Here is a 57,671-nt window from a genome sequence, read left to right on the forward strand (position 1 = left end):
CCGCGACATCCCCGGACTTGCGGTTTCTGGCCGCCCAGCTTCCCCAGAGCGCGGCCACGACGGCCGCCGCAGCGGGAATCAGCAACCAAGCGAGCGCCGCCATGCCGGCCTCCGACCCCTACGCAATCGCCATTGAACCGATGAGCAGATTAATCATCTTCGGTCTCAACGCTTACGTCAGGGGGCCGGTTACGCAACCAGGGACGACCCAATAGTGGACAGCTTCGGACACCTCGCGTGTCGTCCTACACGCCGCCCCTCCCCCAGCTACCGCTGGGAGGTGCCGCTGGACCGACGGCGCTACGCCCCCACCCACTCCTCCGTCCCGTCCGCGAACGTCTGGTGCTTCCAGATCGGCACCTCGTGCTTGAGGTCGTCTATCAGCCGACGGCACGCCTCGAAGGCCTCCGCCCGGTGCGGGCACGAGACCGCCACCACCACCGCCAGGTCGCCCACGGCCAGCTCCCCCACCCGGTGGACGGCGGCCAGCGCCCGCACCGGAAAGTCGGCCGAGACCTTCTCCGCGACCCGGCGCAGCTCGGCCTCGGCCGTCGGGTGCGCGGAATAGCCGAGCCCGGTGACGTCCGCGCCGCCGTCGTGGTCCCGGACCGTGCCCACGAAGAGGGCCGTGCCGCCCGCCGCGCCGTCGCCCACCGCCGCGAAGACCTCGTCCACGGACAGCGGGGTGTCCCTGATCGCCAGGAGGCGTACGGGGTCCCCGGCGGCGAGCTCGCCGGGGTGGTCGTGGTGCCTGCGGGGGGTGGGCGTGCCGGAGGGCGGGTGAGGTGCCATGGAGCCATCGTGCCGTACGCCTCCGGCCGGCGACCGTGGCGATTCCCCCAGCGTCCGCGCGAGGCGCCCTGTGCGGTTCTACGGGCCCCGGCGGCCCCGCCCGGACCGGGAAGCCGGTCGGGCCCCCTTCCGGCCGCGCAGGGCCCTTCCCGGGCCCGTGGGCCCGTGGGCCCGTACAGGTGTGCCATCCCCGTGGCCCTGGGTTCCCGGGCACCCGGCTCCCGGGCTTGCGGACCCCCGGCTCCCGGGCTTCCGTGCCCCCCGGCTCCCGGCGAACCGCTGCGGCCGGCCCGCTACAGCCGGCGGCGGGCCTTGCGGGCCCTGCGGACCAGGGCGGCGGTGCCCAGCAGGGCGACGGTCGCGCCGGCGGCGCCCGCAGCGGTGGCGTCCTTGCGGCCCAGCCGGCGGCCGGCGACGGTGTGGCGGCCGGCGACCTCCTCCAGCAGTTCGGCGAGGACCTCCTCGTTCGTCCATCGGGGCCGCCAGCCCGCGTCGTGCAGCCGGTGGCCGCTGACCACCCAGGGGTGCATCGTGTACGCGAGGTCGCCCGCCGGGGACGGGGTCAGCCCCAGGCGGTGCAGCCGGGAGGCCGCGCCGAGGGCGACCGCCGAGGGCAGCTCCATGCGGCGGATGCCGGTGAGCTCCTCGACCTCCTCCTGCTCCAGCCAGCCGTCGCAGCCGACGGCCAGCTCCCCCTCCGCCTTCTCCAGGGCGGCGAACTCCAGCGCGCTCACCAGGTCCTCCACGTGGCAGAACTGCCAGGTCGGCCGGGATCCGGCGACGACCAGGAGGCGGGGCGACTCGAAGTAGCGGGTCAGGGCCGTGTCGGTGCCGCCGACCAGGACGGCGGGCCGCAGCACGGTCACGTTCAGGCCGGGGTGCGCCCGGGGCGCGCGCCTGGCCAGCCGCTCTATCTCCAGCAGGTCTCCCACGCCCGTCGCCTCGGCGGTGGCGCGCAGCTCGGCGTCCTCGGCGAGCGGGACGTCGTTGTCCGGGTGCGCCCCGTAGACCATGGCCGAGGTGCACAGCACCACCCGGTGCACCCCGGCGGCCGCCGCGGCGGTCAGCACGGTCTGGGTGCCCCGCACGTTGTAGGCGGTGCGGGCGGCGGCGTCGCCCTCCAGGTCCAGGTCCAGCGCGAGGTGGACGACGACGTCGGCGCCGCGCAGCTTCTCGGCGATCGCCGGGTCGCGGACGTCCAGGACGTGCCACTGCGCCTCGGTGACGTCGCCGCGGCGCTCGTCGATCGCCACCACGTGCTTGATCTCCTCGGACGCGGCGAGGCGCCGCGTGAGCAGCGCTCCGACGCCGCGTGCGGCGCCGGTGACCGCGACGACGGGCCGGCGGCCGCGCGCGGGCATGCCGCGCGGCGCCAGGGCGCGCGGGATCGCGCTTTCGCTCGCGGAACCGTTTCGCGCTGCGCGAACTTCTCGGTCGGCTTCTCGGTCGGGGGAACTCACCGGGCGTCTCCAGCGGTTGTCTTCAGTACGTATGTGTCATCACGTTTGTCATGACGCGTACGTACCAGGTGACGTCCATCCTGCCGCAGGCCCCGGACGAGCGGAGCACCAAGCCCGGATAGCGGCGGGGTGTCTACGCTTGGTGGTGTTGTCGGGCATTCGCCGCCGGTCCGGAGCCGGTGGCCCTACGAGCCGAGGAAACCCGTGAGTGACACCCCATTCGGATTCGGTCTTCCGCCGGAGGAGCCGGAGAACGGCGACGACGGCAAGAAGAAGGGCGGTGGCCAGGGAGGCGGCCAGGGGCCCGCGAATCCCTTCGGGTTCGGCGGGCTCCCCGGCGGCGGGGACAACCCCTTCGCCGCGATGTTCGGCGGCTCCATGAACCCCGGTGATCTTGGCGCCGCCTTCCAGCAGCTCGGCCAGATGCTCTCCTACGAGGGCGGCCCGGTGAACTGGGACATGGCCAAGGACATCGCGCGCCAGACCGTCGCCCGTGGCACCGCCGACGGCTCCAAGGACGCCAGCGTCACCGACGGCGAGCGCGCCGCGATCCAGGAGGCCGTGCGCCTGGCCGACCTGTGGCTGGACGGCGTGACGTCCCTGCCGTCCGGCTCGGGCACGGCCGTCGCCTGGTCCCGCGCGGAGTGGGTCGAGGCGACCCTGCCCGTGTGGAAGGACCTGGTGGACCCGGTCGCCGAGCGCGTCGGCGCCGCCATGGGCGGTGTGCTGCCCGAGGAGATGCAGGCCATGGCCGGCCCGCTGCTCGGCATGATGCGCAGCATGGGCGGCGCCATGTTCGGCACCCAGATCGGGCAGGCCCTGGGCGTGCTCGCGGGCGAGGTCGTCGGCTCGACCGACGTCGGCCTGCCGCTGGGCCCGACGGGCAAGGCCGCGCTGCTCCCGGTGAACATCGCGGCCTTCGGTTCGGGCCTGGAGGTCCCGCAGGAGGAGGTCCGGCTCTACCTGGCCCTGCGCGAGGCCGCCCACCAGCGGCTCTTCGCGCACGTGCCGTGGCTGCGCTCGCATCTGTTCGGTGCCGTCGAGGGCTACGCCCGAGGCATCAAGGTCGACACGTCCAAGCTGGAGGACGTGGTCGGCCAGCTGGACCCCACGCACCCCGAGCAGCTGCAGGAAGCCCTCCAGCAGGGCATGTTCCAGCCGGAGGACACCCCGGAGCAGAAGGCCGCGCTGGCCCGCCTGGAGACGGCGCTCGCGCTGGTCGAGGGCTGGGTGGACGCGGTCGTGCACGCGGCGGCCGCCCCGCACCTGCCGTCCGCCGACCGGCTGCGCGAGACGCTGCGCCGCCGGCGCGCCTCCGGCGGCCCCGCGGAGCAGACCTTCGCCACGCTGATCGGCCTGGAGCTGCGCCCCCGCCGACTGCGGGACGCCTCCCGTCTGTGGGCGTCGCTGACGGACGCGCGCGGCCTGGAGGGCCGGGACGGCCTGTGGGAGCACCCCGACATGCTGCCCACCGCCGCCGACCTGGACGACCCGGACGGCTTCGTCCACCGCGAGCACCTGGACTTCTCCGAGCTCGACAAGATGCTCGGCGAGGCCGCCAAGGGCGCGCAGGGCTCCGCGGGCTCCCAGGGCGCCCCGGGTACCCCGGACCCGGGCTCCCCGGAGAAGAAGCGGGACGAGTCCGGCGAAGCCGACAAGGGCGACGAGGGCGACAAGAAGTGAGCCTCCACGAGAACGCGGTCCTCGTCCTCAAGGAGTACGCGGACCAGGAAGACCTGCGCGGTCTCTACCTGGACCACCTCGCCGCCCACCCGGACGGCATGTGGAAGCCCTGCCAGGCGGGGCACGTCACGGCGAGCGCCCTGGTGATCGACCCCGCGCGCGGCCGGGTGCTGCTCACGCTCCACCGCAAGCTGCGGATGTGGCTCCAGATGGGCGGCCACTGCGAGCCCGGTGACGCCACGCTCCAGGAGGCCGCGCTGCGCGAGGCCACGGAGGAGTCCGGCATCGCGGGCCTGACGCTGCTGCCGGGCGGCCCGGTCCGGCTCGACCGGCACCCGATCCCGGCGCCGTGCAACTGGCACCTGGACGTGCAGTACGCGGCGCTGGTGCCGGAGGGCGCGGTGGAGGCGATCAGCGACGAGTCGCTGGACCTGCGCTGGTTCCCGTACGACGAGGTGGGCTCGGTGGCCGACGACTCGGTCGTCGAGCTGCTGCGCCGGACGCTCGCGCGGCTGTAGGCGCCACGGAGTGAGGTAAGGGGCGGTCACCCATGGTGACCGCCCCTTACCTCTCTTACATCCGGGTGCGGCTGGTCAGTTGGTCCAGATGTTGCCCTGGTTCTGGGCATGGGCGCCGTGCTGTCCCAGGCCGTACTGGGCCATGAGGCCCTGGCCGATCTCCGTGCCCTGCGGCGGCAGCAGCTCGCTGGGCTGCACCAGCGCGTAGCCGTGGCCGGAGAAGCTGAGCTCCCAGCCTTCGCCCGTGCCGCCGCGGCGCCGCCACACCCCGGACGAGGACGTCTGCGCCTGCATCTGCACCCGCAGCGACGCCGACCAGGCGACCACCGCGTCCGCGTCGGCGCTGACGACGCTGTCGGGGGTGACCTGGAGCATCAGCGGATGGCCGGAGGTCATCAGCGCGACCTTGCCCTGGCCGGAGATGTTCAGCTGGTAGGAGCCCGTCCCGGAGATCCCGTACTGGCTGTCCACGGCGACGGTCTCCCAGTGGAGGCTGGAGTCCAGGGCCAGGACGTAGGAGCCGTCCACGGTCAGGCCGTCCCGGTCCACATCCATGATGTGGACGTGCTGGGCCAGGTTGGCGAAGTAGACCGTGCCCTGGCCGGAGCAGCGCATCAGGTCCAGGCCCTCGCCGGTGTACGTGCGCGAGTGCTGCTGGCCGCGCGTCTGGTACTCGGCGTCGAACTCGACCATGCCCTGGTAGGCGACCATCGAGCCCTTGCGGGCGAGGACGTCCTCGTGGCCGGTGAGGGAGACCCGCAGCATCTGCGCGTTCTGCAGGGCGTAGCGGTCCTGCGACTGGGCCTCGGTATGGGCGAAAAGCGGGCTCTGCATGATGTTCTCGTTCTCCCCCTCAGCCCCGGGCCCGGAGCCGGTCGGTGCTGTCCTCGCTGGGCTGGACGACCACGAAGCCCTCGCCGGAGAAGCCCAGTTGGTAGGCCTCGCCGCTGCCCCGGCCGATCAGGGAGGACGCCTTGAAGCTGCGCTTGCCCTTCATCCGGAGGTTGCTGGACCAGGCGACGAGCGCGTCGGGGTCGACATAGGTCTCGTCGTCGCCGCGGCCGCAGTCGACGACGATCGGTGTGCCGCGGGAGGTCAGCGCCACCCAGCCGGTGCCGCTGATGCCCACGTTGAACAGGCCCTGTCCGGCGAACTTCGCCATGCCCTTGACGCGCTCGACGCCCCACTGGAGCTGGGCGTCGAAGGCGAGGACGTTGGTGCCGTTGACGGACAGGGAGTCGCCGTTGAGCTGGAGGCAGACGACGTCCGCCCCGTAGTCGGCGAGGTAGAGCAGGCCGTCGCCGTGGCAGCGCATGAGGGGGACGCCCTCGCCGGTGAGCCACTGGGAGGCCATCTGCCGGACGGCGGGCGGGTTCGGGTCGTACTGGACGTAGCCCTCGTAGGCGACCATCGAGCCCGTGCGAGCGAAGAGGTCCTGGCCGGTCCGCATGGCGACCTTGAGCATGCTGCTGCCGTGGTTCTCCATGCGCGGCCCCGACGGTACGGGGGCGGCGTGGCCCGGGAACGGCGGCTGGCCCATCGGCATCTGATGCATGGTCATTTCGGCTTCCCTCAGACCTCGTAGGGCTGGACGACGATGAAGTTGCCGGGCGCGCCCCGGAACTGGAGGTTCACGGCCTCTCCGCTGTGTCCCGGGTAGGAGGCGCGGCGCAGCCGCACCTGACTGGAGATGATCACCTGGGCGCCCGCCGACCAGGCCACGATGGCGTTGCTGTCGGCGAAGGTGGTGGGGGTGACGGGCAGCACCACGGGCGTGCCGTGGGTCTTGACGACGACGGTTCCGGTGCCCTGGAACTGCATGGTGAACAGCGCCCCGCCGGGGATGCCGTGACCGTCGATACGGCGCACCTCGTGGTGCAGCGACTCGTCGAAGGCGAGTACCGCGTCGGCGCTGACGCAGATCGCGTCGTTCTCCAGCTGGATGGGGTGGACGTGCGCGGAGTTCTCGGCGAGGAAGACCTGGCCGCGGCCGGTGCAGCGCATCAGCTGCATCTCCTGGCCGGTGGCGCCGCCGACGATGCGGCCCATGAAACCGGCGCCCTTGTAGCCGAAGTCGACCTTGCCCTGGTAGAGCACCATGCTGCCCTGCCGGGCGAGCACGGGCTGGGGGTCGGCACCGAGGTCGACCCGGATGAGCTTGGAGTTCTGCAGCGTCCAGCGCTGCCCGGTGGGCACCTCGCGGTACTTGTCCAGCGCCGCCTGGACGCCGGGGACGTGGGGCGGGGGCGTGCCGGGGGCCGCCGGGGCGTAGGAGCCGGGGTAGCCCTGCTGGGCCGGGGCGTGGGGCTGCTGGCCGTACGGGGCCTGCGGGGCGCCCGGGTAGGGCTGGGCGGGCGCGGCGGGCACGCCGTGGGGCTGCCCGGGGGGCGGGGGCGGCGCGCCGTAGGGCTGCTGGGCGGGGTACGCGTGGGCCGGGGCGGCCTGCCGGCCGTACGAGGCGTGCTGCCCCGGGACGCCGGGCGGACCGGGCGGCGGGACGACGCCACCGGGGGGCGTGTGACCGCCGGTGGGCGCGTGGCCCGTGGACGCGTGCCCGGTGGGCGCGTGGCCGCCGCCGGAGAAGTAGCCGGGCGGGGCGATGGGCGCGGCGAGGGTGGGTGCGGCGTGCACCTGGGAGGCCGCCGGGGCCTGGGGCGCCGGGGCGGTGGGCTGCTGCTGCGCGACGTGCGGCTGGTGGGCGGCAGGGGGTTGCTGTTGTGCCGCCGGGGGCTGCTGGGCTGCCGGGGGTGCGAAGGCCGGGGGCACCTCGGCCTGCGCGGGGGGCGCGAAGGCGGGCACGGCGGCGGCCGGGGTGGGGTCCGCTGCTGCCGGAGCGGGCTCCTCCTCCTCGAGGACCTCGCCGCCGAAGTTCCTCAGCAGCGCTTCGAGCCCGCCGTCGAAGCCCTGCCCGACGGCTGCGAACCGCCAGACGTCCTTCAGGTAGATGTCACCGAGCATCACCGCGCGCTCGGTGGTGAACTCCGTGCCGGTGAAGGAGTAGCGCGCGACCTCCACGCCGCCCGCGACGACCCGGAGGTAGCCCGGGCCGGCCTGCGACATCCGGCCGTCGCCGTCCAGCGTCGCCGTGAAGCTGAGCTTGCGGATGTGGGCCGGGACGCGGTCGAGGGTGACCCGGAACGATTCCGTGTCGCCGGCCTGCGCGCCCAGCTGCTGGATGGCCTCCTCCGGCGACTTCGGCTGGTTGAAGAAGACGAAGTACCGGTCGTCCGAGAGCCTCTCGTCGGCGTCGAGGCCGAAGCAGCTGACGTCGAAGGTCAGGCCGGGGCCGCCGACCTGCACTCCCACATACAGATCCGTCCCCGCCGTCAGGTCACTGATCTTGGCCTTGTGGCCGCGCTGGAATTCCCTGGACATGCGTGACGCCCGTCCCCCATCCGTACCCGTGGTGAATGCGTTGCGCCAGGCTAACCGCTGGCGGCGACGGCCGCCGATGCCGGGGCGGCCCGCCTACGGGCCCGTCACTCGCCGCGGGCGGCCGGGAGGTGGGGCAGCCGGTCGGCGGCGACCACGCCCTCGAGGTAGCCCCGGGCGCGCTCGGTACGCGGGTACGCCTCCAGGAGCCGCCAGAACTCCGGGCCGTGACCGGGGACGAGAAGGTGCGCCAGCTCGTGGAGGAGAACGTAGTCGACGACGTACTCGGGCATGCCCTGGAGGCGGTGCGAGAGGCGGATGCTGCCCTCGGCGGGGGTGCAGGAGCCCCAGCGGGTGTTCTGATTCGTGACCCAGCGCACGGAGGCGGGGCGGGCGCGGCCGTCCAGGTACTGCTCGGAGAGGCGGTGGGCCCGGTCGGCCAGCTCGGCGTCGCCCGGCATCCGCCGGCTCTCCTGCGCCGCGAGCTTGTCGAGCATCACGCCCACCCAGCGCCGCTCCTCCGCGTCCGACATCCGGGCGGGAATGAGCACGATCGTGCGATCGCCCTCGCGGTACGCGGAGACCGTCCTCCTGCGGCGCGTGCTCCGCCGGACCTCGACCGCGTCGGCCTCCTGGCCTCGGGAGAGCGGGCTCGGGGCGCTGCGCGGCGGTCTCGCGGCACTGTGCAGGGGGTCGACGGGCACGCCCCGACGTTACCCGTTGGCGGTGCGGGAAGTCCCGCCCCTCCGTCCGTTGTCGGGGAAAGACCCCAAGGAGCGCACGGCTTGTATGACTAACGCCCCCTCCCTGTGGACAACGCCGCACGGCGGGCGGCCGGGGCGGGCAGGCTGTGGCACGGACGAAGGGGGAGCCATGCGGACGACGACCACGACCACAGCTACGGCCACGGCCACGACCACGACCACCACAGTCACGGCCGCGACGGCCACGACCGCGCATCCGATGCTCAAGCCCGCGCTGCGCCGGGCCTGGCGCAGCCGGGACACGGTCCAGTTCGGGGTCGCCCCCGCGCACGCGGTGCTGCTGGGGCCGGTGGACACAGCGACGGGCTCCTTCCTCGGGCTGCTCGACGGGACGCGGGGGATGCCCCTGCTCCGCGAGGAGGCCCGGGGGATGGGGCTGCCGGAGGGGCGGGCCGACGAGCTGGTGGAGCGGCTGGCGGGGGCCGGGCTGCTGGACGATCCGCGCGGGGGTGGTGCCGAGGCCGCCGCGCTGCGGGGCCGGGGCGGCGCCCTGGAGCGGCTGCGGCCGGACCTGGCCGCGCTGTCCGTGCTCCATCCCGGGCCCGGCGCGGCGCTGCGGGTGATGGCGGGGCGGCAGAAGGCGCGGGTGCAGGTGCGGGGCGCGGGGCGGGTGGGGGCGACGGTCGCGGCGCTGCTGTCCGCGTCGGGAGTGGGCCGGGTCGACGTGCGGGACGGCGGCTGTGTGGAGCCGTGGGACGTGGCGCCCGGGGGTGTGGGCGCCGAGCGGACCGGGGAGCGGCGGGACGTCGCCGCGCGGCACGCCGTACGTCAGGCCGCGCCCGTGCCCCCGTCCCGGGGCCGGCCGGGCGGCTCCCGGGGCGAGCGAGGGGAGCGCGGGGAGGATGGCGGGGAGAAGCCGCTGGGGCTGGTGGTGTTCGCGCCGCGCGACGGTCTGGCGGCCTTCGCACCGGACCCGGCGGCGGCCGAGGAGCTGATCGCGTCCGGGACCCCTCATCTTTACGCGGGGGTGCTGGAGGCCACCGGGCTGGTGGGTCCGCTGGTGCTGCCGGGCACATCGGCGTGTGCGGGCTGTATTGATCGGGAACGGTCCGAACGGGACGCGGTATGGCCACGGATGCTCGCCCAGTGGAGGTCCGGGCGCGCCTCGGGGGTACCGTCTTGCGACATGGCACTGGCCACGGTCGTGGCGGGGCTGACCGTGGCGTGGGCGCTCGCCCTTCTCGACGGTGGGGCCGCGCCGGGCGCCGGGGTCCGGCTGGAGCTGGCCCTTCCGGGTCCGGTCCGGCAGCACCCCGAGCCCGTCGCACCGCATCCGCGGTGCCCGTGCGGCGCCGCGGCCCGGGGCGACGGGATGTCCAGGGGTCGCGGAGGTGGCGCACGGGAGAATGACCCGGTAACCGCCGTCCGAGGCGTGGCTGTTCGGCTAGTTGGAGGGGCGCATGTCTGATCTACCCCGCAAGGCGGTCACCCGTACCGTCAAGTTGGCCGCGCTACCACTGGGGTTCGCGGGGCGCACGGCACTCGGGCTGGGGAAGCGCATCGGCGGCCGCCCGGCGGAGATGATCGCCGCCGAGCTGCAGCAGCGCACGGCGGAGCAGCTCTTCTCGACCCTGGGGCAGCTCAAGGGAGGTGCCATGAAGCTGGGGCAGGCGCTGTCCGTCTTCGAGTCGGCCCTTCCCGAGCAGATCGCCGGTCCCTACCGGGCGGCGCTCACCAAGCTTCAGGAGGCGGCTCCCCCGATGCCGGTGGCCTCGGTGCACGCGGCGCTGGCGGAGCGGCTCGGCGAGGACTGGCGCGAGCTGTTCGAGGAGTTCGAGGACAAGCCGGCGGCGGCCGCGTCCATCGGGCAGGTGCACCGGGCCGTCTGGCACGACGGGCGCGAGGTGGCCGTCAAGGTGCAGTATCCGGGAGCGGGTGACGCGCTGCTCTCCGATCTGACGCAACTGGGCCGGTTCGCCAAGCTGCTGGGGCCGCTGGTGCCCGGAATGGACATCAAGCCGCTCATCTCCGAGCTGCGCGACCGGGTGTCGGAGGAGCTGGACTACGAGCTGGAGGCGCGGGCCCAGAGCGCGCACGCCCGGGAGTTCGCGGGGGATCCCGATGTGACGGTGCCGGACGTCGTCCACCACGGGGATCAGGTGCTGGTGACGGAGTGGCTGGACGGGGTGCCGCTGTCCGAGGTGATAGCGGACGGCAGTCAGGAGATGCGGGACCGGGCCGGGCAGTTGCTGGCGCGCTTCCTCTTCTCGGGCGCGGCCCGCACCGGGCTGCTCCACGCCGACCCGCATCCGGGCAACTTCCGGCTGCTGACCGGGGACGCGCCCGACGGCCCGCCGGAGAAGTGGCGGCTGGGGGTGCTGGACTTCGGCACGGTCGACCGGCTGCCGAGAGGGCTGCCCGTCGAGATCGGCACGGCGCTGCGGCTGACCCTCGACGGCAAGGCGGACGCGGTCCACGAGCTGCTGCGCGACGAGGGCTTCGTCAAGCCGGAGATCGAGCTGGACCCGGGGGCGGTGCTCGACTATCTCCTGCCCATCATCGAGCCGGCGCAGGTGGAGGAGTTCACCTTCACCCGGGACTGGCTCCGGGCGCAGGCGACCCGGATAGCCGATCCGCGCTCCCCCGCCTACCAGCTGGCCCGGCAGCTCAATCTGCCCCCGGCCTATCTGCTGATACACCGGGTGACGATGAGCACCATAGGGGTGCTGTGCCAACTGGGCGCCACGGTGCGGCTGCGTGACGAAATGGAGGCATGGGTGCCCGGTTTCAGCACCGACGACCGCAGTCAGGGCAACTCCGCCTGAGAACGGGCCGGGACGGCGGGACGAGCCGGGGCGGCCCGGCTCGTCCCGGCTCACCACCAGGTTCACCACCAGGACGAGTCGAGGCGTCCTTCGATGGCTCTGAGGTTGGCGCGGGCGCAGGCGTCACAGAAATAGTGGCGGCTGCCGTTCTCGACGGAACAGATCCAGGTCGGCGGTGGCGCCCCGCCCGGTGCCGGGGCGCCACAGCGAGCGCACACGACGGGCTTGTCGGCCCCGGGGTCCAGCCGCGCGGATTCATGCGTCTTGCGGTCCACTCCCAGACGATATCCCCGTGAGCGGGCCCGGCGCGGGTGGCACACCCGAACGGGGTGCGGGGCCGGTCCGAAAGGACCGGCCCCGCGGTGGGTCACTGCATCACGGCCATGGCCAGGGCCCGGCGGGCCCGCAGCGACGCGCGCTCGGCGCGGCGCTGCATCCGGCGGGCGGTGGCCAGCCGCACGGCCCTCCGTTGCGACTCGGCCTCCCTCAGCCGGTCGTGCATATGAGCCCTGGCCAGGGCTTCTGGGATGAGTTGCATGGCGTGGTTCCTGTTCTGACGCGAAGCGGTCGCGCCGGAGCGTTCATGGGTGGTACCGGGGACGAATGGCTCGGAGGTGGGGTGCATCGTCGGGTCCTGCTTCTTGGGGTCGTGCGTCGAGGGGTGGTCGATGGTGCCGTTGGCGGTCATGCGCTGACCGGGTTCTTGCGCGGGCGGCCACGCGGCCGCTTGCGGGCGACGACCACACCCTGGACGAACAGCTCGCCGCCCCAGACGCCCCAGGGCTCGCGGCGGTCCATGGCCCCGGCGAGGCAGGCGGCGCGCAGCGGGCAGGTCTGGCAGAGGGACTTGGCGTACTCGACGTCGGCCGGGGACTCGGCGAAGAAGACCTCCGGGTCATAGCTGCGGCAGGGCACCGGGACGTCGAGGTTCTCGATGGCCTCGTCGAGGTCGGTGAGGGCGGTCAGCGGGGTCAAGGTGTCCTCCGTGGGGACGGGCGGGGGGATCAGGTCGGTCGCTACGGACGGGGTGTGCGCCTTGAGTTGCACGGTGGGTGTTTCCTCGTCTTGTTGTTCCGGCTGGTGGCCGGGCTGGTTTTCCCCTGGCTCGGGGGCAAACAAAAGGGCCGCGGATCCCGGTGTGGGTTCCGCGGCCCTGGAAGGTGCCGACCTGATCATGCCGATCAGGCTGGATCTCTCCAGGGTTTGAGCCCACGGAAGGCCCACGTCTTGGGAAGGTGGTGCGCTGCGTTCAGGGATCCGGCGCCATTGGCGGCCGTCGCGAGGGCATAGGCCTGAGAGGCCTGCGCCTCAGCTGCTGCCCTTACCTCGGATCCCTTGGTCGGTCGCTGTTCCGGCCGGACCGGGGTGACGACCTGGGTGGCGCCGGACAGACCGGTGCCCTGGAAGGAGCCGAGGAAGCCGAGCATGACGGCGGAGCCGATCTGGCGATCGGTCATTTTGTCGCTGGCCATAAAGCTGATCATTTTCTCCGCCTCCTCTCGGCGTCTCGGGGACCGCTGTGACACGGTCAAGTCTTCGGTTTCAGTACAGCACGGACCCAACGGATCCTGAAAGAACCCGTCGCTTCCCTGCTCGGAAGGCTATGGGCACTGCCTCCACACGCGCAAACTATTTTTCCGGAGTTTCTTGGGAGGTGTCCTGGGACACATCCGCCGAGCCCGGATCACCGCCCGCGCACAGGGCGAGAACGTCGGCCCCGAACTTCCCGAGCTTCCGTCCTCCGACTCCTGAGATGCGCGCGAGCTCCGCTTCGGTTCCCGGAACGGCCTCGGCGATCGCGAGGAGCGTCTTGTCGGTGAAGACGCAGTAGACGGGCTGGCCCAGCAGACGGGCCTGCTCGGCCCGCCAGTCGCGCAGCCGTTCGTGGAGCGCCTCGTCGAGCTCGCAGGGGCAGTCCTCGCAGCGCATCAGTTTGATCTCGCCCGCGTCGGTCAGCGTCCGGCCGCAGACCCGGCACCGGGCGGAGCCGCGCCGCTTGCGCACCGCCCCGGCGCCGCGCTCGACGCCCCCCTGGCCGGCCGCACCGGAGAAGGCCGGGCGGACGGCCGCGGAGCCGGGCCGCAGGCCGTTGAGGAAGCGGGTGGGCCGCCGGGAGGGCCGGCCGCCCGGGGTCCGGGACAGCGCCCAGGACAGCGACAGATGGACCCGGGCCCGGGTGACGCCGACATAGAGCAGCCGACGCTCCTCCTCCACCTGCTCGTCGGTCTTGGCGTAGGTGATCGGCATCATGCCCTCGGTGAGCCCCACCAGGAAGACGGCGTCCCACTCCAGGCCCTTGGCCGCATGCAGTGAGGCGAGCGTCACTCCTTCCACCGTGGGCGCGTGCTGGGCGCTCGCCCGCTCGTCCAGCTCGGCGACCAGGTCGGCGAGGGTGGCCGCCGGGCGGGCCCGGACGAAATCCTCCGCGAGGCGCACCAGGGCCGCCAGGGACTCCCAGCGGTCCCGGACCGCACCCGAGCCCGCCGGGGGCTCGGGCTTCCAGCCGCGCGTGCCGAGCACGGCGCGCACCTGGGAGGGCACGTCGTCCACACCGGCCAGCTGGGGGTCGGAGTGGCCGCCGGCCCGGGCCGCGCCCCGCAGCAGCAGCCCGGCCTCGCGCACCTCGGGGCGCTCGAAGAAGCGCTCGGCGCCGCGCAGCTGGTAGGGCACCCCGACATCGGCGAGGGCCTGCTCGTAGATCTCGGACTGGGCGTTGACGCGGTAGAGGATCGCGATCTCGCTCGCGGGCACCCCGGAATCCATCAGCTCCCGGACCCGGCGGGCGGTGCCCTCGGCCTCGGCGGGCTCGTCCGCGTACTCCCCGTAGACGGGGGCGGGGCCGGCGGGGCGCTGGGAGACCAGCTCCAGCCGGTGCTCGGCGGCCCTGCCCCGGGCCTGGGCCAGCAGCCCGTTGGCCAGGTGGACCACCTGGGGGGTGGAGCGGTAGTCCCGGACGAGCTTGACGACGGTGGCGTGCGGGTGCCGGACCCGGAAGTTCAGCAGGTGGTCGGGGGTGGCGCCGGTGAACGAATAGATCGTCTGGCTGGCGTCACCGACCACGCACAGATTGTCGCGGTCGCCCAGCCACAGCTCGAGCAGCCGCTGCTGGAGCGGGCTGACGTCCTGGTACTCGTCGACCACGAAGTGCTGGTACTGGCGACGGACGGTCTCGGCGATGTCGTGCCGGTCCTGGAGGACGCCCACGGTCAGCAGCAGCACGTCCTCGAAGTCGATCACGCCGCGCTCGCGCTTGAGCTGCTCGTACGTCCCGTAGACCAGGGCGATCTCGGCCGGGTCCCGGGGGACCTCGCGGCCGGTCTTGGCGGCGGCGGCCGGATAGTCCTCGGGGACGGTCTGGGTGACCTTCGCCCACTCGATCTCGCCCGTCACATCGCGCAGCTCGTTGCGGTCGAGCCGGATCCGGCAGCGGGCCGCCGCCTCCGCCACCACCTGGACCTTGCGCTCCAGCAGCCGGGGCAGCTCGCCGCCGACCGCCTTGGGCCAGAAGTACTGGAGCTGGCGCAGCGCGGCCGAGTGGAACGTACGGGCCTGGACCCCGCCCGCGCCCAGCTGGCGCAGCCGCCCGCGCATCTCGCCCGCCGCCCGGTTGGTGAAGGTGACGGCGAGCACACTCGCGGGCTGCAGCAGACCGGACCGGACGCCGTAGGCGATCCGGTGGGTGATCGCACGGGTCTTGCCCGTACCGGCGCCGGCCAGCACGCACACCGGCCCGCTCAGGGCCATGGCGACCTCGCGCTGCTCGGGGTCGAGCCCGTCGAGCACCGCGTCGGCCGAGTCCGGCACCTGCGGGAAGAGAGTGGAGTGCGTTGCTGCTGTCACCCCGCCATGCTGCCAGGTCCGGCGGGGCGACCGGGAATGTCGTCCACAGGTGGGGCAGACCGGTCGTACTAATACCGCGATGCGTCGGGAACGGTCGGGAATGCTGGGCCGCAGGTGTGCGTTCTTCCTCCGGAATCTCCCCCGAGGAAGAAGGAGCGCGGGTCGCATGCCGAGCACCGTGACGATGTACAGCACCACCTGGTGCGGCTACTGCCGCCGTCTGAAGACCCAGCTGGATCGCGAGGGCATCGCCTACAACGAGATCAACATCGAGCTCGACCCCGAGTCGGCGGCCTTCGTGGAGAAGGCCAACGGCGGGAACCAGACGGTCCCCACCGTGCTCTTCGCCGACGGCTCCACGCTCACCAACCCCTCGCTGGCGCAGGTGAAGGCGAAGATCAGCGCCTGACGCCCACGGGTGCCGGCGCCTGGTGGCGGCGCTCCCCTACGGGAGCGGCTCGCCGTACCAGAGCTCGATCAGGCGGGCCGCGATGGAGATGCCGGTCGGAGGCAGGACCTCCCCGCTCTCGAACGCGGCCCGCAGCTCGTCCCGGGAGAACCAGCGCGCCTCGTGGATCTCCTCGCCGTCCACCTGGATGTCCGAGGACGTCGCGCGGGCCATGAAGCCCAGCATCAGGCTGGAGGGGAACGGCCACGGCTGGCTGGCGATGTACTCCACGTCGCCGACGACGACGCCCGCCTCCTCGGAGACCTCCCGGCGCACCGCCTCCTCGATGGACTCCCCCGGCTCCACGAAGCCCGCGAGCGTCGAGAAGCGGCCTTCGGGCCAGTGCATCTGGCGGCCCAGCAGTGCCCGGTCCTTCTCGTCCGTGACCAGCATGATCACGGCCGGGTCGGTCCGGGGGTAGTGCTCGGCGCCACATGCCTGGCAGCGGCGGATGTGCCCCGCGGCCGCGATCACCGTGCGCTCGCCGCAGCGCGAGCAGAAGCGGTGGAGCCGCTGCCAGTTCTCCAGGGCCACGGCGTGGACGAGCAGGCCCGCGTCGCGCGGGGACAGCAGCAGGCCGGCCTCCCGCAGGCCCGCCGGGCGCGCGGACTGGTCGATGCGGCCGGGCAGCGCGTCCTTCTGGAGCGCGAAGTAGGCCACGCCGTCCTCGTCCTTGCCGAGGAAGTAGCGGTGGGTCTCGGTGACCGGCGCCTCGAAGGCGGGCGTCATCACCAGCTCGGTGCGGCCGTCGGGGGTGTCGTCGATCAGCGCCTGACCGCCGGAGACCACGAAGACCCGCGTCGTGGGGTGGCTCCACGCGGCGGCGAGCCACGCCTCGTCCAGACGGTGGTGCGCGGCACGGTCGATGCCGCTCGCGCCGCTCAGTGCGACGTCGAGCGTGTCGGGCCGGGTGGCGGTGAATTCGGTCCAGGTGGTCACGGCTGCTTCCAACTCCCCCTCTTGACAGTGTTCGTGCGTATGGGGCGCGGGCCCCCGCATGGCGCCTAGGCGCCGGCGGGGCCGGTGCCCGTGCGGGCCGTCGCGGCCAGGTCTCCCCACAGGTGGGCGGCCGTCTCCACGCCCTTCATGAGGAGGTCCAGCTCGACCTTCTCGTTCGGCGCGTGCCAGCCGTCCGACGGCACCGAGATGCCGAGGAACAGCACCGGGGCGCCCAGGACGTCCTGGAGGTCCGCCGCCGGGCCCGAGCCGCCCTCGCGCGTGAAGCGGATCTTCTGGCCGAACGCCTTGGTCATGGCCCGTACGACCGACTGGAGCGCTGGGTGGTCCAGCGGGGTCAGACAGGGGCGGGTCGAGCCGGTGAACGTGATCTCGTGGCGGATGCCGCCGCCCTCCGGGAGGCGGGCCGCCACCCAGTCGCGCACGGACTCCTGGACGCGGTCGGCGTCCTGGCCCGCGACCAGCCGGAAGGACAGCTTCAGCCGGGCCGACGACGGGACGATCGTCTTGCCGCCGGGGCCCTGGTAGCCGCCGCCTATGCCGTTGACCTCGGCGGTCGGACGGGCCCACACCCGCTCCAGGGTGCTGTAGCCCGCCTCGCCGAGGGTGCCGTGCGAGTGCGCGGCACGCAGCCAGCGCTTCTCGTCGAACGGCAGCTCGGCGATCAGCGCGCGCTCCTGGCCGGTCAGCTCCACGACCCCGTCGTAGAACCCCGGGATCGTCACCCTGCGGTCCTCGTCGTGCAGGGCGGCCGCCAGGCGGGCGGCCTCCGTGGCCGGGTTGGGCACGGCGCCGCCGAAGGAACCGGAGTGGATGTCCTGGTCCGGGCCGTAGAGGTCGATCTGGCACTCGGCCAGGCCGCGCATGCCCGTGCACACCGTCGGGGTGTCCTCCGACCACATGCCCGTGTCCGAGACGATCACGGCGTCGCAGGCGAGCCGGTCCGCGTGCGCGGCGATCAGCGCGGGGAAGTTCGGCGAGCCCGACTCCTCCTCGCCCTCCACGATCAGCTTGAGGTTGACGGCCGGGGCGGTGCGGCCGGTGGCCGCCAGGTGGGCGCGGACGCCCAGGGTGTGGAAGAACACCTGGCCCTTGTCGTCGGCCGCGCCGCGCGCGTACAGCCGGCCGTCGATCGTCGTCGGCTCGAACGGGTCCGTGTGCCAGCCGTCCTCGCGGGCGGCGGGCTGGACGTCGTGGTGGCCGTAGACCAGGACCGTGGGGGCGTCCTCCTCGCCGGAGGGCCACTCCGCGAACACGGCGGGGGCGCCGTTCCCGGCTCCCGTCTCCCAGATCTCCGCCGTCGGGAAACCCGTCTCCTTGAGCTTCGCCACCAGCCACTCGGCGCTGCGGCGCACATCGGCCGCGTTGGCCGGGTCGGCCGACACGGAGGGGATGCGCAGCCACTCGGCCAGGTCGGCGAGGAAGGCGGCGCGGTGCACGTCGATGTACGCGCGGACGGCGTTGTCCGGGGCAGTGCTCATGCCATCGAGCCTATCCGGACACGCGGGGCGACCAGGACCGGGTTTCGTCACACGTCCTCCCCTAGGAGGATCCGTTCCAGCCCGGCCCGGTCCGGCAGGTCCGGCGGGATCGCCTTCTCGCCGTCGCGGATGTACACGAACGCGGCCGTCACGGAGGAGAGCGGCAGTCCTTGCTGCTCGGCCCAGGCCAGGCGGTAGATCGCCAGTTGGAGGGGGTCGGCGGTCCGGGTGCGGCTCGTTTTCCAGTCGACGATCTCGTACGTGTCGTGTTCGGTGTTCCGCTCGCGGTAGACCGCGTCAATGCGGCCCCTGATCACGCGGCCCGCGAGGGTGAGCTGGAAGGGGGCCTCCACCCGGTACGGGGTGCGGTTCGCGTACGGGGTGCGCTGGAAGGCCTCCTTGAGTTCGGCCAGGTCCTGCTCGTCCGTGATCTCCAGGGCGCCGGGGAACCCGTCCGGGTCCAGGTCGTCCAGGTCCGGGAACGGCAGGGGGAGCGCCTCGAAGCGGGACTCCAGCCAGGCGTGGAAGCGGGTGCCCCGGCGGGCGGCGGGCTGGGGGCGGCGCGGCATGGGGCGCGCGAGGTCGCTCGCGAAGCCGTCGGGGTCGGCGGCCAGGTGCATCAGCTGGGTGGCGGTCAGGCTGGACGGCAGGACGACGTCGTGGACCTTGGCGCGGGTGCGCTGGAGTTCGCCGGCGAGGGCGTTCAGGTCGCGGTCCCAGGACGCGACCGTGCGGGTCTCCTCGGGGAGCAGCGGATGCGTCGTGGGTGCGGGGGACGTCGTGGGTCGGGCGGGGCCGGGGCGGGCAGGGCCCTCCTGCCCGCCCCGGCCCCGCCCTTCCGCCGTCTGCGTGCGCGGGGCCGTTTCCAGGTGCTTCAGGTGGGCGAGGACCGCTTCTGCCGCCTCCCGGCGGCGGGTCAGGGCGGCCTTGTCCAGCGGTAGCGGCCAGGCGTGGGTCGTCTCCCGGGTCAGGGCCGGGTTCTCCGCGTCCTCTTCCGGGGCGTCCGCCCATGCCTCGATCTCGCCGTGTCCCGCCTCGCAGTGCTCGCGGAGGGCCTCCAGGAACTCCGACGGGCCGCGCGTCCGCTTCTGGTTCGGGCCCCACCAGTGGCCGGAGCCCAGGAGGAGGTTGCGGGGGCGGGTGAAGGTGACGTAGCCCAGGCGCAGCTCTTCGGTGTGCTGGTGGGCCTTCATCGCGGCCTTGAAGGCCGTCAGGCCCTTGGCCGTCCAGTCGGTGACGTCGGGGAGGGTGTCGGCGTCGCCTCGCAGGGCGTGCGGGAGGACCTTGGGCTGGGACGTCCAGGAGTCGCGGGACTGCTCGCTGGGGAAGGTCTTCGCGACCAGGCCGGGGACCGCCACCACGTCCCACTCCAGGCCCTTGGACTTGTGCGCGGTGAGGATCTTGACCGTGTCCTCGCCGCCGGGCAGCGAGCTGTCGAGACCCTTCTCGTACTGCGCGGCCGTGCGCAGGAAGCCGAGGAAGGCGGCCAGGGTGACCTCGCCGTCCAGGGCGGCGAAGCCGGCGGCGATGTCCAGGAACTGGGTGAGGGTCTCCCGGCGGCGGGCCGCGAGGGCGTGGGGGGACGCGGAGAGCTCGACTTCCAGGCCCGTGGTGGCCAGGACGCGGTGGAGGACGTCCATGAGGGGGTCGCCGAGGCCGCGGCGGAGGTCGCGGAGCTCGGCCGCGAGGCGGGCGAAGCGGACGCGGGCCTCGGTGGAGAAGGGCAGGTCGTCCTCGGGGGCGGCCGGCTGGGCGGCCGACAGGAAGGTGTCGAGGGCGTCGGCCAGGGACGTCGTCTCCGTGGGGTCCACGCCCTCCACGGCCTCGGCCAGGCGGCGGTCGGGGTCGGTGCCGGTGGGGCCGTGAGGGACGAGCGTCCGGGCGCGGCGGCCCAGCAGGGCCAGGTCACGGGGGCCGACGCGCCAGCGGGGGCCCGTCAGCAGGCGGACCAGGGAGGCGTTGGCGGTGGGGTCGTGGAGGACCTCGCAGACGGCGACGAGGTCGGCGATCTCGGGGAGGTGGAGGAGGCCGGACAGGCCGACGACCTCGACGGGGATGTCGCGCCGGACCAGGGCGGCCTGGATCTCGGCGAAGTCGGTGGCGGTGCGGCACAGGACGGCGATGTCGCCCGGGCGGGTGCCGGTGCGGACGAGGTGGGCGAGGGAGTCCCCGAGCCAGTCGAGCTCCTCGGCGTGGGTGGGCAGCAGGGCGCAGCGGACGACGCCGTCGCGCTCGGCGCCCGGGGCCGGGCGCAGGGCCTCGACGCCCTCGTGGCGGGCGCGGAGGGGGGCCGCGAGGGTGTTGGCCAGGTCCAGGAGGCGGCCGCCGCTGCGGCGGTTCTCGCTCAGCGAATACCGCCGGGCCGGCTGCCCGTCCTCCTGCGAGAAGTGGTTCGGGAAGTCGTCCAGGTTGGCCACCGAGGCGCCGCGCCAGCCGTAGATGGCCTGGCAGGGGTCGCCGACGGCGGTCACCGCGTGGCCCGTGCCGGCACCGAAGAGGCCGGCCAGCAGCAGGCGCTGGGCGACGGAGGTGTCCTGGTACTCGTCGAGGAGGACGACCTTGAACTGCTCGCGCAGGACGCGGCCCACCTCGGGCCGGGTGCGGGCGAGCTCGGCGGAGCGGGCGATCTGGTCGCCGAAGTCGAGGAGGTCGCGGGAGCGCTTCTCCTCGCGGTACGCCTCGACGAGCTCCAGGAGCTCCAGGCGGGCACGCACCGTCTCCGGGATCTTGCGCAGATCCGCGTTGGTGAGCTTGGCGCGGCCGAGGGCTTCCAGCAGGTCGTGGTCGTGGGCGCGGAGCTCCGCCGGTTCGGTCAGGTGCTCCGCCAGTTCGCCGTCCAGGGCCAGCAGGTCGGTGACGAGGTCGGCGAAGGGGCGGGTGAGGGCCGGGTACGGGCCCGGCGAGGAGCGCAGGACGCGGGCGGCGAGCTGGAAGCGGGTGGCGTCGGCGAGGAGGCGGGAGGTGGGCTCCAGGCCGATGCGCAGGCCGTGCTCCTTGAGGAGCTGGCCGGCGAAGGCGTGGTAGGTGGAGATCCGGGGCTCGCCGCCGGTCTCCCCCTCGGCGGGCTCCAGGCCGATCCCGGCCTTCCCCAGGGCCTTGCGGACGCGCTCGGCGAGCTCGCCCGCCGCCTTGTTGGTGAACGTCAGGCCGAGGACCTCCTCGGGAGCGACCTGCCCGGTGCCGACCAGCCAGACGACGCGCGCGGCCATGACCGTGGTCTTGCCGGAGCCCGCGCCGGCCACGATGACCTGCGGGGCGAGCGGCGCGGTGATGCAGGCCGTCTGCTCCGGGGTGAAGGGGATGCCGAGGAGCTCCTTGAGCTGCTCGGGATCGGTCAGGCGCGCGGGCATGCCGGTGACGTTAGCGGGAGGCACTGACATCTCACTCCACGATCTGCCGGCCCTCGGGCCGGGCACTGCACGAGGCGCGGAACGAGCAGTGGGCGCACTGCCGGCCGGGGCGGGGGGAGAAACGTTCCTCAAGGACGCGTCCCGCGGCCTCGGCGAGCAGCTCGCCGATCCATTCGCCGTCGAGGGGCTCCTGCGCCTGGACCTTGGGCAGGGTCTCCCCGCCGTCCTTCTTCGCCGCGCCCTGGCGCAGGTGGACGAGTTCGGCGCCGCCGGGCCGGGGCCGGTCGCCGCCGAAGGCGTCGTCGACGGCGCCCTCTGCGACGGCGAGCTGGTAGACGGCGAGCTGGGGGTGGCGTTCGACGTCCTTGGCGGAGGGCGCGTTCTTGCCGGTCTTGAAGTCGACGACATACGCCCGGCCCTGGGCGTCCTGCTCGACGCGGTCCATGGAGCCGCGGATGCGCACCTGGTACTGCCGGGCCTTGAGGGTGACGTCGAAGGGGTGCTCGGTGACGACGGCGGCGCGGGCGCGCTCCATCACGTGCCAGCGCAGGAAGCGCTCCAGGGCGGCGCGGGCCTGTTCCATCTCCTGCCGCGACTTCCAGGGCGCGTCGAAGGCCAGGGACTCCCAGACGGTCTCCAGGCGCTCCATGAGCACGGCGAGGTCGGCGGGGGTGCGGCCGGAGGCGACCTCGTCGGCGAGGACGTGGACGACGTTGCCGAAGCCCTGGGCGGCGGTGGCGGGGGCGTCCGCCTTGACCTCGCGGCCCAGGAACCACTGGAGGGAGCAGCCGTCCTCGGTGAGCTGGCCGAGGGCCGAGCCGGACAGCGTGACGGGCCGTTCCGGGTCGCGCAGCGGCACCTCGTTGTGGGTCGGCTCGTGCAGTCCCCACCAGCGGTAGGGGTGCGCGGCGGGGACGAGCGGCTGACCCTCCTCGTCGCGCAGGGCGGCGAGCCGGGCGAGCCGTTCGGCGGCGGCGGCCCGCAGGGCGGCGGAGGCGGCGGGGTCGACGGTGGTGGCGCGCAGCTCGGCGACGAGCGCGGCGACGGCCAGGGGGCGGCGCGGGCGCTGGGTGACGTCGACGGGCTCGGTGCCCAGCTCGGTCAGGAAGCGGGAGGGCTGGTCGCCGTCCTCGGCGGCCGCCTTGACGGCCGTGACCACGAGCCGGTCGCGGGCGCGGGTGGCGGCCACGTAGAACAGCCGGCGCTCCTCGGCGAGGAGGGCGCCCGCGCCGAGGGGCTCGGCGATGCCGTCGCGGCCGATGCGGTCGGCCTCCAGGAGCGAGCCGCGGCGGCGCAGGTCGGGCCACAGGCCCTCCTGGACGCCCGCGACGACGACGAGCCGCCACTCCAGGCCCTTGGAGCGGTGCGCGGTCATCAGCCGGACGGCGTCGGGGCGCACGGCCCTGCGGGTGAGGGTGTCGGCGGCGATGTCCTGGGCGTCGAGCTCGTCGAGGAGGTTCAGGGCGCCGCGGCCGCCGGTGCGCTCCTCGGCGCGGGCGGCCGTCTCGAAGAGGGCGCAGACGGCGTCGAGGTCGCGGTCGGCGTTGCGGCCGGCCGGGCCGCCGCGGTGGGCGGCGCGCTGCAGGCGGGTGGGCCAGGGGGTGCCGTCCCAGAGGTGCCACAGGGCTTCCTCGGCCGTGCCGCCGCGCGCCAGCAGCTCGCGCGCCCCTGCCAGGAGGGCGCCCAGGCGCTGGGCGGGGCGCGCGTACGCGGGGTCGTGCGCGACGAGGCGTGCGGGCTCTGCGAGGGCTTCGGCGATGAGGGTGTCCGAGGGGCGCGGGGTGGTTTCGCCCGCGGCCCGTTCCTCCTCGCGGAGGGCTCGGCCCAGACGGCGGAGATCCGCGCTGTCCATGCCCCCCAGGGGGGACGTGAGGAGGGTCAGCGCCGTCTCCGGCGTGAGCCAGTTCCGCGCCTTCGGCGCGGTGTCTCCCACCCGCCCACCCGTCGCCGCATCAGTCGGCTCCGCCACCGCTCGCAACGCCGTCAGCAGGGGGGCCACCGCTGGTTCGTGGCGGAGGGGGATGTCGTCGCCGTCGACCTCGATGGGGACGCCCGCCGATGTCAGGGCGCGGCGCAGGGACGGTATCGAGCGGGAGCCCGCGCGGACGAGGACGGCCATGTCCTGCCAGGGGACGCCGTCCTCCAGGTGGGCGCGGCGGAGGATGTCGGCGATGTTGTCGAGCTCGGCGCCCGCCGTCGGGTAGGTGTACGCCTCCACCCGGCCCCCGTCCCGTACGGGCACGAGCTCGCGGTGGGCGCGTACGGCGGCGGCCGGCAGCCGGGTCAGCGGCATCCGGTGGGTGAGCAGCCGGGTGGCGGCGAGGAGGGCGGCGCCGGAGCGGCGCGAGGTGTTGAGGACCGCTACGGGGGCGGGCGTGCCGTCGGTGCGCGGGAAGGCGTGCGGGAAGTCGAGGATGCCGCCGACGTCCGCGCCCCGGAAGGCGTAGATGGACTGGTCGGGGTCGCCGAAGGCGATCAGGGTGCGGCCGCCGCCCGCCAGCGCGCGCAGCAGCCGGACCTGGGAGACGTCGGTGTCCTGGTACTCGTCGACGAAGACGGCGTCGTAGCTCCGGCCCAGCTCGGCCGCGACCTCGGGGCGCCCGGCGAGGAGGACGGCGCGGTGGACGAGCTCGGCGTAGTCGAGGACGCCGCGCGCGTCGAGGACGTCCAGGTACTCGGCGAGGAAGGACGCGGCCGCGCGCCAGTCGGGGCGGCCGGCGCGCCGGGCGAAGGCGTCGAGCTCGCCGGGGCCGAGGCCCAGCTCCCGGCTGCGGGCGAGGACGGCGCGCATCTCGTCGGCGAAGCCGCGCGTGGTCAGGCAGGCGCGCAGCTCGTCGGGCCAGCGCACCCGGCCGCGGCCCTCCTTGCCCAGCCGCAGTTCGCCCTCCAGGAGCTCGCGCACCATGACGTCCTGCTCCGGGCCGGACAGCAGCCGGGTGGGCTCGACGAACAGTTCGACGTCCTGGTGGGCGCGCACCAGCGCGTAGCAGTAGGAGTGGAAGGTGGTGGCCCGCGGGCCCTGGGCGCCGCCGAGCCGGGCGGCCATCCGGTCGCGCAGTTCGACGGCCGCCTTGCGGCTGAAGGTGAGGACGAGGATCCGCGCGGGGTCGGTGCCCCGCCGCACCCTTTCGGCCACCGCCTCGACGAGCGTGGTCGTCTTGCCCGTGCCCGGTCCGGCGAGCACCAGCAGCGGTCCCCGCCCGTGGTCAACCACCGCGCGCTGGCACGCGTCCAGCTCAGGTGGGACCACCGGGCCCGGCGGCGTGCGCACGAGGCGGTACGCGCCCGTGGCGGGCCGCTGGTGGGACGAGGAGGAGCTCACGTGTGTCGTCGGTCCTGGGGGGAGGTACGGGTGGTCGGCCGGCCGGGACGGGTCACGGCGCGGAGGGCGACCCCCGACGCTACGCCAGGAGACCCGTGTGGCGCAGTGCGTCCCGGGTGCCTTCGTCCCTCCCGGGTGACCTCATCCGTTCGGGTAACGCCTTGTGGTCACGGGCCGGGGCGCGGCCCGGCGGCGGCGGTCCTCCGGCCGTCAGGTGTGCGGAGTCACATCCCCGCCGCCGTCCCAGCGGGCGCGGGCCATGGCGATCCGGGGCAGCCGTCCCCCGGCGCTCCGGCCGGGCTCCCGCAGCGGGGTGCCCTCGGCGCGGTAGTGGGCCAGGGCGTCGCGCTCGTGGCCCGGCAGCAGCAGGCCGTCCGCCCGGACGACGCGCCACCAGGGCACGGCCCCGCCGTAGAGGGCCATGACGCGGCCGACCTGCCGGGGTCCGCCCTCGTCGAGCCACTCGGCGACGTCTCCATAGGTCATCACCCGGCCGGCCGGAATCAGCTCGGCGACGGCCAGTACCCGTTCCGCGTACTCGGGAAGCTCGTCCATCCGGTGCATACTGCCGCATCGCCCGCCCGGCGGGGCCGCCCCGGCGGCCGGAACCGGGCGGTCCACAAGATCACCCAGAGTGCGTCATCGCACTACAGGGCGTACGATCCGGAGTCCGCGCCCCCCGAAATGCACCCTGATACCCCCTTGCCCGGCCGGGCCATGCCACCATCTTCCGGGCGGTGACTGGTGATACGAGACCGAGAAGAGACCGACGAGCAGCAGGGCGCGCAGCCTCCGGAGGAGGCCCGCGCCCGCGGAGTGCTGCCCTGTGACGGGCGCGCCGGCGCGTACCCGTGCGAGGACGGTGAGGGCCACATCGACAAGGTCTCCGGCGACGAGCCGCTGCTCCCCGCCCGTGTCCACCGCCCGGCCGATCTGGTCCGGCTCTTCCTGGGCATCGTGGGCATCGCCCTCGTGCTCGCGCTCGCGGCCTTCGCCCACGCCACCACCTCGGGCCTGGCGCAGGACATCAGCGCGAGCACCGGCAAGGCGCCCCATCTGCTGGCCAGCTTCGCCGGGCTCACGGCGAACATCGCGGTCTTCATCGTCCCGGTGGCCTTCGCCATCGAACGGCTGATCAAACGCGACGGGCTGCGCATCGCCGACGGCGTCCTGGCCGCCGTGCTGGCCCACGGCGTGTCCCTGGCCACCGACCTGTGGGTGGCCGATTCGGCGCCCGAGTCCATCCGCGCCGCGCTCTCCCAGCCCTCGCCCGCCGGCGGCTTCACCGACCCGGTGCACGGCTATCTGGCGCCCGTGATCGCCTATATGACGGCCGTCGGCATGTCCCGGCGGCCCCGCTGGCGCGTGGCCATGTGGGCCGTCCTCCTCCTGGACGCCTTCGCGGTACTGGTCAACGGCTACACCACGCCGTTCTCCATCGCCATCACCGTCCTGATCGGCTGGACGGTCGCCTACGCCACCCTCTACGCCGTCGGCTCCCCCAACGTCCGTCCCACCGGCCAGCACCTCCTCGCCGGTCTGCGGCGCGTCGGCTTCCGCCCGGAGACCGCGCTGCGCGCCGAGGACAACGAGACCGCCGAGCAGCACCCCGACCGGGGCCGCCGCTACATCGTCACCCTGGAGGAGGGCCCGCCCCTCGACGTCACCGTCGTCGACCGCGAGCAGCAGGCCCAGGGCTTCTTCTACCGCGTCTGGCAGCGCCTGGCCCTGCGCGGGATCATCCAGCGCCGCAGCCTGCTGTCGCTGCGCCAGGCCCTCGAGCAGGAGGCGCTGCTCGCCTACGCGGCCATCGCCGCCGGGGCGAACGCGCCCAAGCTGATCGCCACCTCCGAGCTGGGCCCGGACGCCGTCATGCTCGTCTACGAGCACATCGGCGGCCGCCCGCTGGTCTCCGTCCCCACCGAGGAGATCACCGACGAGCTGATGCGGGGCGCCTGGCACCAGCTCAAGGCCCTCCAGTCGCGCCGCATCGCCCACCGCAGGCTCGACGGCGACGCCCTGCTGGTGGATCGTTCCGGCAATGTGGTCCTCACGGACCTGCGCGGCGGCGAGATCGCGGCCGGCGACCTGGTGCTCCGCATGGACGTCGCCCAGCTCCTCGTCACCCTCGGCCTGCGGGTCGGCGCCGAACGGGCCGTGGCCACCGCCGTCGAGGTCCTCGGCCCCGATGCCGTGGCCGACAGCCTCCCCCTCCTCCAGCCCCTCGCCCTCACCCGCGTCAGCCGCGCGACCCTGCGCCAGCTCGCCCGCGAGCGGTCGGAGCGCGAGCGCGAACGGGTGCTGGAGAACGCCCGTCTGGCCAAGGAGGCCCGCGAGGCCGAACGCGCCGCCGAGGCGGAGCCCGTCGAGGCCGGCCGCAAGGCCCTCAAGGCCGAGCGCCAGGCGGAGAAGAAGGCACTCGGCGAGGCCCTCGAAGAGGCCCGCGAGGAGGACCTCCTCGCCCAGATCCGCCGCCAGGTCCTGCTCATCCGGCCGCAGGCGCCCATAGAGCCGGTGCGCCTGGAGCGGATCAAGCCCCGCACGCTGATCAGCTTCGTCGCGGGCGCGATCGCCGCGTACTTCCTGCTGTCCCAGCTGACGCACGTCAAGTTCGGCGATCTCGTCGACAAGGCCAACTGGGCGTGGGTCGCGATGGCGGCGGCCTTCCAGGCGCTGACCTACGCGGCCGCCGCGATGGGTCTGCTCGGCTTCGTCCCCGAGAAGGTGGCCTTCGGCCGGACGGTCCTGGCGCAGGTCGCGGGCTCGTTCGTGAAGATCGTCGCCCCCGCCGCGGTGGGCGGCGTGGCCCTGAACACCCGTTTCCTCCAGCGGGCGGGCATCCGCCCGGGCCTGGCCGTGGCGAGCGTCGGCGCGTCCCAGCTCTTCGGCCTGGCCTGCCACATCATGCTGCTGCTGTCCTTCGGCTATGTGACGGGCACGGAACGCAGCTCGTCCCTGGGCCCCTCCCGGACGGTGATCGGCGGCCTGCTCACGGCCGCGGTCCTGGTGCTGGTGGTCGCCGCGATCCCGGTGCTGCGGAAGTTCGTCTCGACCCGGGTGCGGTCGCTGTTCGCGGGCGTCGTGCCGCGCATGCTGGACGTGCTCCAGCGGCCGCAGAAGCTCTTCTTCGGCATCGGCGGGATGCTGCTGCTGACGGCGGCGAACGTCATGTGCCTGGACGCGTCGATCCGGGCGTTCGGGGGCGACCTCAGCTACGCGAGCATCGCGGTCGTCTTCCTCACCGCCAACGCGCTGGGGTCGGCGGCGCCGACGCCGGGCGGTGTGGGAGCGGTGGAGTTCGCGCTGACGGGTGCGCTGACGTTCGCGGGGCTTCCCGCCGAGCAGGCGGCTCCCGCCGTGCTGCTGTTCCGGCTGATGACGCTGTGGCTTCCCGTGCTGCCCGGGTGGGCGTCGTTCACGCACCTGACGAGGAAGGGCGCGATCTAGGGGGCGGCGTGGCGTTGTTCCCGGGGGCTCCGCCCCCGGACCCCCAGCCTTGCAGATGCGAGCCGGATCGACATAACGTGCCGCACATGCGGTCGTACACCATCGGGCAGGCAGCCCGGCTGCTGAGCGTGAGTCCCGACACCGTCCGGCGTTGGGCCGACGCGGGCAGGATCCCCACCCGTCGTGACGAGGCCGGCAAACGGCTGATCGAAGGGCCCGATCTGGCTGCCTTCTCCGTGAGCCTCGCCGCCGAGGCGAACGAGAGCGACGACGAGCCGCACACCAGCGCCCGCAACGCCTTCCCGGGGATCATCACCGCCGTGAAGCTCGGCGACGTGGCCGCGCAGGTGGAGGTCCAGGCCGGGCCGCACCGCCTCGTCTCCCTCCTCACCCGCGAGGCCGTGGAGGAGCTGGGGCTGGCCGTGGGCATGGAGGCCGTGGCCCGGGTGAAGGCCACCAACGTGCACATCGACCGCGCCTGACCAGGAGAGACCATGCCCCGCACCCTCGCACGCACGGCCCTGGCGGCAGCGCTCCTCCTCCCCCTCGCCACGGCCTGCGGCAGCGGCGACAAGAGCGACGACGCCAAGCAGCGGACCACCCTCACGGTCCTCGCCGCCGCCTCCCTCACGGACGTCTTCAAACAAGCCGGGGCCCTCTACGAGAAGGACCACCCCGGCACCAAGGTGAACTTCTCCTTCGCGGGCTCCCAGGAGCTGGCCGCCCAGGTGCGCCAGGGCGCGCCCGCCGACGCCCTCGTGACGGCCGACACCAAGACGATGGACGGGCTCGCCCAGCAGACGAACGCCCCCACCACCATCGCCAAGAACCGGCTGACGATCGCCACGGCCCCCGGCAACCCCAAGAAGATCCAGGGCCTCTCCGACCTCTCCAGCCCCACCCTCAAGGTGGTCCTGGCGGCACCCGAAGTACCCGCCGGCCGCTACAGCAAGAAGGTCCTCGACCAGCAGCACGTCGACGTCAAGCCGGTCTCCCAGGAGCCCAGCGTCCGCGCCGTGCTGAGCAAGGTCACCCTCGGCGAGGCGGACGCGGGCATCGTGTACGTCACCGACGCCACGTCGGCCAAGGACAAGGTCGCGACGGTGACGATCCCCGACGACCGGAACGCGGTGGCGGCCTACCCCGCCGCGACGCTCAAGAGCTCCAAGCACACCAAGGAGTCGGCCGACTTCGTCAAGTGGCTGAGCTCGGCCGAGGCCCAGAAGCTCCTGCGCGGGGCGGGCTTCCAGCAGCCGTGAGGGCCCGTAAAGGGACGCCCCTGCCCCTGGCGATCCCCTCCGTCCTCGCCGTCGGCTTCCTGTTCCTCCCCCTGGCGGGCGTCCTCACCAGCACGCCATGGGGCACCCTCCCGTCCCGACTGACCTCCCACGAGGTCACCCAGGCCCTCACCCTGAGCCTGACCGTCTCGGCGTACTCCCTGGCGCTCTCCCTCGTCCTCGGGGTCCCGCTCGCCTGGCTGCTGGCCCGGGTGGACTTCCCGGGCAAGGCGCTCGTCCGCTCCCTCGTGATGCTCCCGATGGTCCTCCCGCCCACCGTCGCGGGCGTGGCCCTCCTCCAGGGCTACGGCCGCCGGGGCGTCCTGGGCCCCTGGCTGGACGAGTGGTTCGGCCTCACGATTCCCTTCACGACCACAGCGGCAGTCGTGGCCTCGACATTCGTGGCCATGCCCTTCCTGGTGATCAGCCTGGAAGGAGCACTCAGCGGACTCCACCCCCGCTACGAGGAAACGGCGACTTCCCTGGGAGCGACCCCGCTCCGGACCTTCCGCACGATCACCCTGCCCATGATCGCGCCAGGCCTCTTCGCGGGAGCGGCCCTCTGCTGGGCCCGCGCGCTGGGCGAGTTCGGGGCGACGATCACGTTCGCGGGCAACCTGCCGGGCGTCACGCAGACCCTCCCCCTCCAGGTCTACCTGCTCCTACAGGACGACCCGGAAGGAGCGACGGCGGTGTCGTTGCTCCTCCTGGCCATAGCGACAGCAGTGCTGCTAACCCTCCGGGGCCACTGGCCGCAGACGCCGACGGCGGGAGGTCGGGGCCGGGGCGGGGCGGGCCCCGGCAGGGACGTAAAGGACTCTTCGTGGCGCGTGCCGGGTACGACGTCACGTGATGCCCGAGGCCACGAAGAGTTCAGTCCCAGAGGGGTCCGCCCCGCACCGGCCCCGACCGCACCCACCCCGCACCCCCTGCGCACCACGGTCACCGGCGCCGTGGAGGCGACGCTCACCGCCCCCGCCGGCACCACCATCGCCGTAGTGGGCCCCAACGGCGCGGGCAAGACGACCCTCCTCCGCACCCTCCTGGGCCTGACCCACCGCGCCACGGCAGAGACACTCACCCTCGGCGACCAAGACGTATCGACAGCCCCACCCCACCGCCGCCGAATCGCCTGGGTCCCCCAGGACGGCGCCCTCTTCCCGCACCTCACGGCCCTGGCCAACACCGCCTACGGACCGCGCGCCCAGGGCACCCCGAAGGACGAGGCCCACGCCACCGCCCAGCAGTGGCTCGACCACCTGGGCATCGGCCATCTGGCCCACCGCAGGCCCGGCCTGCTCAGCGGCGGCCAGGCCCAGCGCGTGGCCCTGGCCAGGGCCCTCGCCGCCGGCCCGAGCCTGCTCCTCCTCGACGAACCCCTCGCCGCCCTGGACCAGTCGACCCGCGCCCAGGTGCGCCACTCCCTGCGCACCCACCTCGCCGACTTCCCCGGCGTGTGCCTGATCGTCACCCACGACCCCGTGGAAGCCGTCTCGCTGGCCGACCAGGTGCTCGTCCTGGAGGACGGCCGTACGACCCAGTACGCGCCCCCGGCCGAGCTGGCCCGGCACCCCCGCTCCCCCTGGGTGGCCCGCATGCTGGGCCTCAACGCGTGGCCGACGGAGGCGACTGCCACGACAGACGCGACAACCGACACCCTCCGCCTACCAAACGGCACGACCCTGACCACGGCGGACCCACCCGCCACCCCCGGCCCGGGCCTCGCCGTGATCGCCCCCGAGGCGGTGTCCCTCCACACCACCCACCCCGCGGCCACCACCAGCAGCCCCCGCAACGTCTGGCAGGGCAAGATCCGCGAGCTCGCCGCACAAGGCAGCAGAATCCGCGTCCTCGTGGACGCCGATGTCGAGATCGTCGCTGAGATCACCCCCGCCGCCGCGACAGAGCTCAAGCTCACGGAGGGCACCCCGGTCTGGGCCAGCGCGAAGGCGACGGAAGTAAGGTTCGTCCCGCTGTAACCCCCAGGCCCGCTGGAACCCACAGCCCGCCGTAACCCATACGGCCCTCCCTGCGCGCGCCCCGCCCCACGCCGCCCAAAAGTGGGAGGCGTGTCCACATCCCCGCGCACGGCCAGAGCACGAGCCCTGCTCGCGGCCGCGCTGCTGACGCTCACGGCGACGAGCTGCAGCGGCACGGGCGACGCACAGGAGAAGCAGAACCCACCCCGGACAGCGACGAACGCGCCAACGGAGGCCGCGGCCCCCCTCCAGACCCAGAAACTGGACTGGAAACCCTGCCCACCCCCCAGCCGCAGCGAGGACGCGGGCACCGCCGGCCGTCCCCCCGGCCCGGACTGGGAGTGCGCGACCCTGCGCGCGCCGCTCGACTACGCCCACGCGGACGGCGAGAAGATCGGCATCGCCATGATCCGGGCGAAGGCCACCGACCAGTCGCACCGCATCGGCTCGCTCCTCTTCAACTTCGGCGGCCCCGGCGGCTCGGGCGTGACGACGCTCCCCGCGTTCGCCGACGACTACCGCACCCTGCGCACCCGCTACGACCTGGTGAGCTTCGACCCGCGCGGGGTCGGCCGCAGCAACGGGGTGACGTGTCTGCCGGACAAGGAACTGGACGCGTACTACGCGGCGGACGCCACCCCGGCCACCCCCGCCGAGCAGAACGCCCTCGTGGACCGGGTGAAGAAGTACGCGGAGGGCTGCCAGAAGCGCTCGGGGAAGTTCCTCCCCCACATCGGCACCACGAACGCCGCCCGCGACATGGACCTCATGCGTCAGGTCCTGGGCGACGACAAGCTCCACTACTTCGGCGTCTCGTACGGCACCGAACTGGGCGGCGTCTACGCGCACTTGTTCCCCAAGAACGTCGGCCGGGCGCTGATGGACGGCGTGGTGGACCCGTCGAGCGACCCGCTGCAGAGCGCCCTCGCCCAGGCCGCCGGGTTCCAGCTCGCCCTCGGCGACTACATGACGGCCTGCACGAAGACCTCGGACAACTGCCCCACGGAGCAGCAGATCAACTCGCTCCTCGAGCGGCTGGAGAAGAAGCCGGTGCCGGGCGGCGGGGGCCGCGACCTCACGCAGTCGCTCGCGACCAGCGGCATCGCGCAGTCGCTCTACTCGAAGGAGTTCTGGGACTACCTCACCGAGGGCGTCGAGGACGCCGAGAACGGCGACGGGAAGATCCTCCTCATGCTGGGCGACTCCATGAACGGCCGTGGCCAGGACGGTGCTTACAGCTCCCTCCAGGCGTCGCTCAACGCCATCACGTGCGCCGACTTCTCCCAGCGCTACACGGCGGCGGACATCGAGCGGAGGGCGGCGGAGTTCCGCAAGGCGTCACCGGTCTTCGGGGACTTCATGGCGTGGAGCCTGCTGCAGTGCACCGGATGGCCCGTAAAGGGCGAATGGCAGACGCCCGACGTCAGCGCGAAGGGCTCCGCGCCCATCCTCGTCGTCGGCAACACCGGTGATCCGGCGACTCCTTACGAGGGAGCGCACAAGATGGCCCAGGAGCTCGGCAAGGGCGTCGGAGTCGAGATGACGTACCGGGGAGAGGGCCACGGCGCGTACGACAGCGGCAACGCGTGCGTGAAGAGCGCGGTTGACGCATACCTGCTGGAAGGTACTGTTCCGGCACCCGGGAAGGTGTGCTCATAGCACCCATAGCACATCACACCGGTACTACGAACTCCTGCGGCTCGAATGTCAGTGGCCCGCACTACCATCGCCCGCACAGAGTTTCACTGGGATCGGCAGCACGGGCGACGGAGGGGGACAGAGGTGTTACGCACGGCCGAACACCCGGGCCGCAAGGCCAGACTGCTCACCGGCGCCCTGGCCATAGCGGCGCTGCTGGCGGCCCTGATGGCGCTGTGGCAGACGCAGTTCAGGCCGCTGGCCAGGCAGGACTACTGCTGGGGCACATGGTCGGAGGAGAACGGCCCGTTCCGCGGGGAGACCGGGGGCGTACGGCAGCGGGTGTCCCGGGAGAGCGCGCCGGGCCCGGGCCGTCCCCACGGCCAGTGCACACTGAGCTGGCGCGGGAGCGACCCCGGCAACGACCACGACGGGAACGGGAACAGCAACGGCAAAAGCAACGGCAACGGCAACGGCAACGGCAACGGCAACAGTGACAAACGCTGGGCCGAGCGCCGCCTGGAGGTCAGCTACGGCACGGGCCCCGAGGCGGCGGACGAACGCCGGGCCTGGCTGACGGATCTGTTCGCCGGGGGCGACTCGCCGCTCCCGGACGCCCTCCCGGGCTTCGTCACGGCCTCGTCGGGCACGCTGGTGCTGCCGGAGTCGTGCGATGTGCGCGGCCGGCCGTCGGTGGTCACGCTGACCGGATCGTTCCCGGACGCCTCCCCGGCGCGCACGGGCAGGCTCCTGCTGGACGTGGCCAACCGGGCCGCGAAGGTGACGGGGTGCGCCCAGGAGGCCCGGCCGCTGGCCTCGCCCCGCGCGCCCGGGACCTGCGCGATACCGGGCATAGCCGGGCCGGGCATGGCGAGCCCGGCCGGAACGGGCAGTTCCGAGCCCGACTTCGAGACGTGCGCGCTGGCGGCGACGGACGCGTTCCGCTGGGCGGCCCGGTTCGCGATGACCGCCCGGCCCAGGATCGTCGCCCTGTTCGACGGGCTCACGGGCGACACCCCACCCGCGCCGGGCTGGCGTGCCCACGGGCGGATCGAGGCGACGGGCGCCCTCATACGGGCCGACTGCGCCGGCCGCCCCACGGTGTTCACCATGCGCACGGGCCCCGGCCGCACGGGCACCCGGGCCGACGATCCGCGCCGGGCCTTCCCGGCGTTCGTGGACGCCGTCGCGGGCCGGATCGGCTGTGCGCCCCTGCGCTCCGCCTGACAACGCCTGTACGCCGGGTCGTCAGGGGGTCGGGAAAGGGCGATTCATCCGTAGAGTCGGTGGAATGAGTCCCACACGGCCCCGGGTCACGGCCCTCGCCTCCCTCGCCGCCACCGCCCTCGTGATCGCCCTCGCCGTCACCGGATGCGGTGACAACGGAGGCGACAGAACGAACGGCCGGAACAGCGGCAGCGGCAGCGGTGCCGACGGCAGCGGAGACACCAACGGGGGCAAGAACGGTTCCCCCGCGGTCAAGCTCAGCTGGAAGACGTGCGACGCGCCCACCGCCGCGCAGGGCACGGGCAAGGCCCCCGGCAGGGCCTGGCAGTGCGCGAAGCTCCCGGTGCCGCTCGACCACTCCAAGCCGGACGGCGAGAAGATCGACCTCGCGCTGATCCGCAGCAAGGCCACGGACCCGTCCCACCGCGTCGGCTCGCTCGTCTTCAACTTCGGCGGCCCCGGCGCCTCGGGCGTCTCCGCGCTGCCCGCCCTCGCCGACGGCTACGCCACCCTCCACGCCCGCTACGACCTGGTGAGCTTCGACCCGCGCGGCGTCGGCGAGAGCGCCGGCGTGCGCTGCCAGAGCGACAAGGAGCTCGACGCGGCCTATCAGGTGGACGGCACTCCGGACGACGACGCCGAGCTCAAGCAGACCCTCGCGGTCAACAAGGCGTACATCGACGCCTGCGCCAAGAACTCCGGCAAGGTCCTGCCGTACGTGGACACCGTCAGCGCCGCCCGTGACCTCGACCGGATCCGGGCCGCGCTCGGCGAGTCCAAGCTCCACTACTTCGGCATCTCGTACGGCACCGAACTGGGCGGCGTCTACGCCCATCTGTTCCCGAAGAACGTCGGACGCACCGTTCTCGACGCCGTGGTGGACCCGACGCAGGACACCGTGCAGGGCGACCTCGGCCAGACCAAGGGCTTCCAGCTCGCGCTGGACGACTACCTCAAGGACTGCGCCTCGGCGGGCGCCGCCGGCACCGGCGGCCGCTGCCCGACCCTGGACGAGATCACCACGCTCCTCAAGGATCTCGACGCGAAGCCCCTGCCCACGAGCCAGGGGCGCGAGCTCACCCAGGACGAGGCCACCAACGGCATCGCGACGGCGCTGTACTCCAAGGACACCTGGAAGTACCTGACCGCCGGGCTCCAGGAGGCGAGGGTCAAGGGCACGGGCAACACCCTGCTCCTGCTCTTCGACTCCATGGCGGGCCGTGCGCCCGACGGCCGCTACAACAATCTCCAGGCCGCCAACCGGGCCATTTCCTGCGCTGATTCACAGGACCGCTACAGCGTGGACGACGTCCGCCGGCTGCTGCCGGAGTTCAAGGCCGCCTCGCCGGTCTTCGGGGAGTCCGCCGCGTGGTCGTTGCTGTCGTGCACGGGCTGGCCGGTGCGGGGCAAGTGGAAGACGCCCGAGGTGAGCGCCGCGGGGGCCGCGCCGATCCTGGTCGTCGGCAACGCGGGCGACCCGGCCACGCCGGTGGCCGGCGCGGCGAACATGGCGGAGCGGCTCGGCAAGGGCGTCGGGGTCCGGCTGACCGTCAAGGGCGAGGGCCACGGGACGTACGGCGTCGACGCGTGCGCCACGAAGACCATGGACGCCGCGTTCCTCGACGGCAGGCTCCCGGCGGACGGCACGACCTGTTCGTGACGGGAACGCTGTTCCTGACACACGAAGCCGGCCCCGCCCGCCTCCCGGCGAGCGGGGCCGGTCCACACCGGAAGACGGCGGGGTCAGTACACCGGCTTCTCCGGCTCCACCTGGTGGACCCAGCCGATCACGCCGCCGCCCACGTGCACCGCGTCCGCGAAGCCCGCGGACTTCAGGACGGCCAGCACCTCCGCGGAGCGGACACCCGTCTTGCAATGCAGGACGATCTTCTTGTCCTGCGGAAGCCCCTGGAGCGCGCTGCCCATCAGGAACTCGTTCTTGGGGATCAGCCGGGCGCCGGGGATGGAGACGATCTCGTACTCGTTGGGCTCGCGGACATCGATGATGTCGATGTTCTGGCCCTCGTCGATCCACTCCTTCAGCTGGAGCGGGGTGATCGTCGAACCGGCGGCGGCCTGCTGCGCCTCCTCGGAGACGACGCCGCAGAATGCCTCGTAGTCGATGAGCTCGGTGACCGTCGGGTTCTTGCCGCAGACCGCGCAGTCGGGGTCCTTGCGGACCTTGACCTGCCGGTAGGTCATCTCCAGGGCGTCGTAGATCATCAGCCGGCCGACCAGCGGGTCGCCGATGCCCGCGAGCAGCTTGATGGCCTCGTTGACCTGTATCGAGCCGATCGAGGCGCAGAGCACGCCCAGCACGCCGCCCTCGGCGCAGGAGGGGACCATGCCCGGCGGCGGGGGCTCGGGGTAGAGGCAGCGGTAGCAGGGGCCGTGCTCGCTCCAGAAGACGGACGCCTGGCCGTCGAAGCGGTAGATGGAGCCCCACACGTACGGCTTGCCCAGCAGCACGCACGCGTCGTTGACGAGATAGCGGGTGGCGAAGTTGTCCGTGCCGTCGACGATCAGGTCGTACTGGGAGAAGATCTCCATCACGTTGTCGGCTTCGAGCCGGGTCTCGTGCAGGACGACGTTCACATAGGGGTTGATCCCCAGCACGGAGTCCCGCGCGGACTCGGCCTTGGAACGGCCGATGTCGGCCTGGCTGTGGATGATCTGGCGCTGGAGGTTCGACTCGTCGACCTCGTCGAACTCCACGATGCCCAGGGTGCCGACGCCGGCCGCGGCCAGGTACATCAGGGCGGGCGAGCCGAGGCCGCCGGCCCCCACGCAGAGCACCTTGGCGTTCTTCAGGCGCTTCTGTCCGTCCATCCCGACGTCCGGGATGATCAGGTGGCGGGAGTACCGACGGACCTCGTCGACGGTGAGCTCGGATGCCGGCTCGACCAGGGGTGGCAGCGACACGGGGACTCCAGGATCATCCCCACGGCGGTGGGGAAGGTAGAGGCAACAGTGTGTTCTTCCCCCGTAACACTGCCACGCCCTGTCTCATTCCGAGACACCAGGTCCGATGCGCGAGACGAAATCGTCCCAGTAGCCGGGCAGGGACTCCCAGGGGTCCAGGGCGTCGCGATCGGTGCGGTCCGTGAAGTAGACGGTGCCCGCGCCCTGCCAGCGGGCGACGCGCAGCGCCTCGTCCAGATGCGTGCGCGGCACGCCGTGCACCAGGTGGCAGAAGCGCTCGGGCGGATGGTCGGCCGTCCACTCGGCGGCCCGGGACCAGCGGTAGCCGGACCAGGGGCCCGCGTACGTCACCAACTGGTCGCCCACGTCGGCGTATCCGGGGCTGGGGTGGGTGCCGTGGGACAGCACGAGGTACGCCCCGTCGAGGAGGGTCCGCAGCGCGCCGGCCATCCGCCGGATGCCGGAGAGCCCGGCCTCGTCGTCCGGGCAGCGGGCCAGCGTGAAGCCGTCCACCCGGTACCAGTTGAGGTAGCGCTGCGCGTCGGAGAGCAGCTCGCCGAAGGACCGGGTGCCGTACCGGGCGTCCAGATGGCCCAGCACCCGGACGCCCGACGTGCGCAGCGGGACGACGGCGGACAGCCAGTACGGGTCCTGCCGGGAGCCGGGGCCGCCGCTCGTGCCGTCGGGCTCCCCCGCCGTGCGCTCCCCCGGTGTGCCGCCGCCGATCGCCACCCAGTCCAGCGGGAGGCCCGCCCGCTGGAGGCCGCCCCACTCGGCGGGGGCCACCAGCGGGTGCGCGAAGCCCGGCACGGCGAGCCGCAGCGGGGCCTTCCGGGCGGCGAGGGCGCGGCGGTACCCCGGGGAGATCAGATACGACACGCCGCCTCCATCCAGATGTCGGCCAGCGACTCCTCCAGGGCGATGCGCGGCCGCCAGCCCAGGCGGTCCCGGGCGGTGCGCACGTCGGCCTGCTGCCAGCCGCCGCAGCCGTCCGGATAGGGGTACGCGGGCGGGCTGCCCAGGTGGGGGTCGTCCAGCTCGTGGAGGGCGCCCCCGAAGCCCGCGACCCGGGCGAGCAGCGTCGCGGCGTCGCGGAGCCGCACGGCACGGCCGGTGCCGATGTTGACGGCGCCCTGGGCGGCGGAGAGGGAGGCGGCGTGGACGGCCCGGGCGATGTCGCGGACGTCGACGAAGTCGCGCTGCACCCCGAGGCCGGTGAGCTTCAGCTCGTTGTCGCCGCTCTGCATCGCCCGTCGCATGGCCTCCGCGAGCCGGCCCAGCGGCGAGCCGGCGGGGGTGCCGGGCCCCACCGGGGAGAAGACCCGCAGCACGATCGCGTCGAGCCCGGAGCCGAGCACCAGCTCGGTGGCGGCGAGCTTGCTCACCCCGTACGGGCCGCCCGGGCGCGGCACCGCGTCCTCGGCGGTGGACGAGCCGGGCTGCGAGGGCCCGTATTCGGAGGAGCACCCCACCTGCACCAGCCGGGCGCCGCAGCCGCTGCGGCGCAGCGACTCGCAGACGGTGGCGACGGCGACGGTGTTGTGCCGGGTGAGCTCGCGCGCCCCGCCCCGGGTGGCGCCCGCGCAGTTGATGACGACGCCGGGGTGGACGGCGTTGAGGAAGCGGGTGAGGGCGCCGGGGCTGCCGGAGGCCAGGTCGAAGCGGACGTCCGCGTCGTCGCCCCGGCCCAGGGCGGTGAGCTGGACGGCGGGGTCGGCGAGCAGCCGGTCGGCCACGAAACGGCCGAGGTAGCCGTTGGCGCCGAGGAGCAGGACTCTCATCGGTCGGGCCCTCGCTCTCGCCCGGTGGTGCGCGGAGGGGAAACGGTCATCGTGCTTGCTCTCTCTCCTGACGACGGGGTGGGGCGGGTGGTGACGTCACCGGTGTCCGTGGACCGAGGCCCGGGACAGCGCGGAGACGGCGTGGGCCAGCAGGGCGAGGGCCGGCGGGACGCACGCGGCGAGCGACAGGGCGGTGGGGCCGAAGGCCCCGGCCGCCCAGCCGACGGGCCAGCGCAGGGCTTCGCAGCCCGGTAGCCGGGCGGCGAGCAGGGTGAGCGGGGGCAGGGCCTCGGCCGCGGCGGCGGCCAGGGTGGCGGCGACGGCTGCCCGGGGCAGCCCGTGGGCGGTGAGCAGCCCGGCGAGGAAGAGGAGCAGGCCGAGCGCCGCCGCGGCCAGGTAGTGGAGGACGGGATGCGGGCCGGCCGGGACAGCCGAGCGGGCCGGCCACAGGAACGCGAGCAGGGCGCCCAGGAAGAGCGTCACCGCCACCAGCAGGGCGGGCCGTGTCCGCCTGCCGAACTCGGCGAGGTCCCGGCTGGCCGGGAGCACCCGGCGCGCCCGGGCCGCGAACCAGTGGGCACACCAGGCCGCGGGGGCGGCGGCGCAGGCCAGGGCGAGGACGGTGGGCGCCGCCCCGGCCAGGGCGGCCGGGAACGGGCCCGTCCGGCCGGCCGGGGTCCGGTGGCCGTGGAGCAGCGCCGTGAGCAGCGGGTCGCCCACGAGGGCGTAGGCGGTCAGCCAGAGGCAGGCCAGGGCGCCGGCGGGGCCCCATCCCGTGCGCAGGGCGGCGCACGGGCCTTGGCGGTGGCCCTTGCCTTCGCCGGGTGGGGTGTGGAGCGCCACGTCGCTCTCCGTGCGTTCCGCTCTCGCGTGGAGTTCCTCCGCGAGGGAGAAGACGTCGCGGTGGCGGTAGTCGGTGGCGGCCAGGCGGTCGCAGATGCCTCTTGCCTCCAGGCCGGCGGCGATCTCCAGTGGGTCCACTGCTCTGGCGCACAGCCTGTGGTGGCGCACCAGCAGTACCTTCACCGGGTCCGCTTGCCCGTGCGGGTCCGTGGGTGGGTTGTGCCCACCCTCCCCCATAGCCTGAACGGCATGGGAGGTACCCCCATCGCCCTGCGGAACGCCTGCCCACACGCTGTCTTCAGTTATCGACGTCGTCATCGGCGGCCCGCCCATGTCGGTGAGGCCGTGCGGGAGGTCGCGGAGAGGGGGGCCGCCGCGTGGGAGAAGGGGACGGACGGGTCGGGGCTGCCGAGGTGGACGGGGGCGCGGGAGAGGACCTCCAGGTAGATCGCCCCGAACCCGGCGACGTTCTGCTCGACGGTGAAGAGCTCCAGCGCGCGGGCGCGGGCGGCGGCGCCCAGCCGGGCGCGGCGCTCGGGGTCGCCCAGCAGCGCCAGGCACGCGGCGGCGAGAGCGGCCGGGTCGCGCGGGGGGACGACCAGGCCCGTTCCGCCGATGACTTCGCGGACGGCGCCGACGTCCGGGGAGACCGTGGCGCTGGCGCAGAACATCGCCTCGGCCAGGGCGGTGGGGAAGCCGTCGACGGCTCCGGAGAGAAGCACGACGCTGCCCGCCGCGTAGTCCTCGGGGCCGCAGGCGGGCCCGAAGGAGACGCCTTCCGGGGTGGTGTCGGTATCCGGTGGCACCCCGACCACTCTGAGCCGCAGCTCCGGTTCGGACGCGCGGAGGGTGGCGAGGGCCTCCCACAGGTGGGGTTCGGTCCCGCCGCCGACCCACACCAGCGTGGGCGGGCCGCCGGTGCGGAGGGCGGCGCTCTCGTCGCCCTCGCCGACGGCCTCGTAGAGGCTGGCGTCCATGCCGGGGTGGACGGTGCGCAGCCGGGAGCGGTCGGCGCCGCAGCGCTCCTGCCAGCGGCGGCCCTGGCCGTCCCCGGCGGTGATCACGGCGGCCTCGGAGTAGATCAGCGCGGTGAGGCGGCGGTGGAAGGCGGAGAGGAGGGTGCGGACGGACGGGGAGAGATCGGCGGGGGCGGAGGACAGGTAGTACTCGCGCAGTCCGATCTCGTACTCGGTGACGAGCAGGGGGGTACCGAAGAAGCGTTTGGCCAGGAGGCCCGGGAGGGCGGCGGAGCCGGCGGAGGTGGCGTGGCACAGGTCGACGGCGGCCAGGCCGCGGTCGCCGTCGGCGGTGCCGTACCAGTCGAGGGAGAGCGGGCGCAGGGCCCGCTCGATCAGCCCGGAGACGACGAGGAGGTCGGTGACGCGGGTGCCGTAGGCGGCGGGGTGGGCGCCGGGTGCGCGGCAGGCGGTCTCCAGGGCGCGCAGGGCCAGTTCGGAGCGGAGGGCCGCCGCGAGGCCGCCTTCCTCGCGGGCGAGGTCGGCGAGGCCGCCCAGGCCGTCGGCGAAACGGTACGCCTGATCTCCCGGGAGGGTGATGGCCGCCGCGAGGTCCCCGAAGTGCGCGGCGAACCGCCGTCGCTGGTCGCGCCCGTACGCGCCGTAGGCCCGGCCGCCGGCTCCGGGGGCGGGTCCGCCCCACAGGGGGGCCGCTCTCACCCGGCGGACGTTGCCGGGCAGCGCGTACCAGCCGCTGTCCTCCTGACGGGCCGTCCGGCTCAGCGCGTAGAGCTCGAAGTCGTGCTGGCCGAGCCCGCGCACCAAGCGGTCGCACCACTCTCCGCCCTCGCCGGCGGCGTATGGGTAACCGCCTTCGGAAAGCAGTCCCACGCGCACGAAGACACCCCCGTTCTCCCTTGTCGGCAACCGCCGTTACGGCAGCGGGGAGCACGCTATGCGCGCTTCCCGGTGGCGCGGCGGACGGTTGTCCGTCGCGCCACCGGAAGGGGTGAACGCAAGTGACTTTCGGCCAGATGCGGCGTTGATCCGCGCTATGCGGTGGCTTCCGCCGGTTCGAGCCGGGGCACCGCCGCGAGCAGGCCCTGGGTGTAGGCGTGCCGGGGCCGCTCGTAGACGGTGTCGGCGGGGCCCTCCTCGACGATCCGGCCGCCGCGCATGACGACGAGCCGATCGCTGACCTGGCGGACGACGGCCAGGTCGTGGGCGATGAAGACCACGGCCAGTCCGAGCTCGCGCTGCAACTCGCCCAGCAGCCGCACGACCTGCGCCTGCGTGGTGACGTCGAGCGCGGAGACGGGCTCGTCGCACACGATCAGCTTCGGTTCGGGGGCCAGCGCCCGGGCGATGCCCACGCGCTGTCGCTGGCCGCCGCTGAACTCGTGGGGGTAGCGGTGGTAGGCGTCGGGGTCGAGGCCCACGCGCTCCAGGAGTTCCCTCACGCGGGCGACGATCGCGGCGTCGTCCAGCCGTCCGGCGGCCCGCAGCGGGTCGGCGATGGACTCGCCGATGCTGCGGCGCGGGTTGAGCGAGGAGACGGGGTCCTGGAAGACCATCTGGAGCTCGCTGCGGAAGGAGCGCAGCTCACGGTCTTTCAGGCCGCCGATCTCGCGGCCCTCGTAGCGCAGCTCGCCGTCGGTGGGTTCCAGCAGACGGACCAGCATCCGGCCGAGAGTGGTCTTGCCACTGCCGGATTCGCCGACGATGCCGACGGTCTCCCCGGCCCGGATGGTGAGCGAGACGTCGTCGACGGCGGTGACGGTCTTCTTGCCGCGCCCGAACTCCCGCCGGAGGCCGGTGGCTTCAAGCAGGACGGAGTCGTCGCCCTTCGGGGTGCGGACGGTCTCGCGGCGGACGTTTACGCGCGGGACGGCGGCCAACAGCTCACGGGTGTAGTCCTCCCGGGGGCGGGCGAGGATCTCGCGCGCCGGGCCGTGCTCGACGGCCCGGCCGTCCTTCATCACCAGCAGCTCGTCGACGCTGGAGGCGGCGACGCCCAGGTCGTGGGTGACGAGGATGAGGCCCATCCCGGTCTCCTCGCGCAGTTCGCGCAGGAGGCCGAGGATCTGGGCCTGGACGGTGACGTCCAGGGCCGTGGTGGGTTCGTCGGCGACGAGGAGCCGGGGCTCGCAGGCGAGGGCCATGGCGATGAGGGCGCGCTGGCGCATGCCGCCGCTGAACTCGTGCGGGCGGGAGCGGGCGCGCCGGGCGGCGTCGGGGATGCCGACGCGGTCGAGTACCTCGACGGCGCGGGAGCGGGAGGCGCGGCGGCCGGCGCCCGGGTGGTGGAGCCGGTGGACCTCGGCGATCTGGTCGCCGATGGCCTGGTACGGGTCGAGCGAGGACAGCGGGTCCTGGAAGACCATGGCCGCGGTGCCGCCGCGCAGCTTCCGCAGGGCGGCGTCGTCTGCGGCCTGGACGTCCTGCCCGGCGACGCGCACGGTGCCGGTGACCTCGGCGCCGGTGCCCCGGTGGAGGCCGAGGAGGGCGTAGGCGGCGGTGGACTTGCCGGAGCCGGACTCGCCGACGACGGCGAGGGCGCCGCCGGGGGCGAGCGTGAAGGAGAGCCCGGAGACGGCCCGGACGACGCCGTCGCCCGTGCCGGTGGGGAAGCGGACGGACAGATCGTCCACGACGACGAGGGGCGTGTCGGTAACGGTCGTCATCGCAGCACCACCCTTCGGTCGGCGGCGGCGTAGAGGAGGTCCGCCACGATGTTGGCGATCACGACGGCGGTGCCGGTGACCATCACGACGGCGACGACGACCGGCAGGTCGATGGTGCGGGTGGCGTTCACCAGGAGCTGTCCGATGCCGGGCAGGCCGAACATCATCTCGGTGAGCATGGCGTTGCCGAACATCGACCCGAAGTCGGCGGCGGTGAGCGCGACGACGGGGGCGACGGCGCCGCGCAGGGCGTGCCGGGCGATCAGGGAGCGCTCGGTGGCCCCGTAGGCGCGGAAGGTGCGGATGTGGTCCTCCGCCAGCGTCTCCAGCATGGAACTGCGGGTCAGCCGGGCGTATTTCGCCGACTCGAGGAGGCCGAGGGCGAGCCAGGGCAGCAGCATGTTCCAGGCCCACTGCTCGGGGTCGTCCACGAGCGGCACATACGTCGGGAAGGGCAGCCACTCCAGGTAGGCGCAGAACAGCATCAGCAGGCCGAGGCCGCTGATGAAGACGGGGGTGGCGGTGCCGGCGAGCGTGAGCCAGGTGAGCACGCGCTCGGTGAGGCCGCCGCGGCGGAGCGCGGACAGCAGTCCGGTGCCGGTGCCGAGCAGCAGCCAGACGACCATGGCGCCGGTCGCCAGGGAGGCGGTGGCGGGCAGCCGCTGGACGATCAGGTCGGTGACCTGCTGGTCGTTCTGGTACGACAATCCGAAGCACGGTGCCTGGCAGTGGAGGACGCCGGTGCCGGTGGAGTAGTCGTGCCCGCTGACGATGCCCTGGAGGAAGTGCCAGTACTGGACGTAGACCGGGTCGTTCAGGGAGAGCTGCTCGCGGACCTGGCGGATCTGTTCGGGGTTGCAGCGGGGGCCGCAGGCCAGGCGGGCGGGGTCGCCGGGGGCGATGTAGAAGGTCGCGTAGACGACGGCGGAGAGGACGAGGACGACGGCGAGCGCGCCGAGGGCGCGTCGCAGGAAGTAGCCGGTCATGCGGTGCCTCCCGCGCCGCTCGTGCGGGTCCCCGCGCCGCTCGTGCGGGTCGTGCGCCGCTTGCGGCCGACGCCGAGCCGGGACGCCTGGCGCGGGTCGAGCGCCGTGCGCAGCCCGTCGCCGAGGACGGTGAAGGCGAGGGTGGTGACGAAGAGCATGAAGGCGGGCAGCAGGACGTACATGGGGTCGGCGCGGAACCAGGTGGTGGCCGTGGAGAGCATCTGTCCCCAGGAGGGGGTGGGCGGCTTCACGCCGACGCCGAGGAAGGACATGCTCGCCTCGATGACGATGTTGGCCGGCAGCAGCACGGCCGCGTAGGTGATCACGGGGGCGGCGAGGGAGGGCAGCAGTTCCCGGCGGGCGACGCGGCGCCGGGAGGCGCCGGTGAGCCGGGCGGCCGAGACGAAGTCGAGCTTGGTCAGGCCCAGGGCCTGGGCGCGGACGAGCCGGGCCATGCCGCCCCAGCTGATCAGCCCGATGACGACGACGAGCAGCACGGGCCGGGGGAAGTCGGCCGGGACGACGGCCATCAGGGCGATGGCGAAGACCAGCAGGGGCATGGCCACCATGACGTCGGTGAAGTGGCCGAGCGCGCTCTCGACGGCGCGGCCGCCGAGCGCGGCCGCGAGGCCCACGGCGAGGCCGAGGAGCACCTGGACGAGCGTGGCGCCGACGCCGACGAGCAGCGAGACGCGGGCGCCGAACAGGAGGCGGACGAACAGGTCGCGGCCGGTGCCGGGTTCGACGCCCAGCCAGTGCTCGGCACTGATGCCGCCGAAGGACCCGAGCGGGACGCCGCCGCGGGCGGAGTCGACGAGGGTGTCGTGGTAGCTGTTGGCGTCCTGGCCCTCCAGGGCGGCCAGCAGGGGCGCGCCGAGGGCGAGGAGGACGAGCAGGCCCAGCACGGCGGCGGCCGCGAGCGCGGACTTGCGCGCGCGCAGCCGCCGCCACACCTGCCGGGCGCCGGAGGCGGGAGCGACTCCCACCTCCGGTTCCTGGGTGGTGATCAGTTCCGTGGTCACTTGACGGCGACCTGGGAGACGTCGAGGACACCGGTCCAGTCGCTGATGACGACGTTCTTGACGTCCTTGCCGACGAGGCGCTTGTAGACCGGGTGGAAGAGCGGCACGGTCAGGGCCTGGGCGCCGATCCTCTGGTCGAGGGCGCCCCAGCGCTTGGCGGCGGCGTCATGGTCGGTGATCTTGTTGATCTCGTCGATCTCGTTGTTGACCGCGGAGTCGTCGAGGCGGGAGGCGTTGAAGTTGGCGCCGTCCTTGACGATCTGCCGGCCGTCGAAGATCGGGGCGAGGAAGGGGCCGCCGGAGGGCCAGTCGGCACCCCAGTGGGCGAGGAAGAGATCGGGCTGCTTGTCGACGCTGTGGGTCTTCTCGTCGTAGTCGTTCTCCTCCAGGCCCTCCAGCTTGACCCGGATGCCGGCCTCCTTGAGGGCGGCCTGGAGCGCGGTGGCGATCTCCGGGCTGGTCTCGAAGTTCTGGGCGGTGGAGTGGGTCAGCGTGATGTCCAGGCCGTCCGGGTGACCGGCCTCCTTCAGCAGCTCCTTGGCCTTCGCGGCGTTGCCGGTGGCGCCGGCCGGGAAGGGGTCGTAGGGGGTGAAGCCGAAGGACTTCTGGTTGGGCAGGAAGGTGGTCGCGGGCTCGGCCAGCGCGGAGCCGCCGGCGGCGTTGACGACGCTGGTGCGGTTGACGGCGTAGGCGATGGCCTCGCGCACCTTCGGGTCGTCGAAGGGCTTGGCCTTCGGGTTGAACGCCAGGTAGTTGGTGTAGCCGAAGTGGCCGGTGCCGACACGGGCGGCCAGCTTCTTGTCGCCGGTGACCTGGGCGAGCTCGGCGGGGCCGAGGTTGGTGTCGGTGGTCACGGCCGCCGCGTCGGCGCCCTGGCCGGCGGAGAGCCGCTGGTTGATGACCGCCGGGGCCAGGCCGGACTTGACCTCGATGCGGTCGGGGTAGGCGTGGCGCTCCTTGTCGGTCTCCTCGGACCAGTTGGGGTTGCGCTCCAGGACCATCTGCTCGCCGTCGTTGGTGTTCTTCACGACCTTGTACGGGCCGGAGGAGACGGGGTGCTCGGCGTACTTGGCCCCGGTGTCCTTGGCCTTGGGCACGGGGGCGAACTGGGTGGAGGTCGCGAAGTAGGGGAAGTCGCCCTCGGACTTCTTCAGCTTGAAGACGATGGTCCTCGCGTCGGGGGTCTCGATGGAGTCGAGGCCCTTCTGCTCTTTGTACGGGCCCTGGTAGGTGTCGCCGCCGATGAGCCAGTCGCGCAAGTAGGGGGCACCGCCGGAGAGTTCGGGCGCGAAGGAGCGCTCGACGCCGTACTTGATGTCGGCGGAGGTGATGGGCGTGCCGTCCTCGTACTTCAGCCCGTCCTTGAGCTTGTACGTCCACGTCTTCGCGTCGTCACTGGCGGTGCCGGTGTCGGTGGCGAGGTCGGGGACGACCTTGGTGCCCTCGGCGCCGTTCTCACGGTTGCGGGTGGTGAGGGTGCGGTAGACGAGCGAGGGGATGTTGCCGCCGCCGGAGGTGTAGAGGCGGGCGGGGTCGAACTGCTTCTGCGGCGCTCTGTTGAGGACCGTGAGCGTGCCGCCCTTCTTGGGCGCGCCGTCGGCGCCGCCTCCGGCGGAGTCACCGCCGCTCTCCTTCGGGCCACACGCCGCCGCGCCGCCGACCAGGACCACACTGACGGCTGCCGCGGCCACGCGGCGGGATATGACGGACAGTTGACGCATGACAGGTCAGGCCTTTCGCGGGAATGCGAGGGGAGGAGAGCGCGGAACGCGTTCCCGGAAGGCGGCAGGAGAAGAGCGCACGGAAGCGCCCGTACCGCCCCCGGCGGACGCGACGCGTGAAGGCGCGCGGAAGTACGCGGGGAGATGCCGGAACGGGTCGTTCAGCGACAGTGAATGTCGGCGACGGAGTGCGCGGCCACGCCGATCAGCGCCAGCTCGAAGGCGGCGTTCTCGAAGGCGGGGCGGGACGACATGCCGAGAAGACTGAACGAATTTTCGCCCCGCCGCAAAGGTGTCTCAGGTCGCGAGACCGGACGTCTCAGGAATCGGACCCGGGGAAGGGCCAAGCGTTGGGGCGGCAGGTCTTCCCGTCGGTCGTGAGGAACTTGGTCTGCTGCATCATCACGGGCGCGAGCGCGCCCTCCTTGGGGCAGGTCTCGTGGTCGTGGCCGAGGCGGTGGCCGACCTCGTGGTTGATCAGCATCTGCCGGTATTCGTGCATCCGGTCGCCGAAGGTCTGCGAGCCCTGGGCCCAGCGATATGCGTTGATCATCACCCGGTCGGTCGCGGCCGAGTCGCAGGAGACGTTGTCCTCCGTGGTGTCCAGGCCGGACTTGGCGCACCAGGCGGCCGTCGTCTTCGGGCTGGCGAGGGTGACGACGAAGTCGGCGTCGCCGGAGGAGACGCGTTCGAAGGTGCGCTTGCCGCCGTGGCCCCAGCTGTGGTCGTCGTTGAGGGTGCGGTGGACGGCTGTGGCGAAGAGCGAGCCGTCGAACGGCAGCCCCTTCTCCACGTCAACGCGGTACCGGAGAACATCACCCTTACCGGGGGCCTTGTCATGGCCCGCCACGGTCACGAATTCACCCGAGGCCCCGGCGTCGGCCTCCAGCGGGTACTTCTTCGCCATCTTCTGCTCGTACGTGGCGGGCACCTCGGCACCGCCCTTGGGCGTGGGCCTGCTGTCGGAGCGCGAGGCCGCCTCGGGGTCCACGCGCTTGCCGACGTCCGCGGCGCGCGCCCGTGCCGCGTCGTCCCCGCCGTCGCGCAGCTGGGTGGTCACCGTCACCGCGAGGACGGCCGTCACCACGGCCGCCGCGACGCCGATCACCGTCCGCCCGCGTCCGCCGCGGGCCCCGGCATCGCGGACCGCCGCGCGCCCGCCCTCACGGCGGGGCCGGGGCGGGACGGGCGTCACGGGCGGAGCGGCGTCGGCCGACGGTGCGGAGGCGGGGGCCGGGACCGTGCGGAGCGGGTCACCGTGGAGGGCGTCGTCGGTCGCGTATCCCGTGGTGTAGCGGGTGAACCCGGCCGGCGGGGCGGCGGGCTCGGCCGCGCCGGGGGCCGCCTGGGCGCGCTGGGCGCCGATGACGCCCCAGCCCAGCACCGGCTCGCGCGGCTCGGCCGCCGCCTGCGGGGTGAAGCCCGAGCTGTAGCCCGCGTGGTAGCCGGCGTCGTACTCGCGGTCGAAGCCCGCGTCGAAATCGGCGGCGAGCTCCGCGGCCTCCCTGCCGGAGGCGGTACCGCGCCGGCGCCCCGGGCCGGGACCGGGCACGGGCTGCCCGGCGTCGGGCAGCGAGGCCGCGGGGCCGGGCCCGCCGTCGGTGCGGCGGCGGCCCGAGCCGGGGGCCGCGCCCGCGGCGCCCCCGTAGGGGGGCCGGTCGGCGCGTGCGCTGTGTTTACCCACGGGGCGGGGCGCTCCGTTCCGGTGTCGGTGTCGTGGCGGTGTCCGCGAGCAGTTCCCGGAAGGCGCGAGCCACCGTGTCCGGGTCCTCCATCATCGCGACATGCCCCGCCTCGAGAAGCGTCAGCAGCCGCGAGTCGCGGAAAGCCTTGCTCGCGCGGCGGGCCATGCGGATGGACACGAGCTGATCGCGCACTCCGTACACGAGCAGAGTAGGGGCAAGGACCTTCTCCGCCTGACGCCACAGCGAATGCTGTCCGCCGAGCGTGTACGCGTCGACGATGCCGCGCGCCGAACGGGCCATGACGTCCCAGAAGTAGGGGAGCCGCAGGCGCCGCTCGTATTCGGCGACGGCCAGGGCGAAGCCCTCGGGCGTCACCCGGGCGGGGTCGCCGTAGCAGAGGGCGAGCACCTCGCGGGTGCGGCGCTCGGGCGTCCACTCCTTCGTCATCCGGGCGAAGAGGGAGACGACGCCGGGCACGGCGAGCAGCCCGGTGGGCACCGCCGTGCGCTGGGGGCGCAGCTCGGGCAGGGCGGGCGAGACGAGGGTGAGCGTGCGGACGAGATCGGGCCGCACCGCGGCGACGCGGGTGGCGACGGCGCCGCCCATCGAATTGCCGAACAGGTGGACGGGGCCGCGGCCGCCGGCGTCGAGGTGGCGGATGACCGCGCGGGCGTACCCCGTGATGGAGTAGTCGCCGTCCTCCGGCGGGGGCGCGTCACCGAAGCCCGGCAGGTCGAGGGCCTCGCCGTCGACGGTGTCGGCGAGCTTGTCCATCAGCTCGGACCAGTTCTGCGAGGAGCCGCCGAGCCCGTGGACGAAGAGCGCGGGGGCCAGCCCGGCGCGGACGGGCGGGCGGGCGCGGACGGTCAGCGTGACCCCGGGCAGGGCCACCGTGCGCAGCACCTCCCCCGGGCTGACCCGCGAGGACCGCGTGGGCGGCACGACGGGCACGGCACCGGTGTCCGGCGACTCGGTCGATGACATGCGGGCAATGTTACGAGACGATCACGCCGGGACCCTTGTGGCGGGGGTCACAGATCGCCTGGCGGTGCGGGGCACTCTCTCCTAGGCTGCCCAACAGGGAGTATCAAGGAGTAAGAGGGGCGCTCATACCGGATACCGGAAGGGATCCCACTCATGCCTGTCGACCCGACCGACCCGGACACCTTCGAAGAAGCGGACGAAGAGGAGGTCGCCATGGAGTTCGACGCGGAGACCCCGGAGGCGGACGCCGCCGAGCAGCACGCGGACCTGTCCCCGCACGAGGACGACCCGCTGACGCACGTCGACCCGGCCGCGGCGAACGAGGCGGACCGTGCGGAACAGGCCCGGGTGGTGGAGCTGGACGAGGACGACTACCGCTGACCCGCGGGGCACCTGTGCCGATAATCGGCGATTTGTCGATTTCCCACAGCGTCCGGTCCGTGAAATTCTCCGCTCCGACCGCGCACGCCCCGGTTACCCAAAAGTACGATGGCGGGCGCGTGCACACCGGGCACCTCCCGGCTGCCGCCGGGGGGAGCACAAAAAACGACATGGGAGGCGGCGTGACAGCCATCGAGCAGACCGAGGCGCGCCCGCGGGGCACACGCCTGCCGCGCCGAGCCCGACGCAATCAGCTCCTGGGCGCGGCCCAGGAGGTCTTCGTGGCGCAGGGGTACCACGCCGCCGCGATGGACGACATCGCCGAGCGCGCGGGCGTGAGCAAGCCGGTGCTCTACCAGCACTTCCCGGGCAAGCTGGACCTCTACCTGGCCCTGCTGGACCAGCACTGCGACAACCTGCTCCAGGCGGTCCGCACGGCGCTCGCCTCCACCAACGAGAACAAGCTGCGCGTGGCGGCCACCATGGACGCCTACTTCGCCTACGTCGAGGACGAGGGCGGCGCCTTCCGGCTGGTCTTCGAGTCCGACCTCACCAACGAGCCGGCCGTGCGCGAGCGCGTCGAGCGGGTCTCGCTGGAGTGCGCGGAGGCGATCAGCGAGGTCGTCGCCGAGGACACCGGCCTGTCGAAGGACGAGGCCATGCTGCTGGCCGTGGGCCTCGGCGGCGTCTCCCAGGTGGTCGCCCGCTACTGGCTCTCCAGCGAGAGCGCCGTGCCGCGCGAGACGGCCGTCCAGCTGCTGACGTCGCTGGCCTGGCGGGGCATCGCGGGCTTCCCCAAGGTCGCGCCCGAGTAGCCCCGGCGGGGCTCCGGCCGCCGTGCCGCACCCCGCGGCCGGGCGTGTCCCGTGTGTTCGCTGCGAGCGTGCGGACGGGGCCCGGCGGACCGCCCGTACCGGGCTAATGTGTGCAACGTACGGCGCGGCTGGTCCGCGCACCCCTCCCCTGGGCTCAGCCATGGGGGACCCCAACCTTCGGAGGGACAGACCGTGGAGGTCAAGATCGGCGTGCAGCACGCGCCCCGCGAGATCGTTCTGGAGAGCGGGCTGGCTGCCGAAGAAGTCGAGCGCATGGTGGCCGAGGCGCTCGCCGGCAAGTCCGCGCTGCTGAGCCTGACGGACGACCGTGGCCGCAAGGTCCTGGTGCCGGCCGACCGCCTGGCGTACGTGGAGATCGGCGAGCCGACGACCCGTAAGGTCGGCTTCGGCGCGATGTGACCCGCTGCCCGGCGGAATGCGAACGGCGGGGCCCCGGTGTGGAATTCACCGGGGCCCCGCCGTTGTTCGTATCCGGTACGGGGCCGGCGACAGGGGCGTACCGGGATCGTGGCCGAGGGTTGCCCGGGGCGGACCCGGGGTAAGACCGCTACGACCGATTTGCACCCCGCTTCTCGGCCACCTCACTGGGAGGGTATTGAGCATGATCCTCTGGGAAGCGCTCGGCTCGGTCCTCATCGGCCTCGCCGTCTCCTACGCGGCCCTGCGCTGGCTTCCCGCGCGCTTCGGGCAGATCCGTTCCCGGGGCCTGGCCCTGTCCACCGGGCCGGGCGCGGCCCTCTTCGGCGCCCTGCTGGGCCATTCCGTGCTGGGCCCGGGCCACACCCTCGCCACGCTGGGCGTCTCCCTGGGCGTCTGCGTCGCGCTGCTCTCGCTGCTGCTGCGCCCCACCGGCCGGCCCCGCCGCTCGGCCACGGCCTGACGACCGCGGGCCCGCGACGGGATACCGGTGGTGAGCGTTGACCGTCCCGCTGCTCCGGCGCCTGTTATGCCGCCAGGCCCAGCGCGGCCATGCGCTTGGTGTGCGCCTCGGTGATCCGGGAGAACATCTTCCCGACCTCGGCCAGATCGAAGCCGTCGGCCACCCCGCCCACGAGCATCGTCGACAGGGCGTCACGGTCGGCGACCACGCGCTGCGCCTGCGAGAGCGCCTCGCCCATCAGCCGGCGCGCCCAGAGCGCGAGCCGCCCGCCCACGCGGGGGTCGGCCTCGATGGCCGCCCGCACCTTCTCGACCGCGAACGAGGCATGGCCCGTGTCGTCGAGCACGGCCAGCACCAGCGCCCGGGTGTCGGAGTCCAGCCGCGCCGCCACCTCGCGGTAGAAGTCACTGGCGATGGAATCGCCCACATACGCCTTGACCAGGCCCTCCAGCCAGTCCGAGGGCGCGGTCAGCCGGTGGAACTCGTCCACACCGGCGGCGAAGGGCTCCATCGCGGGGGTCGGCGGCGCGTCGATCGCCTCCAGGCGGTCCCGCAGCCGCTGGAAGTGCTGGAACTCGGCCGCGGCCATCTTGGCCAGCGCGGCCTTGTCGTCCAGGCTGGGCGCGAGCGCGGCGTCCTCCGCCAGCCGCTCGAAGGCGGCCAGCTCACCGTAGGCGAGGGCGCCGAGCAGATCCACGACGGCCGCCCGGTACCGCGGGTCGGCGGAGGCCGTGGCCCAGTCCTGGGCGGCGATTCCGGTGGGCTCGGTGGCGTTCTCGGGTGTGTCGGGCGTCTCCATGCAGCGAACGATAGCCCGCCGTACGACACGGCGAACCCCCTGGTCAGACAGTTCATCCCGATCCGGACACGGGATTGTCCGGACACACATGCGCCTTTCCGGGGTACAGTGCTAATAGGCCAGCCGAGTATTCGGCCGGCCCACCTCATGCTGTGTCTTCTGGAGGCAGGTCTCCAGGACTCCAGCGGATGCCCGGTCGGTGGCCCGATCGGCTTCCACACAACCGACCGCCCTCCGCGGGGTGCGCACGAGTCGTGCGTACCTGGAGGGATCCGCTCGCGGCACGTGTGCTCGAGCGAAGGCAGTGGTCCCGCGCCGCGCCCGGCCCCATCCGGTGGCCGGCTCAGTACCCCGGCGCGGTCCGTACGTCCCTCACGTACGACCCCCTTCGCCGCCTCGCGCCGCGTCTCACAGAAGAGGCAAGACTCTGTCCACTTTCCGCGATCTTGGGATTCTGTCCGAAACCGCCGAGGCCCTCGAGGCCGTAGGCATCGTGAATCCGTTCCCCATCCAGGAGATGACGCTTCCGGTCGCCCTCTCGGGCTCCGACGTCATCGGCCAGGCCAAGACCGGCACCGGCAAGACCCTGGGCTTCGGCCTGCCCCTGCTGGAGCGCGTCGTCGTCCCCGCCGACGTGGAGGCCGGCCGGGCGAAGCCCGAGCAGCTGACCGACGCCCCGCAGGCGCTCATCGTGGTCCCCACCCGTGAGCTCTGCCAGCAGGTCACCAACGACCTCCTCACCGCCGGCAAGGTCCGCAACGTCCGCGTCCAGGCGATCTACGGCGGCCGCGCCTACGAGCCCCAGGTCGAGGCCCTCAAGAAGGGCGTCGACGTCATCGTCGGCACCCCCGGCCGACTGCTCGACCTCGCCGGCCAGAAGAAGCTGAACCTCGCCCACGTCAAGGCGCTCGTCCTCGACGAGGCCGACGAGATGCTGGACCTGGGCTTCCTGCCCGACGTCGAGCGCATCATCACGATGCTCCCGGCCAAGCGCCAGACGATGCTCTTCTCCGCGACCATGCCGGGCGCGGTCATCTCGCTCGCGCGTCGCTACATGTCGCAGCCCACGCACATCCGCGCCACCTCGCCGGACGACGAGGGCCAGACGCACGCCAACATCGCGCAGCACATCTTCCGCGCCCACAACATGGACAAGCCGGAGATGGTCGCCCGCATCCTGCAGGCGGAGGGCCGCAACCGCGCGATGATCTTCTGCCGTACGAAGCGGACGGCCGCCGACATCTCCGAGCAGCTCACCCGGCGCGGTTTCGCCGCCGGCGCCGTCCACGGCGACCTCGGCCAGGGCGCCCGCGAGCAGGCGCTGCGCGCCTTCCGCAAAGGCAAGGTCGACGTCCTGGTCTGCACCGACGTCGCCGCGCGCGGCATCGACGTCGACGACGTCACGCACGTGATCAACTACCAGACCCCCGAGGACGAGAAGACCTACCTCCACCGCATCGGCCGCACGGGCCGCGCGGGCAAGTCGGGTACGGCCGTCACGCTGGTCGACTGGGACGACATCCCGCGCTGGAAGCTGATCAACAAGGCGCTGGAGCTGTCGTTCGACGAGCCGGAGGAGACGTACTCCACGTCCCCGCACCTGTACGAGGCGCTGGGCATCCCCGCCGGCACCAAGGGCATCCTGCCCCGCTCCGAGCGCACCCTCGCCGGCCTCGCGGCCGAGGAGATCGAGGACCTCGGCGAGGTGGGCGGCGGCCGTGGCCGCGGGCGTGACGGCGGCCGTCGTGGCCGCGACGGTGGCCGCGACGGTGGTCGCGATGCCGGCCGTGACCGCGATCGCGATCGCGTGGAGGAGGAGCGTCCGGCCCGTACGCCGCGCCAGCGGCGCCGCACGCGGGGCGGAACGGCGCTCGGCGCGGACGCTCCGGCGGCCGCGGCGACCGTCGCGCCCGTGGCTCCGGCGGAGCCGGCCGCGGTGACCGAGGCCGTGTCGGGTGCGTCCACCGCTGTGTCCGGTGCCCCGGAGACCCCGGCGCGTCCGCGTCGCCGTCGCCGCACGCGTGGCAGTGCGGGTGGCGGTACGGGTACGCCCGTCGCCGCGGCGCCCGCCGCCGTGACCGCCGCGCCGGCCCCGGCCGCCGCGCCGGCTGCCGCCCCGGCGGCGGAGCCCAAGGCTCCGGCCCGTCCGCGCCGCCGCGTGCGGCCGGTCGTCGCCCCGGTGAACGACGCCCTTGACTTCCAGACCGTCGAGAGCGCCGCGGCGGCCCTGGCCGTCCCGGCCGCCCGCGTGGCGGAGGCCGTGGAGACGGTGGCCCCGGTGGACACCACCGAGGCGAAGCCGAAGCGTGCCCGTACCCGTACACGCACGGCCAAGAAGGCCGTCGCCGCGGTCGAGACCGCCGAGGTCGTCGAGACCGTCGAGGCCGTCCAGACGGCAGAGGTGGTGGCGGAGACCAAGCCGGCGCGCAAGCGTGCGACGGCGAAGACGGCCGTCGTGGACGCCGTCGAGGTCGCGGAGGCCGCGCCCAAGCGCACCCGCGTGACGGCGAAGAAGACGGAGGCCGTCGCCGAGGCCGCCGAGGTGGTCGCGGACGCCGTCGAGGCGACCGAGGCGAAGCCCCGACGCACCCGCGCCACGGCCAAGAAGGCCGTCGCCGAGGCCGCCCCCGAGGCAGCGGAAACCGCCCCCAAGCGGACCCGCACGACCGCGAAGAAGGCTGCCGAAGCCGCTGTCGACACCGCCGAAGCGGTGGAGGCCAAGCCGAAGCGCACCCGCGCCACGGCGGCGAAGGCTGCCGAAGCCGTCGTCGACACCGCCGAAGCCGCCGAGGCGAAGCCGAAGCGCACGCGCGCCACGGCGGCCAAGGCCCCCGCCGACGCAGCCGAGGCCGAGGCCAAGCCGAAGCGCACCCGCGCGGTCAAGACCGCCGAGGCGGTCACGGACGCCGTCGAGGCGACCGAGGCGAAGCCCCGACGCACCCGCGCGACCGCCAAGAAGGCCGTCGCCGTCGCCGAGGCCGTCGACACGGCCGAGGTCGCGGCGACCAAGCCGAAGCGCACCCGCGCCACGGCGGCCAAGGCCCCCGTCGACACCGCCGACGCGGCCGAGGCCAAGCCCAAGCGCACCCGCGCCGCGGCCAAGAAGGTCGCCGACACCGCCGAGGCAGCGGAAACCGCCCCCAAGCGGACCCGTGCCACCGCGAAGAAGGCTGCCGAAGCGACGGCCGACGTCGCCGAGGCCAAGCCGAAGCGCACCCGGAAGGCAGCGGCCCCGAAGGCCGACGCCTGATAGCAGGTCCGCGCTGACGCGCGTCGCCCCCGAGCGCCGGGGCGGGCTGATCCCAGCCCGCCCCGGCGCTCGTGTTTCGGCACGAAGGGGCCCGGGGGTGAAGCCCCCGCAAACAGCCCCGGCACCCGGAAAGGGCCCCGCCCACCTCCCGCGCTAGCCTCGTGCCATGAGCCGGCCCCCCTTCCTCGCCCTCCCGCCGTGCGCCGAGGCATACCTCCTCACCACCGCCCGCGGGGAGTTCGCCGTGCACGACGCCCGCCCGGCCCCCACGAGCCGCGCCCGTGGCACCGCCCTCCTCGTGCCCGGGTTCACGGGCAGCAAGGAGGACTTCATCGCGCTGCTCGAACCGCTCGCCGCGGCCGGGTTCCGGGTCGTCGCCGTGGACGGGCGGGGGCAGCACGAGAGCCCGGGCCCGCGCGACGAGGCCGCGTACGCGCAGGACGAGTTGGCCCGCGACGTCCTCGCGCAGGCGGCCGCGCTCGGCGGCGACGTGCATCTGCTCGGGCACTCGCTCGGCGGCCTGATCACCCGCGCCGCCGTCCTCTCGGACGCGTCGCCCTTCCGCTCGCTGACCGTCATGAGCAGCGGCCCCGGCGCGATCTCCGACTCGCAGCAGGCCCGTACGCGGCTGCTCGTCCAGGCCCTCGGCCTGCTGGACATGGAGAGCGTCTGGCAGGAGATGCAGCGCGAGGGGGCGGAGGCCGCGGCGGCCCTCGACACCCCCGCCGAGCTGACGGAGTTCCTCCACCAGCGCTGGCTGCTCACGGTTCCCGAGCAACTGATGGCCACCGGCGTGCAGTTGACGGTCGAGCCGGACCGCACCGCCGAGCTGGCGCGGGTGCCGCTGGCCAAGCACGTGGTGTCCGGGGAGCTGGACTACGCCTGGCCGGTCCCGGAGATCGACGCGATGGCCGAGAAGCTCTCGGCGGTCCGTACGGTGATCCGGGGCGCGGGCCACTCCCCCAACGCCGAGCGGCCCGCCGCCACGGCCGAGGCGCTCGTCCGCTTCTGGAACGACGCGGCCCGGAACGACGCGGCCTAGCCCGCCCTCTGCGTGACCGTGAAGAGGCCGCCTTCGGGGTCCCGCAGGGTCGCCTCGCGGCCCACCCGTGAGCGGGACGGCTCGGCGACGACCGCGCCGCCCTCGGCGAGGGCGGCCTCCACGGCCTTCTCGACGTCGTCCACGCAGAAGTACACGTGCCAGCGGGGGCGGATGCGCGGGTCGGGGTCGGCCTCGACGGCCCCGCCGCGCAGGGAGGCCACGGTGCGGCCGCCCGCGCGGACGGTCACGGCGTCGTCCTCGTAGCGGACCTCGCAGCGGCCGGGGCGGTCCATCGCCCAGTCGAAGATCTCGCCGTAGAACATGGCGGCCGCGAAGGCGTCACGGGTGCGGAGCTCCAGCCAGGCGGGCGCGGAGCCGGAGCCGATCCGCCAGCCGGGGAGGTTCTCGCCCTCCCAGAAACCGAAGACGGCACCCATCGGGTCCGCCGCCAGGACGACCCGGCCGCGGCCGACCGCGAGCGGGCCCACGGCGACCGTGCCGCCGCGCTCCCGGACCCGGGCGGCCACCATGTCGGCGTCGTCGACGGCGAAGTACGAGGTCCAGGAGACGGCCACGCCC

The 57,671-nt window shown here is 73.5% G+C and carries 49 protein-coding genes (2 of these 49 cut by a window edge); 18 read left to right on the forward strand and 31 right to left on the reverse strand.

The window, feature by feature from the left end; genetic code table 11:
- The 3 genes from ACX9I7_RS16435 to ACX9I7_RS16445 form a co-directional block, all read right to left on the reverse strand.
- On the reverse strand, positions 1-103 hold the 5' portion of the coding sequence (locus tag ACX9I7_RS16435; protein ID WP_164737834.1) for a hypothetical protein. 71 nt of this gene lie to the left of the window's left edge; only the first 103 of its 174 coding nucleotides appear in the window; its start codon is at positions 101-103; its stop codon lies beyond the left edge, outside the window.
- Positions 104-300: 197 nt separating this feature from the next.
- Positions 301-792, reverse strand: a complete 492-nt coding sequence (locus ACX9I7_RS16440) for a molybdenum cofactor biosynthesis protein MoaE (RefSeq protein WP_459387771.1) — start codon at positions 790-792, stop codon at positions 301-303.
- 293 nt (positions 793-1,085) lie between these two features.
- Positions 1,086-2,252 (reverse strand): SDR family oxidoreductase, encoded by a 1,167-nt coding sequence (locus tag ACX9I7_RS16445; protein ID WP_358624166.1) that lies wholly within the window; start codon positions 2,250-2,252, stop codon positions 1,086-1,088.
- 204 nt (positions 2,253-2,456) lie between these two features.
- On the opposite strand from ACX9I7_RS16445, the gene ACX9I7_RS16450 reads away from it, so the two are divergent.
- A complete protein-coding gene (locus ACX9I7_RS16450; RefSeq protein WP_387566477.1) occupies positions 2,457-3,935 on the forward strand; it encodes a zinc-dependent metalloprotease in 1,479 nt (492 codons plus the stop codon).
- Complete coding sequence (locus ACX9I7_RS16455; RefSeq protein WP_387566480.1) at positions 3,932-4,453, forward strand: NUDIX hydrolase; 522 nt, start codon at positions 3,932-3,934, stop codon at positions 4,451-4,453. Before ACX9I7_RS16450 ends, ACX9I7_RS16455 begins: the two co-directional genes overlap by 4 nt.
- Positions 4,454-4,528: 75 nt before the next feature.
- Here ACX9I7_RS16455 and ACX9I7_RS16460 read toward each other — a convergent pair whose 3' ends face one another.
- The 4 genes from ACX9I7_RS16460 to ACX9I7_RS16475 all read right to left on the reverse strand — a co-directional run bounded on the left by ACX9I7_RS16460 (position 4,529) and on the right by ACX9I7_RS16475 (position 8,529).
- Positions 4,529-5,287, reverse strand: a complete 759-nt coding sequence (locus tag ACX9I7_RS16460; RefSeq protein ID WP_358624173.1) for an AIM24 family protein — start codon at positions 5,285-5,287, stop codon at positions 4,529-4,531.
- Positions 5,288-5,306: 19 nt separating this feature from the next.
- On the reverse strand, positions 5,307-6,008 hold the full coding sequence (locus ACX9I7_RS16465; RefSeq protein WP_373298116.1) for an AIM24 family protein: 702 nt from the start codon (positions 6,006-6,008) through the stop codon (positions 5,307-5,309).
- Positions 6,009-6,025: 17 nt separating this feature from the next.
- Entirely contained in the window at positions 6,026-7,828 is a 1,803-nt protein-coding gene (locus ACX9I7_RS16470) for a TerD family protein (protein WP_459387772.1), read from the reverse strand.
- Positions 7,829-7,932: 104 nt separating this feature from the next.
- Positions 7,933-8,529 (reverse strand): M48 metallopeptidase family protein, encoded by a 597-nt coding sequence (locus ACX9I7_RS16475; protein ID WP_387566486.1) that lies wholly within the window; start codon positions 8,527-8,529, stop codon positions 7,933-7,935.
- Between the two features lie 259 nt (positions 8,530-8,788).
- Between ACX9I7_RS16475 and ACX9I7_RS16480 the strand changes: the two genes are divergently transcribed.
- Both ACX9I7_RS16480 and ACX9I7_RS16485 read left to right on the forward strand, forming a co-directional pair.
- Positions 8,789-9,997, forward strand: coding sequence for a ThiF family adenylyltransferase (locus tag ACX9I7_RS16480; RefSeq protein ID WP_387567298.1), 1,209 nt, complete (start codon positions 8,789-8,791; stop codon positions 9,995-9,997).
- Positions 9,990-11,354, forward strand: coding sequence for an ABC1 kinase family protein (locus ACX9I7_RS16485; RefSeq protein ID WP_189451540.1), 1,365 nt, complete (start codon positions 9,990-9,992; stop codon positions 11,352-11,354). The genes ACX9I7_RS16480 and ACX9I7_RS16485 overlap by 8 nt, the downstream gene beginning before the upstream one ends.
- A gap of 62 nt (positions 11,355-11,416) precedes the next feature.
- On the opposite strand, the gene ACX9I7_RS16490 is transcribed toward ACX9I7_RS16485, so the two are convergent.
- From ACX9I7_RS16490 to ACX9I7_RS16510, 5 genes are all read right to left on the reverse strand, one after another.
- Positions 11,417-11,629 carry a hypothetical protein gene (locus ACX9I7_RS16490; protein WP_387566489.1) on the reverse strand — a complete coding sequence of 71 codons (213 nt, stop codon included), beginning with the start codon at positions 11,627-11,629 and terminating at the stop codon, positions 11,417-11,419.
- A gap of 92 nt (positions 11,630-11,721) precedes the next feature.
- Positions 11,722-12,042, reverse strand: coding sequence for a hypothetical protein (locus ACX9I7_RS16495; RefSeq protein WP_387566492.1), 321 nt, complete (start codon positions 12,040-12,042; stop codon positions 11,722-11,724).
- Positions 12,039-12,401 carry a WhiB family transcriptional regulator gene (locus ACX9I7_RS16500; RefSeq protein ID WP_126915934.1) on the reverse strand — a complete coding sequence of 121 codons (363 nt, stop codon included), beginning with the start codon at positions 12,399-12,401 and terminating at the stop codon, positions 12,039-12,041. Before ACX9I7_RS16500 ends, ACX9I7_RS16495 begins: the two co-directional genes overlap by 4 nt.
- 134 nt (positions 12,402-12,535) lie before the next feature.
- Positions 12,536-12,838, reverse strand: a complete 303-nt coding sequence (locus ACX9I7_RS16505) for a hypothetical protein (RefSeq protein ID WP_229820133.1) — start codon at positions 12,836-12,838, stop codon at positions 12,536-12,538.
- A 145-nt stretch (positions 12,839-12,983) separates the two neighbouring features.
- Positions 12,984-15,194, reverse strand: a complete 2,211-nt coding sequence (locus ACX9I7_RS16510) for an ATP-dependent DNA helicase UvrD2 (protein WP_387566497.1) — start codon at positions 15,192-15,194, stop codon at positions 12,984-12,986.
- A 166-nt stretch (positions 15,195-15,360) separates the two neighbouring features.
- On the opposite strand from ACX9I7_RS16510, the gene ACX9I7_RS16515 reads away from it, so the two are divergent.
- Positions 15,361-15,603, forward strand: coding sequence for a mycoredoxin (locus tag ACX9I7_RS16515; RefSeq protein ID WP_189451543.1), 243 nt, complete (start codon positions 15,361-15,363; stop codon positions 15,601-15,603).
- 36 nt (positions 15,604-15,639) lie between these two features.
- Here the strand turns inward: ACX9I7_RS16515 and nudC are convergent, their stop codons facing one another.
- From nudC to ACX9I7_RS16540, 5 genes are all read right to left on the reverse strand, one after another.
- Complete coding sequence (nudC, locus tag ACX9I7_RS16520; protein ID WP_126915924.1) at positions 15,640-16,581, reverse strand: NAD(+) diphosphatase; 942 nt, start codon at positions 16,579-16,581, stop codon at positions 15,640-15,642.
- Between the two features lie 65 nt (positions 16,582-16,646).
- Positions 16,647-18,080: a dipeptidase gene (locus tag ACX9I7_RS16525; protein ID WP_387566502.1), complete on the reverse strand. Its 1,434-nt coding sequence runs from the start codon at positions 18,078-18,080 to the stop codon at positions 16,647-16,649.
- A gap of 47 nt (positions 18,081-18,127) precedes the next feature.
- The gene (locus ACX9I7_RS16530) at positions 18,128-21,430 is read right to left on the reverse strand and encodes a UvrD-helicase domain-containing protein (RefSeq protein ID WP_459387773.1); all 3,303 of its coding nucleotides are present in this window, start codon (positions 21,428-21,430) and stop codon (positions 18,128-18,130) included.
- Between the two features lie 31 nt (positions 21,431-21,461).
- On the reverse strand, positions 21,462-24,752 hold the full coding sequence (locus ACX9I7_RS16535) for an ATP-dependent helicase (protein WP_459387774.1): 3,291 nt from the start codon (positions 24,750-24,752) through the stop codon (positions 21,462-21,464).
- Between the two features lie 210 nt (positions 24,753-24,962).
- Entirely contained in the window at positions 24,963-25,307 is a 345-nt protein-coding gene (locus ACX9I7_RS16540) for an MGMT family protein (protein ID WP_387566508.1), read from the reverse strand.
- A gap of 189 nt (positions 25,308-25,496) precedes the next feature.
- Between ACX9I7_RS16540 and ACX9I7_RS16545 the strand changes: the two genes are divergently transcribed.
- The 7 genes from ACX9I7_RS16545 to ACX9I7_RS16575 all read left to right on the forward strand — a co-directional run bounded on the left by ACX9I7_RS16545 (position 25,497) and on the right by ACX9I7_RS16575 (position 35,980).
- The gene (locus tag ACX9I7_RS16545) at positions 25,497-28,199 is read left to right on the forward strand and encodes a lysylphosphatidylglycerol synthase transmembrane domain-containing protein (RefSeq protein ID WP_459387775.1); all 2,703 of its coding nucleotides are present in this window, start codon (positions 25,497-25,499) and stop codon (positions 28,197-28,199) included.
- 86 nt (positions 28,200-28,285) lie between these two features.
- The gene (locus ACX9I7_RS16550) at positions 28,286-28,681 is read left to right on the forward strand and encodes a TOBE domain-containing protein (RefSeq protein ID WP_387566514.1); all 396 of its coding nucleotides are present in this window, start codon (positions 28,286-28,288) and stop codon (positions 28,679-28,681) included.
- A gap of 12 nt (positions 28,682-28,693) precedes the next feature.
- A complete protein-coding gene (modA, locus tag ACX9I7_RS16555; RefSeq protein ID WP_387566517.1) occupies positions 28,694-29,458 on the forward strand; it encodes a molybdate ABC transporter substrate-binding protein in 765 nt (254 codons plus the stop codon).
- Positions 29,455-31,455 carry an ABC transporter permease gene (locus tag ACX9I7_RS16560; protein ID WP_459387776.1) on the forward strand — a complete coding sequence of 667 codons (2,001 nt, stop codon included), beginning with the start codon at positions 29,455-29,457 and terminating at the stop codon, positions 31,453-31,455. Before modA ends, ACX9I7_RS16560 begins: the two co-directional genes overlap by 4 nt.
- 90 nt (positions 31,456-31,545) lie before the next feature.
- Complete coding sequence (locus ACX9I7_RS16565) at positions 31,546-33,114, forward strand: alpha/beta hydrolase (RefSeq protein ID WP_459387777.1); 1,569 nt, start codon at positions 31,546-31,548, stop codon at positions 33,112-33,114.
- A 123-nt stretch (positions 33,115-33,237) separates the two neighbouring features.
- The gene (locus tag ACX9I7_RS16570; RefSeq protein ID WP_459387778.1) at positions 33,238-34,320 is read left to right on the forward strand and encodes a hypothetical protein; all 1,083 of its coding nucleotides are present in this window, start codon (positions 33,238-33,240) and stop codon (positions 34,318-34,320) included.
- Between the two features lie 64 nt (positions 34,321-34,384).
- Complete coding sequence (locus ACX9I7_RS16575; protein ID WP_459387779.1) at positions 34,385-35,980, forward strand: alpha/beta hydrolase; 1,596 nt, start codon at positions 34,385-34,387, stop codon at positions 35,978-35,980.
- 83 nt (positions 35,981-36,063) lie between these two features.
- Here ACX9I7_RS16575 and moeZ read toward each other — a convergent pair whose 3' ends face one another.
- From moeZ to ACX9I7_RS16635, 12 genes are all read right to left on the reverse strand, one after another.
- Positions 36,064-37,242 (reverse strand): adenylyltransferase/sulfurtransferase MoeZ, encoded by a 1,179-nt coding sequence (gene moeZ, locus ACX9I7_RS16580; RefSeq protein ID WP_387566532.1) that lies wholly within the window; start codon positions 37,240-37,242, stop codon positions 36,064-36,066.
- A gap of 84 nt (positions 37,243-37,326) precedes the next feature.
- Positions 37,327-38,112: a spherulation-specific family 4 protein gene (locus ACX9I7_RS16585; RefSeq protein WP_387567300.1), complete on the reverse strand. Its 786-nt coding sequence runs from the start codon at positions 38,110-38,112 to the stop codon at positions 37,327-37,329.
- Positions 38,109-39,023, reverse strand: a complete 915-nt coding sequence (locus ACX9I7_RS16590; RefSeq protein ID WP_126915910.1) for an NAD-dependent epimerase/dehydratase family protein — start codon at positions 39,021-39,023, stop codon at positions 38,109-38,111. Before ACX9I7_RS16590 ends, ACX9I7_RS16585 begins: the two co-directional genes overlap by 4 nt.
- A gap of 96 nt (positions 39,024-39,119) precedes the next feature.
- A complete protein-coding gene (locus ACX9I7_RS16595; protein WP_459387780.1) occupies positions 39,120-40,034 on the reverse strand; it encodes a hypothetical protein in 915 nt (304 codons plus the stop codon).
- Positions 40,035-40,180: 146 nt separating this feature from the next.
- Positions 40,181-41,713: a DUF3492 domain-containing protein gene (locus ACX9I7_RS16600; RefSeq protein WP_459387781.1), complete on the reverse strand. Its 1,533-nt coding sequence runs from the start codon at positions 41,711-41,713 to the stop codon at positions 40,181-40,183.
- A 161-nt stretch (positions 41,714-41,874) separates the two neighbouring features.
- Positions 41,875-43,506 carry an ABC transporter ATP-binding protein gene (locus ACX9I7_RS16605; RefSeq protein WP_459387782.1) on the reverse strand — a complete coding sequence of 544 codons (1,632 nt, stop codon included), beginning with the start codon at positions 43,504-43,506 and terminating at the stop codon, positions 41,875-41,877.
- Entirely contained in the window at positions 43,503-44,492 is a 990-nt protein-coding gene (locus tag ACX9I7_RS16610) for an ABC transporter permease (protein WP_387566543.1), read from the reverse strand. Before ACX9I7_RS16610 ends, ACX9I7_RS16605 begins: the two co-directional genes overlap by 4 nt.
- Complete coding sequence (locus ACX9I7_RS16615; RefSeq protein ID WP_387566546.1) at positions 44,489-45,514, reverse strand: ABC transporter permease; 1,026 nt, start codon at positions 45,512-45,514, stop codon at positions 44,489-44,491. The genes ACX9I7_RS16610 and ACX9I7_RS16615 overlap by 4 nt, the downstream gene beginning before the upstream one ends.
- Complete coding sequence (locus ACX9I7_RS16620; RefSeq protein WP_459387783.1) at positions 45,511-47,235, reverse strand: ABC transporter substrate-binding protein; 1,725 nt, start codon at positions 47,233-47,235, stop codon at positions 45,511-45,513. The genes ACX9I7_RS16615 and ACX9I7_RS16620 overlap by 4 nt, the downstream gene beginning before the upstream one ends.
- A 161-nt stretch (positions 47,236-47,396) precedes the next feature.
- The gene (locus ACX9I7_RS16625; RefSeq protein ID WP_346429068.1) at positions 47,397-47,489 is read right to left on the reverse strand and encodes an Ms4533A family Cys-rich leader peptide; all 93 of its coding nucleotides are present in this window, start codon (positions 47,487-47,489) and stop codon (positions 47,397-47,399) included.
- Positions 47,490-47,554: 65 nt separating this feature from the next.
- Positions 47,555-48,919: a DUF3152 domain-containing protein gene (locus ACX9I7_RS16630; RefSeq protein WP_387566552.1), complete on the reverse strand. Its 1,365-nt coding sequence runs from the start codon at positions 48,917-48,919 to the stop codon at positions 47,555-47,557.
- Positions 48,912-49,904, reverse strand: a complete 993-nt coding sequence (locus ACX9I7_RS16635; RefSeq protein ID WP_387566555.1) for an alpha/beta fold hydrolase — start codon at positions 49,902-49,904, stop codon at positions 48,912-48,914. The genes ACX9I7_RS16630 and ACX9I7_RS16635 overlap by 8 nt, the downstream gene beginning before the upstream one ends.
- Before the next feature lie 153 nt (positions 49,905-50,057).
- Here ACX9I7_RS16635 and ACX9I7_RS16640 point away from each other — a divergent pair, with 153 nt between their 5' ends.
- The 4 genes from ACX9I7_RS16640 (at position 50,058) to ACX9I7_RS16655 (ending at position 52,001) form a co-directional block, all read left to right on the forward strand.
- A complete protein-coding gene (locus ACX9I7_RS16640; RefSeq protein WP_126915904.1) occupies positions 50,058-50,285 on the forward strand; it encodes a hypothetical protein in 228 nt (75 codons plus the stop codon).
- Between the two features lie 182 nt (positions 50,286-50,467).
- Positions 50,468-51,100, forward strand: a complete 633-nt coding sequence (locus ACX9I7_RS16645) for a TetR/AcrR family transcriptional regulator (RefSeq protein WP_126915903.1) — start codon at positions 50,468-50,470, stop codon at positions 51,098-51,100.
- 192 nt (positions 51,101-51,292) lie between these two features.
- Entirely contained in the window at positions 51,293-51,520 is a 228-nt protein-coding gene (locus tag ACX9I7_RS16650) for a DUF3107 domain-containing protein (protein WP_126915902.1), read from the forward strand.
- 202 nt (positions 51,521-51,722) lie between these two features.
- On the forward strand, positions 51,723-52,001 hold the full coding sequence (locus ACX9I7_RS16655) for a hypothetical protein (protein WP_189451565.1): 279 nt from the start codon (positions 51,723-51,725) through the stop codon (positions 51,999-52,001).
- Between the two features lie 64 nt (positions 52,002-52,065).
- Here ACX9I7_RS16655 and ACX9I7_RS16660 read toward each other — a convergent pair whose 3' ends face one another.
- On the reverse strand, positions 52,066-52,800 hold the full coding sequence (locus tag ACX9I7_RS16660) for a ferritin-like fold-containing protein (protein ID WP_126915901.1): 735 nt from the start codon (positions 52,798-52,800) through the stop codon (positions 52,066-52,068).
- A gap of 517 nt (positions 52,801-53,317) precedes the next feature.
- Here ACX9I7_RS16660 and ACX9I7_RS16665 point away from each other — a divergent pair.
- Together ACX9I7_RS16665 and ACX9I7_RS16670 are read left to right on the forward strand one after the other, a co-directional pair.
- Positions 53,318-56,050: a DEAD/DEAH box helicase gene (locus ACX9I7_RS16665; protein WP_459387794.1), complete on the forward strand. Its 2,733-nt coding sequence runs from the start codon at positions 53,318-53,320 to the stop codon at positions 56,048-56,050.
- Between the two features lie 166 nt (positions 56,051-56,216).
- The gene (locus ACX9I7_RS16670) at positions 56,217-57,092 is read left to right on the forward strand and encodes an alpha/beta fold hydrolase (protein ID WP_459387784.1); all 876 of its coding nucleotides are present in this window, start codon (positions 56,217-56,219) and stop codon (positions 57,090-57,092) included.
- Here the strand turns inward: ACX9I7_RS16670 and ACX9I7_RS16675 are convergent.
- Positions 57,089-57,671: the 3' portion of a VOC family protein gene (locus tag ACX9I7_RS16675; protein ID WP_387566563.1), read on the reverse strand. 197 nt of this gene lie beyond the right edge of the window; only the last 583 of its 780 coding nucleotides appear in the window; its start codon lies off the right edge, out of view; the stop codon is at positions 57,089-57,091. The two genes, ACX9I7_RS16670 and ACX9I7_RS16675, sit on opposite strands and share 4 nt — an antisense overlap.

The sequence above is a fragment of the Streptomyces sp. L500 genome, from assembly GCF_054551825.1.

Excerpts from the sequence above, each read along its gene's own strand:
- ACX9I7_RS16440 (WP_459387771.1), bottom strand. The coding sequence starts at position 792 with ATGGCACCTCACCCGCCCTCCGGCACGCCCACCCCCCGCAGGCACCAC.
- ACX9I7_RS16460 (WP_358624173.1), bottom strand. The coding sequence starts at position 5,287 with ATGCAGAGCCCGCTTTTCGCCCATACCGAGGCCCAGTCGCAGGACCGC.
- ACX9I7_RS16465 (WP_373298116.1), bottom strand. The coding sequence starts at position 6,008 with ATGCATCAGATGCCGATGGGCCAGCCGCCGTTCCCGGGCCACGCCGCC.
- ACX9I7_RS16470 (WP_459387772.1), bottom strand. The coding sequence starts at position 7,828 with ATGTCCAGGGAATTCCAGCGCGGCCACAAGGCCAAGATCAGTGACCTG.
- ACX9I7_RS16480 (WP_387567298.1), top strand. The coding sequence starts at position 8,789 with ATGCTCAAGCCCGCGCTGCGCCGGGCCTGGCGCAGCCGGGACACGGTC.
- ACX9I7_RS16485 (WP_189451540.1), top strand. The coding sequence starts at position 9,990 with ATGTCTGATCTACCCCGCAAGGCGGTCACCCGTACCGTCAAGTTGGCC.
- ACX9I7_RS16495 (WP_387566492.1), bottom strand. The coding sequence starts at position 12,042 with ATGACCGCCAACGGCACCATCGACCACCCCTCGACGCACGACCCCAAG.
- ACX9I7_RS16505 (WP_229820133.1), bottom strand. The coding sequence starts at position 12,838 with ATGATCAGCTTTATGGCCAGCGACAAAATGACCGATCGCCAGATCGGC.
- ACX9I7_RS16515 (WP_189451543.1), top strand. The coding sequence starts at position 15,361 with ATGCCGAGCACCGTGACGATGTACAGCACCACCTGGTGCGGCTACTGC.
- ACX9I7_RS16525 (WP_387566502.1), bottom strand. The coding sequence starts at position 18,080 with ATGAGCACTGCCCCGGACAACGCCGTCCGCGCGTACATCGACGTGCAC.
- ACX9I7_RS16530 (WP_459387773.1), bottom strand. The coding sequence starts at position 21,430 with ATGCCCGCGCGCCTGACCGATCCCGAGCAGCTCAAGGAGCTCCTCGGC.
- ACX9I7_RS16540 (WP_387566508.1), bottom strand. The coding sequence starts at position 25,307 with ATGGACGAGCTTCCCGAGTACGCGGAACGGGTACTGGCCGTCGCCGAG.
- ACX9I7_RS16550 (WP_387566514.1), top strand. The coding sequence starts at position 28,286 with ATGCGGTCGTACACCATCGGGCAGGCAGCCCGGCTGCTGAGCGTGAGT.
- modA (WP_387566517.1), top strand. The coding sequence starts at position 28,694 with ATGCCCCGCACCCTCGCACGCACGGCCCTGGCGGCAGCGCTCCTCCTC.
- ACX9I7_RS16575 (WP_459387779.1), top strand. The coding sequence starts at position 34,385 with ATGAGTCCCACACGGCCCCGGGTCACGGCCCTCGCCTCCCTCGCCGCC.
- ACX9I7_RS16590 (WP_126915910.1), bottom strand. The coding sequence starts at position 39,023 with ATGAGAGTCCTGCTCCTCGGCGCCAACGGCTACCTCGGCCGTTTCGTG.
- ACX9I7_RS16605 (WP_459387782.1), bottom strand. The coding sequence starts at position 43,506 with ATGACGACCGTTACCGACACGCCCCTCGTCGTCGTGGACGATCTGTCC.
- ACX9I7_RS16610 (WP_387566543.1), bottom strand. The coding sequence starts at position 44,492 with ATGACCGGCTACTTCCTGCGACGCGCCCTCGGCGCGCTCGCCGTCGTC.
- ACX9I7_RS16620 (WP_459387783.1), bottom strand. The coding sequence starts at position 47,235 with ATGCGTCAACTGTCCGTCATATCCCGCCGCGTGGCCGCGGCAGCCGTC.
- ACX9I7_RS16625 (WP_346429068.1), bottom strand. The coding sequence starts at position 47,489 with ATGTCGTCCCGCCCCGCCTTCGAGAACGCCGCCTTCGAGCTGGCGCTG.
- ACX9I7_RS16635 (WP_387566555.1), bottom strand. The coding sequence starts at position 49,904 with ATGTCATCGACCGAGTCGCCGGACACCGGTGCCGTGCCCGTCGTGCCG.
- ACX9I7_RS16640 (WP_126915904.1), top strand. The coding sequence starts at position 50,058 with ATGCCTGTCGACCCGACCGACCCGGACACCTTCGAAGAAGCGGACGAA.
- ACX9I7_RS16655 (WP_189451565.1), top strand. The coding sequence starts at position 51,723 with ATGATCCTCTGGGAAGCGCTCGGCTCGGTCCTCATCGGCCTCGCCGTC.
- ACX9I7_RS16660 (WP_126915901.1), bottom strand. The coding sequence starts at position 52,800 with ATGGAGACGCCCGACACACCCGAGAACGCCACCGAGCCCACCGGAATC.
- ACX9I7_RS16665 (WP_459387794.1), top strand. The coding sequence starts at position 53,318 with ATGACGCTTCCGGTCGCCCTCTCGGGCTCCGACGTCATCGGCCAGGCC.
- ACX9I7_RS16670 (WP_459387784.1), top strand. The coding sequence starts at position 56,217 with ATGAGCCGGCCCCCCTTCCTCGCCCTCCCGCCGTGCGCCGAGGCATAC.